The sequence below is a fragment of the Methanolobus sp. WCC4 genome (assembly GCF_038022665.1).
In the GTDB taxonomy this organism is placed as follows: Archaea; Halobacteriota; Methanosarcinia; order Methanosarcinales; family Methanosarcinaceae; genus Methanolobus.
Genome location: NZ_CP150629.1, coordinates 1,614,802 through 1,672,472 on the forward strand (window position 1 = coordinate 1,614,802; position 57,671 = coordinate 1,672,472).

Sequence of the window (57,671 nt, forward strand, 5' to 3'; positions counted from 1 at the left end):
AATTATCTGCAATATAGTATTTACTTGATAGGATTGTCTAAATATAATATACTATAATATGTAGATTGAACTTTCTAATAGAAATCTAATTAAGTTTGAATTGGATACCATAAATTGGTTTAGTCAAACTGTTATTTTGGTGATATTTTGAATCTCAAATATGATTTGAATCCTATGAAGGATGGGTTAATAAATGTTAGCATTAAATATTGTTTCTTTTTCATAATCATATTTGCTCTAGGAAATATCCTTGTTAATCTATCTCGTGTTTATTTGTTCCCTAATGCTGATATCCCGTTATTCTGGCCAATTAGTGTATTTCATCCAAAGATTTTATGGCCGATAACACTATTACCTTTTAATCTAGATAAAATTAATCTGTTATCTGCTTTTATTTCAATAGCATTGTATAGTGTTGTTTTCATAAACACTATTTTAAACCTAGATAAAATAAAGTCAAAATATTTAATATATTTTATTGGGGCGGCTTCTATTTCATTAAGTAATTTGGTACATGGTATCCACGATGGCCTTTTTTATCCGATTGCAGGATGTGTCCAAAATTACTACTATGATGCCATTGAGATAGTTAATCCTTACTTATTTGTCTCTACTTACAATCAAATACAGCCAGAATTATTGACTCATTCATCTACCCATCCACCAGGGGCTGTTCTCTTATACTATTATTTAAATCAATTTTTGATATATCCTGAAATTTCAAGTTTGTTTTTGATGCTTATTTCACTATCTATTGTCTACTTTGTTTACAATTTGATGCGACAATTCTATGAAGAAAAACTATCTTTAAATATGACATTAATTTTTATATTTATTCCTGCCATACAAATATATTACCTTTCATCTATTGACAGTATAATAAGCTTATTATTCATAGGTTTGATATATTATTATTTACAGTTGAAATCCAATAAGTCACTATATGCTATAATTGCTATTTTTATATTTACCTTTATTTCTTCTTTTGCTACGTATCTTGTTATATACCCAATAATGGCAATGTATATTGATATGTTGTACAAAAGAAATTATGGAAATATGATGTTGTTTGGAAGTATGATTTCTATCATATTGTCCATATATGGATATTTTAATTTTGATTATATAGGAGGCTTTTTGACAGCTTCATTTTTGGAAAATCCACAAGGTTTTCGTTTTTTTTCAGAACCTTTTTCATATCTATTTACACGCCTTGAAAATATTGCAGAAATAGTATTATTTTATGGCCCATTACTTACAATTGCTACATATAAAGGGATTAGACATAATTTAGATAATGAATGTATTAGATTTATTTTGACCTTCATTATTTTATTGTTGTTGTTCTTTTTTGCAGGTGTTGCGAGGACAGGTGAAACTGCTAGATGTTGTATTTTTATCTATCCTTTATTGCTAATTCCAGCTGCATACTTTTTTGTCGACTTAGATTGTACAGTTAGGTTTAATAAAGTAAAACTAATATTAACAACTTTATGGATACAAACGTTGTTAATGCAAACATTTGGGTTTTATTATTGGTGATGTCCTAAAAGTCAGATAGAATTATTTACAACCTTATCTATAATCATATCTCAAAAAGTATACTTGAATCGATAGAATGTTTTTTAATAAAACAGGAACAGAATATTAAGTTTTATAATAAATTAAATTTTTGAAATCAACAAAATCATATATTAGGAAGCGTTGCAAGAAAAGGCACCAACTTTATCAAAATGAAATCAACAACTTTACAAAAATTCAGATTTTTATATATTGAAATATGCGAAATGTATGGGGCAATGAATAATTTTATAATGTATATGATTTATATCTAAGTTAACAATATTCCTTTTGGCATTATAGGTAAGTTCATATCCTTTGTTCGATAAAGAACTATTGATATTTATTGATTTATAATATAGTACGTATATAGCTACAAATTGATATAATTAGTTGATTAAAAAATGAATATATTATTTATTGCATATAACGTTAATTTGCACTCAAGAACCGGGGATGCGATACATGTTTCTGAATTATCGATGAATCTGGCAGCTTTAGAAAACAAAGTTTCTCTCCTAGCTTCTTTTGATTCTCCTTCCAACAATGACCTAAATTTTCTTACAAATAACAAAAATGTGATATTAGTTCCGTTTATAAGATCAAAAGGAAAATATTTTAAATCTAGAAACCTAAGTCTATTATTACAGTGTTTTAAATTAGCTAAAGAAGCTCATCCAGATATAATCTATGAAAGAAATTTCTCATGTAAGATTGGTTCCATACTAAGTTTTTTATTAGGAATTCCACTAATCGTTGAGATTAATGGTGTCATGGATGAAGAAATGTTATTGAAAAATGGCTTTATCTTCCGAAAAAAGGCAATTGTTTCAAATTGGTTGAAAAAGATTTTTTATAGGAGTGCAAGTACTATTATTGCAGTATCTCCAATGATAAAAGAAAAAATGATTGATACTTATCACATCGAAAGCTCAAAAGTAGAGGTTGTTCCAAATGGAGCAGATGTTGATTTGTTCTCACCACTGGACAAAAACATTGCTCGAAGAAAGCTAGGATTAGATTCTAACTTAAAGTATCTATGTTTTGTTGGAAACCTTGCTTCATGGCAAGGTCTTGATTTTCTTGTTAGTTCAGCACCATTCATATTGGAACAAGAGCCTGACATCAGATTTTTGATAGTAGGAGATGGTGTCATGCGTAATGAGTTGGAAAGCATGACTAATGATAACAATACAGTTGATATGTTCGTATTTACGGGAAATGTTCCTTTCAAGGATGTTCCACTTTACATAAATTCAAGTGACATCTGCATTGCTCTGTTCAACGAGGGCCGCAAATGTTCCCCACTAAAAGTATTTGAGTACTTGGCCTGTGGTAAACCTGTTATAATCACCGATCTTGGTGGAGATACTGAAATATTTCGTGGAATTGATTCTGTATTCTTCCTTGAATCAAGACAACCAAAAAGTCTGGCAGATTTGATATCTCATGTTCTTCCACATGTTGATAATCAAAAACGTGTAATCGAAGCAAGAAATTTCATTGTTGAGAAGTATGCATGGGAAAACACTGCTCAAAGAGTTGTTGATATTTGCAACAAAGCCATGAGGAATAAATACTGAGGACTTTTATGCATAAAATGATTAAGATTTTGTTCCTTTATGATGAACCTCGAACCTTCATACTTCAGGATTTAGCTATATTGAAGGATTATTATGATGTTGTACCTTTAAAGTATAGTGGTAAGAAAGATATTCCACTTATTGCTTGGTATATTCTGATAACAGACATTAATTTTTCCTGGTTTGCACTAGGGTATGCATCTGTAGCTGTTTTTTTCTCAAAATTATTTCGTAAAAAATCAGTTGTTGTTGCTGGCGGATGGGATGTGGCTAGTGTTCCCGAGATAAACTATGGTGCGATGCAAACACCAAAACGTCGGAGGAAAACAAAGTTTACATTGGATCATGCAGACCGAATTCTCGCAGTATCGGAATCTACTAAAAAAGAAGTACTAAGCTGGAGTCCGGATAGTAAAGTTGCAGTTGTCTATAATGGAATAAATCCTACGTTATATGTCCCCAATGATCAGAAAAAGAAAATTGTTCTTACTGTAGGTGGTGTTAGTTGGAGCACAGTTTACAAAAAGGGTCTGGAAACCTTTGTCAAGGCTGCAAAATACATGCAAGATACGGAATTTGTATTGGCGGGGAAGCATTTCGATGATGCACATGAATATTTGGAATCAATATCCACTCCAAATGTAAGATTCACTGGATACATTCCATCTGATGATCTACGCAAATTATATCAGGATGCTAAAGTATATGTTCAGGTGTCTGCTCATGAATCTTTTGGATGTTCGCTGGCTGAAGCAATGCTTTGCGAATGTGTACCGGTTGCAACAGAAAGGGCAGCTCTAACAGAAGTTGTAGGTGATGTAGGGTATTATGTGGATTACAATGACCCTGAGGGAACAGCTCAAGCAATAAAAGAAGCATTATCATCTAACAAAGGTCTGGATGCTAGATCTCGAATAGAAAAATTATATCCCAGAGAGAGACGAAAAGATAAAATAATAGAGATCATTGAAGGTTTTTCTCAGGAAAGTCTTTAATCTATATGGAAATCAAAGAACATGACAAATAAATCCTTGGTTGATTGTGATCTATCTGTGGTTGTCATCGCACGAAATGAAGAAGATATGATAGCTACCTGTATAGAATCAGTACTTACTTCTGTAAAGAATGCTCATGATGCTGGTATAATAGGGTCAAGTGAATTGATCTTGGCTGATTCTGCTTCTACTGACAGGACAATAGAGATTGCGAAAAGATATCCTATTAAGATTGTCCAGTTAGACCAAAAATGGCCTCTTTCGGCATCTGCTGGACGCTACATCGGCTTTCTCAATTCCATTGGGAGATATGTTTATTTTATGGATGGAGATTGTACGATGGATGAGCAGTGGTTTTCCAAGTCGATTCCATATTTAAAAGATGAACGAATTGGTGGTCTCGAAGGTATTGAAGCTGAATATGTAAGCAGTAACTCTCTATTGCAGACAATGGTGGAGTCCTCTAGTTCAAAAACAGAAACGGTTATAGAAACTGATTTTGTAGGTAAGGCATTGTTTAAGAGAGAGGTATTGGAAGAAGTTGGACCATACAATCCTTATTTAATAGGTGGGGAAGATCGCGATATTTCATATAGGGTATGTTCTGCCGGATATTTGTTGCTTAGACTTCCTTTTAATGCTGTAACTCATTTCTGGGCAAAAAAAGAAGGGAATCTGAGTCTGAAGAGATATTTACAATCAGTCTATGTATGGAGCAAAGGGGATGGTCAGGCTTTCCGCTACACTTATAAAGACAGCGATATGTTCTACAGGCACATCTTGAGATATGTCAATACATTTTACTTGAAGGTTTACGGCCTGATTTTTCTGCTTGTTTCTTTCACTTACATGAATATACTGGCATTTATTTTATCTTCAGAATCAATTGCTTCTTTTCTAATTGCAGTATTTATTGACTTAATACTTATGGGCTTTGCAGGATTATATATGGTTATTCGCAAAAAGGGAGGACAGTGGAAAGAATTCCTTTTTTCATTCCATATGATTCCTTATGTACTTGTACGTCATTATGGGTTTATCGTGGGTTTTTTGAAGTTTCCAAAAGATCCCAAGAACTATCCTACAAATGCAATGCTTATAAAAGATTAATATAAAGGTGAAACAATGGTTTTGTCTGAAAAACAGGGTGTTTCGGTATATTGCACTGTATTAAATGAAGAGTCCTCAATAAAAGCACTACTTGAATCTTTGCTTTCACAGACGAGGTTGCCCGATGAAATTGTGATTGTTGACGGAGGTTCAACCGACAGAACGATTGATGTTATTCATGATTATACTCAAAAATATCCTATTATCAGGCTGTTCATTGAAAAGAATGCTAATGTGGCTCAGGGCAGAAACATGGCCATAGCAAACACTAGTTATGATATTATTGTTTCAATAGATGCGGGGTGTATAGCCGATAGGTTCTGGCTTGAAAACATTATTGAATATTTTGATAGTAGTGTTGATATTGTTGCTGGGGTTTGTGTACCGGATGGTAAGACATTGTTTGAGATTTGCTCTGGGGAAGTGTTATATCCATCAGTTGATGAATTTAAGGCAGATTGGCCTTCCCATCAGAACTTAGCTTTCCGGAAGCATGTGTGGACCAAAATTAAATATCCTGAAAAATGTTATCGCTCCGAAGACAGTTGGTTCAATCTAAGACTCAGGGAAAATGGATTTAAATGTAAACTTGCAAAAAATTCAGTAGTTTATTGGCGACCTCGCAAGAACTTCCGAGAAGTATTTAACAACTCATATATGTGGGCCAAATCCAATATTGAGAATGATGTAAGAGCTTCTAAGACAAGGCAACTGGCTCAACTTGGTTCACGCAAGTTAATATGGAATTCATCCAGTCTTCTTGCATTTTTTGTTGTGTTTGTCTTCTTCTCAAAAGTCGGAGCTATTATATTATTTCCATTTATTTTGAAACCTATGATTAATACTTATCCTGGAGAAAAAAACATTTCAAAAATAATCTACAAAAATACAATATATTATACGCATATTTTAGCCTATAGCCTAGGCTATAGAGATGGGCAAAAAATAGTAAAGAGACGATTAAAAGCTGAATCTGGTAAGCGTTAGAAATAGCTTTTATTTAGGAAGTACTTTTAAACCTATTGGAGGAAGTTTGTCACTAAAACAATTGACAATAACAAATTTAAAAATATCTGCAGGGATGTCAGTCTTCTCTAAAGTGCTTGGGATGCTAACTTCTGTAGTTCTGGCTAGATTGCTTTTGCCCTCTGATTTCGGAATCATTACTATTGTGTACATATTTCTTGGTGCAATGAATCTTTTTACTGAACTGGGATTTGGCTCTGCTGTTATACACAGGAAAGAAAAAATAGAAGAGGCTCTTGGCACAAGTTTTACAATAAACCTCATTATTTCTGTTTTTTTGTTTTTTATTATTTTTTTTGCAGCGCCTTATTTAGCATCATTTTATGATGAACCAGTTATTACAAATGTATTGCGAGTTCTTGGAATTGGGATTATTTTCAGCGCATTTCAGTTTGTTCCTTCTGTTTATTTCAGGAAGAATTTACAGTTTGGAAAAACGGCCATTCCTGCATTTGTAAGCGGATTAACTAACACTATAGTTGCAATTATTCTGGCTTACTCGGGTTTTGGGGTCTGGAGTCTGGTTTATGGTTCCCTTGCATCTACATTTGTGAATGTGGTTATGCTTCTCATAATGTGTCCCTGCAAACCAAAATTAACTTTCGATATGGATATTGGAAAAGAACTATTTGTTTTCGGTAAATATCTGTTTGCTGCAAATATAATAATTTTTATTAATCTTCATATTGATGATGCTATTGGAGGCAAGCTACTCGGCATAACTGCACTTGGATATTACTACCTTGCTTATAGATGGGGAACCTTTGCAGAGCGGATTATTGGAATAACTGAGAAAGTGATGTTCCCTACATATGCAAAGATACAGGATGATTTGCCTAAAATGAGAAAAGGTTACCTTGGAGTTTTAAAATATGTATCAATAATGACATTTCCTATATCTATTGGTTTGTTTGCAATTGCTCCTGAATTTGTTACGGTTGTTCTAGGTGAGAAATGGGTTCCTTCTATAATACCAATGCAGATTCTTTGTTTCTTTGGATTGTTTTCAACAATAGCATCAACAACAGGTAGTGTTTTCACAGCTGCAGGGAAACCAAAATTTGTTCGAGATATTTCTTCATTGATGACAGTTTTGATTATAGTTCTCATATACCCGATGAGTATTTACTATGGTATTATTGGCTTGTCTTTGACAGTAACAATTGGAGCAATTCTATCTGCAATAATAGCTTCTTATTATTTGCTAAAAGTTCTTGATTTGGATTTTTTACAATACATAAGTGCAATAAAATATTCTATTGTTGCAAGTTCTATAGCTTTGATTGCCACAGTAGCCATAAAGTATGCTTTAAAAAATTGGTATTATGTATCAAACATTAATTCATTAATTGTTCTGTTTTCTACTTTCAGCATTGTATATATGGCAGTTCTATATCTTACTGATAAAAAAACAGTTTTTGATTTAGTACGGATGACAAGATTGGGTTTTAGATAAAATATGTTCACAGAAAACAAAATCAATATTGAACAAAATAATTTAATATTTTAAAGTTAGAAGTATCGTTTCAATATTTATCTGCAATACTCTTAAGGGCTATTAATAGGCAGATATTAATATATATTATAATGATACTAAATTGGGTAGGGACTTCAAATAGTAAATAGAGGAAGGATAAGTTTGAAAAAAATAATACATTGGTCTTTTCTTTACTTTCCTCATTTAGGAGGAATCAGTACTCACATCGATTCTATTGTAAGGAATATTCCTGAATATGGATTTGAGGTCATTACCAATCAAATACCGGGAACATCAAAAGTAGAAAAATATTCCGATAACACACAAATAAAGAGAATACCTCCCTTGGATTATGTACATTTTCCTCCAAAATGGATGAAAAGGAAATATTCAATACCTTATGGAGTCTATAGTGAATTTCTGAGAACGTTAAAACAAAAAAGATATTTTCAGAATGCAGACTTTGATGTTCTTCATATGCATGAAACGGACAAAAATATTTTCAATCTGGACATATTTTTGAATACAAACATTTTTTCAAAGCTATCATGTATGAACTATGATTTGGATAAAATAAAAAAACCAAAACTAATGACTAAACATTTTATGTTTGCAGAAGGTTACCTACATCCTAAATTTGAAGAGTGGGAGAGACACTCTTTCAACAGTTTTGAAAATATTATTTTTCCAACAAAATATGGGTATGACAAATATACTCGCTATTTTGAATCCACAAATCAGGAAAAGAATGTTTATTACATTCCAAATAGCGTAGATACAACTTATTTTAATTACAACTCCCTGTCAAATGATTCTAAATTAAAGATTGGTTGCGTCGCCAGGTTGTCTCCAGAGAAAGGTCAGGAATTTCTAATTGAATTCTTAAAAAAAATACCTGATGATGTAGATTTCTATTGGGCATGTTCAGGTTCAGAGAAAATGATTGAAAACTTAATACAAATATTCGATAAGCCAAATATACATATATTTCCAAATTTTAAATATGAGAAAATACATTTATTCTATCATAAATTCGATTTACTGTTAAATTCAACCATGATTATTGCAAATGATAGAGTAATTCCTGAATCCATGGCATGTGGGCGTCCAGTTATAGCGATTGATGTAGGAGAACACTGTCACGTGCAGCAGGATAAAACCGGCTTTTTGATACAGCCAGACATAAATGAACTAATGCAACTTATAAATGCTATTAAGGATGATAGGGAAAGACTTGAAAAAATGGGTTTGAACGCAAGAACTCTTATTGAAAATAAATTCAGCAATGAAGTAATTATTCCGAAGATTAAGAAGGTCTACGACCAAATATCTGAATGATGTATTTTTAATGGACTGAGACAAATTATCACTGATATTTTGTAGAAATCGTGAAAAATGAGACTATGTTTGAATATATATGAAATCATCACAAAAAACAATCTACCATAATGAACCGACGATTGGGCAGGAAGAAATTGAAGCTGTCGCAGCTGCTCTCTCAAATCTGGAGTTAACAATAGGGTCAAAGGTTGAAATATTTGAAAGATCATTTTCAAAATATATCGGTATTAATTCGGTTTCAACCTCTTCTGGGACCTCCGCTCTTCATATGGCATTGAATGCTATCGGTGTATCAAAGGATGATCATGTAATAGTCCCTTCCTATACATGCATAGCTGTTGCTTTACCTGTATTGTATCAGCAAGCACGTCCCATTCTAGTTGATGTAAAGGACGATTTCAATATATCTGTTGATGAAATAAGAAAGAATATCACAGACAGGACAAAAGCAATAGTAGTCCCTCACATGTTTGGGTATCCTGCAGATATGAATGAGATAAAAAAGTTGTGTGTGGATACTGGAATCTATATGATAGAGGACTGCTCACAATCCATTGGTGCCGAATATCATGGTAAAAAGGTCGGTACGGTGGGGGATATTTCTATTTTCAGCTTTTATGCTACGAAACTGATGACCTCTATCAGAGGCGGGATGGTCTGTAGCAAGGACCCGCAACTTTTAGATTCAGTGAAGGAACTAAGGTATCATGATCAATGTCGCTTATCAGAAGATCATGATATGAGATTGAAATACAGTTATATGATGTCAGACATTGAAGCATCCGTGGGAATCATTCAATTAAGTAAGCTGGGAGACTTTATACTAAGAAGAAGGGAAATTTCAAAGATGTACAAGGAGCTGCTGGAAGGTTATAAGATAGAACACCCTCCTGAAGATTCATACAAAAAACATGTTTTCTCACGTTATGTGATAAAGACACCATTTAATCCGGTAAAGGTGATTGACAGAATGAGGAGCAAGGATATTTTTTGTGAACGGATGCACATTCCGCCACTCCATAAGCGCTCTTTGTTCAACAGTTCTCTTTCATCTACAGGATTTGCACAGACAGATAGGATTATCAATTCTGCAGTATCATTGCCTATATATCCAACCCTTGATGATGATCAAGTTGTTTATATCATTGACTCGTTAAATGAGGTTTTAGGAGATTTTACTTAATGATAATAGCTGTTCATCAACCTAACTATTTGCCTTATCTGGGTTTTTTTGACAAAATGGAAAAAGCTGATATTTTTGTGATTTACGATAATGCTCAATTTAGTAAAGAAGATTATCATCACAGAAACAGAGTCAGGATATTCAATGGTTGGAAATGGCTGACAGTTCCAGTTGAAAAAAAACGTATACCTATTAATCAGATAATGGTGGTGAACAGTTCTTCTACTAAAGAAGAGAATAAATGGAATCATAAACACTTAAGGGTCATTAGCGACAATTATAAGAATGCACCCTTTTATGAAGATTATATAGATGCTTTTTACAAAATATATGAAAAAGAATATTGTTCTTTATGTGAATTGAATATGGACTTGATTCTTCTTTTGAAAGAAGCGTTTGATATAGGCACGGAGATTCTCTATACAAGTGATTTAGGTCAGTTGTCCAGTTCGTCACAAGGATTAGTTGAGATTGTACAGAAAGTTGATGGAGACACTTATCTATCCGGACAGGGTGGGAAAAACTATCTTGATATATCATTGTTTAAAGATAAGGGCATAAAAGTGGATTTCCAGAATTATGTTCATCCTATCTATAAGCAGTGCTACGAGGGTTTTGTTCCCTACATGTCAGCAATAGATGCATTGTTCAATACTGGTAAACTACCAATATAAGGAGTAGGAATTATGGCAAATGTTCTTGCAGTCGGAGCACATCCAGATGATGTTGAAATAGGTTGTGGAGGTACTGTTGCAAAACATATCTCTAAAGGAGATAATGTTGTAATAGTTATAATGATAGAACCAGTGTCTTTTCATTATAGTGGAAAATCTATCCGCTCAAAAGATGAGGGGCATACTGAGTCAAAAAATGCAGTGGATATAATGGGAGCAAAACTGATTAATCTGGGTTTTAAAGATAAGAATGTTCCCTATTCACAAGAAACTATTGAAGCACTTAATAGAATTATTGATGAATACAATATTGATATAATCTATACTCATTGGTATCACGATACCCATCAGGATCATAAAAGGACCACAGAATCAGTAATATCTGCTGGCAGATATGTCCACAATATTCTGATGTATGAACCTGAGTATCCTGCTGGCAGATCATATCTAGGCTTCAGAAATCAATACTATGTCGATATATCTAATGAGTTCAATGTAAAGATGGATGCATTAAAATGCCATAAAAGTCAAATCGAAAGATATGGCGATGATTTTCTGAAGGCTGTTGAGGCAAGAGCTATTCACAGAGGATATGAGATTCGCACGAAGTATGCTGAATGCTTTGAAGTTCTCCGGATGATGGACGATATACAATAATTACTTAAAGGTTGCTGAACACAGTGCGCATAGTTTTAATCAATGTACTTTCATGGGGCTCGAGTATTACAAAGCATACAGTCTCATATGCTAATGAACTGGTCAAAAATAATGATGTTCTTCTAATTTTGAAAGATGAAGCCATTTGGAAAGATATTGGTGTAATATCTAAAAATGTTCAGTGTTCGTACATTAAAACCTTTAAGGCAACTGATTCACGAAATATATTTTCGATTTATCGTATGCTACAAGAAATAAAAGACTTTAATCCGGATATAATTGATTTAAGGGCTGGCAATCCTTGGATGATTATCCTGTTTCCTTTGTTAAGAAAATATCCTATAATATCTACATTTGTAACTTCTAATCCAAGGGCTGGTGAAAAAGAACTAATCCACTATAGGCTGTACTCTTACATTACAAAAAAATACTCCGACCATTTGATAGTATTTGATTCATTTTCAAAAGATGACATTTCTAGTAATTATTCAGTGTCTCCTTCAAAAATAAGTATTATTCCTATTGGTGATTATACTGGTGTGTTTACATCTATGAAGACAAATATAATGTCGAATTTGGACGAGAATGAACACAAATTCATTTTGTTCTTAGGAAGAATTGTTGCTTACAAGGGTTTGGAATTTCTTATTAAAGCTGAACCTGCTATCACAAAAGAAGTGCCAGATGCTAAGATTATAATTGCAGGTCCATGTGATGATTTTTCATATTACGAAAATTTAATGATAAACAAGGACTCTTTCATAGTCTATAACTCTTGGATTGAGGGTGAAAAGATTCATGATTTGTTCTCAAAATCAAATGTCGTGGTGTTACCTTATATAGAGTATTCAAAAAGTGATAATATTCAGTTAGCTTATGCTTTTAAAAAACCAATCGTTGCAACGCAATTAGGTAGTGTCTCAGAATATATCCTAGATGGTAGAACTGGTTATTTAGTACCTCCAATGGATATTGAAGCGCTAAGTGATGCAATAATAAAAATACTAAATAATCCTGATTTAGCAAAGGATATGGGTGAAAACGGGTTTGAGATATTAAAGCGCGGTTTTATTTCCTGGCCAAACATTATATCGCAGACTACAGATATTTACTCAAACCTTTCAAATAAAGATAATGATCCATCGGAATACATAGTATGAATTTACGGCCTACAAAAATGAATTGCCATTTTATTCTACATTTTCTACTATAGTATTCTTATTCAAGTTTTGAGTATGTTCTTCAACCTTTTTATTGATTTTTGCTGGTACTCCTGACACAATTGTCATTGCTGGGACATCTTTTGTCACAACTGCTCCAGCTCCTATAATTGCTTTCTCACCAATATCAACACCAGGAAGAATTATAGCTCCAGCACCTATCCAAGCATCATTTCCAATAGTAATATCTTCAGTTTTAATTAAATTACCTTTTACGTAATCATTTGATTTAAGAAGTGAGTTATTTGGTGATGAGCAAGATATCAAGATGACACCCGGGGATATAGCAACTCTATCTCCGATTTTAACTTTTATTTGAGTTGAAAATCTATCATCGACAATAATAACATTTTGATTTACAAAAGTATCGTCCCCAATTTCAATTCCTGTTAATTTAAAAAACTTTATTCTTATTTCAGGATCCGGATGATTTGAAGCTAGCCATTTTTTGTAAGTGTACGGTAAAAATCTGCCAACAGACATTAATATTTTATTAGGATAATCTTGAACAATCCATCTAAATAACTTTCTTGACATTTGATTAAACGAGTATCTTAAGATTTAAGCTAATTTCGGTAAGGGTAGATTTTCGGCTCTGTGAAATCCTCATTTTGACAACAAGTATAACCTTGACATACCTGTCAAGGTTATGCACTAATAGTTTGAATTTTACTTCTTTTAGTTGATTCCAATACCTTTCTGCTCTTATTTCTTCACCATATTTTCCTTTTCAGGAAAGAGAACATCGTTTCAACCAGATTTCTGTTATGATACAATTCTTTGTAGAATTCCCATGTCATTTTCCTGCGGTATAATCCTTTGACCCTCTTCCTCTTTTTGTCTCAAAGGAATCATAGCTATGGATTCAAGTTGTTCTCTTGTTAGTGAATGTATATACTCAAAATTGTATCCTTTATCCATCACATAGTACTTTGATCTACAAGTTTTATGGCATTGCTTCAGTAATGTTTTGGCGTGCTTGATGTCTTTTACAGCTTTACCTGATATCTTGAAATCAGTAACAATGAACTTTGCTGTGTCAATGGAAATACTTGCTTTAAAGAAAGATTTTCGTTTTTTCCTGTCCCCCATGAATAATAGCTACAATGGCCATTAGTAAACCCACTTGAACCAATAGCATTAATCTCTATCCGTTCTCCATGAGAATAAAGCAGTTTTAGTGTTTGGTGCAATAATCCACTAAAATTGATCGAGTTCAATTTTGCAATGAATTTATGAAAGTAGTAAAATGTGGTACTCGTTTTAGTCAAATTTTTGCTTTCACTTTGTCCATTACTTCTACAATTTCAACTATATCTCGATAATCCTCATTAAGGTATTCTTTCAATAAAACAAGTTTCAATAGCTGGTGTCGAGTATATTTCCGTTTAGAACATTTGCAACTATATATCTGGATGCATGAATTTCCTGATACAGCTTGCGCTGTATCAACAAACTTTAAGTACTTATTAGACAAAACACAATCATCTTCTCTGTGTTGTCGGTGGTAGATTAAGCTAAGGGATTAATCTTTTTTAAATTGTTATTTCAAAATAAAATTGGAAGTAGGTTTTCTACAGAGTCAGATTTTCTGCATCTCATAAATTAAAATAATTCATAATAACTATTTTTGAACTATGCATAGTTGTGTTTGTGAGTGGTATAATTGAATTGGATTTGAGCAATTCCACTTTTGTACTTCGCTATATTCTATTGCATAATCATTTAAACGATAGCGGTTTGAATTAAATCCATTGAACTTCACTATAATTTCATTATTAGTTATCGATGATATATGATTTAGCTGTTTGTCTACTGATTTTGTCTCTGAATATTGGTATTCTGAGTACACTGCTGAAATTATAAGCACATTAATTAGCAATACAAGTATGATGGAGTAATTTATAATTTTGTATTTAATACTATTATTATTGTTTTTCTCCAATGAAATGAATAGTGGAAAAATAGGAAATAGCCATAATTGTGGTGCAAATCTTGCCCACCAAGATTCTGGAAAAATAAGAACAGATATTATTACTAATAATATTAATGTTGAAATTATCATTGAATTATTTTGTTTTTTTGTGATATCATATTTTTTCCCATTCAATATAAGCAAAATATTTAATACTGATAAAATAATTGCTCCGCTAAAAAAGGGTCCAAATCCTTCGATTCTTGCATCAGGTTTTCTAAATGACTTCAAATCGTCTTTGGTGAATGTAAAAGGAATTTTATATTCACTAATGCCTGATCCAGTGCTTGAATGTGAAAACAATGAGCTAAATAGTTTTTCAAATTGACTCATATTTTGGAGATTTGTCGGTGTGTTTCCAGTCATGAAGTCATAATCGTCCATAATACTTGTTCCAATAAGAGGATAGAAAGGGTTGCCACCTGTAAGGGTGTTTGTAACATATGGGTTGAATCCGACAACTATTGTTCCTATTAAAAAGCTAGCTATTAAACATTTTGAAATTTTACTTAAATCACTTTTTTTATAGACATAAAACCAACACAAAAATCCAAATATAAATATTGCTAAATACAAAAGACCGGATAACTTTGCGTTGAGTATTATTATGATTAAGGCGCTTAACGTTACACTTCGTAATTTTGTAATTTTATCAGAAATTAATATGAATATAAAGAATAAACAGGTGATAGTAGATGCTAAATATCCATCCACGTAAAAGCTAAGGGATTGGTAAATGCTTACAGGGTTCAATGAAATTATGAAAGCAAGGATTAGTCCAATCTTTATAGTAATAAAATCATACATTAGCAGAATCGTTGCAAAACTGATATAAAAAGAAGTAATTATTAAAAAGAGATTTATTGCCTTTCCGTCTTCTATATTTCCCGTTGCTCTAGAAATAGCTGCAGAATTTATCTCTAATCCTTTGGAATAATGGTTTGTAAAAATAAAACCTGAATTTTCATTTGAAATAACATTGTAAACCGGATTATAGTCCTCTAATAATTGGATTATAGTTTCCTGATGATATGTTTGGCCATCCCAAGACAAATCAAAAAACGATCCCCCAATAATGATACATAAAAATAATGATATACAAAATATGGTTGCTAGACTTAAAGAAATATAGTCCGTTTTTCTGCTTTTTCCAAAAACTTGGCGAGATGCGGAAAAGCACCATATGCATGCAATGATCAAAGCTAATATTAGAATTTTGTTCGAAAACTGTAATTTTAACAAAAAAACAAATGATGATAGTAGTAATATTGCTGAAGTAAATACTATGTTTGTCGAACCTAAAATTAAACAATAGTTTCCAACTTCATGTCGTATCATCATGTCTTTTATGTAAAAAAAGGATGGCATAATTTCTACTTTCTTTCCAACTTTAAAATATTTAACATTTATGCACTATTTAGTACTTTTAACTTCTTAAAAATCAGGCTGCGGAGGTTTTTGAAAAGATTGTCTACACTATTGTCAATCACAGATGAATCATCTCTTTTAGAGTTAAGTGCCTACTGATAAAATTCAGCGGGTAGCATAGATGAATACCGTTAATGTCTATTTGCATATGTATAAATCTTGTGAACCTGTGGTTTATGTGGATAAAGAGTATTTAGCCATTTTTTGTATAGTTTATCTTCAGTATTTTGCTTTTTTAGAGTTTCAAGGTTTCAGGTTTTTCATATCACTGACATGGTATGGATATTTATGAACACATTACTCTTATCTGTGTTCATAACATTGGTCTTGTTATATAGGCTGATGTCCGGTCTTATAGGTGATATAAAATGTTCTCAAAAAAAAACGTACTTTTTTTCATAACAATTTTTTCTTTTATAATTCTAATAATTGAACCTGCGATAGCTCAAGAACAAGCAATAATTTCATACGATCAGTCCTCAAAAACAATCTCAATTGAATCTGGAACAGCGACATTGCAAGACATTGCTGATAATATTAATGCTGTTGGTGTAATAGAACAAACTGATAATATTTATACTGTATCTGCAACTATTTATGTTGCTACGAATGCAGGGTTGGTACTTAATAATGATATATTAAAAATGAATTGTTCGTTTGATGGAGAGTATGCCATAATCAATAATGGTGATTTAGATATAGTTTCTTCACATATTACAACAATAAATCCTAATTTTAATAGTTATATTGATTCATTTAATGCACGATATATTCCAAGGGGTTGGTCTTTTACCTTACTTGATAGTAGTATCTCGAACATGGGCAGTAATTCCCGAGGTATTCCAGCTATTATGCTTGGACACATGGCCTCAGCAGTAGGCAATATTCCTAAATCTCCTGTTATTATTAAAAATTCAACTATGGAATATTGTGAATATGGATTACTAGAATTTAACGCGTTTGGAATCCTTCCGGATGATTATTATATTGTTGAAAACAACAATTTTTTACAAATATCCAGTTCCAAAGTTGGTAATGCCGGACTTATTACATTACCAGGTGGTTCACAATTCAAAAATAATTCTATAAGTTATGTTTCGACCAAGTCTTATCTTATCTGGACTATTGGACAGGCAGACGTATTGATTCAAAATAATGAATTATATTATTCAAATGCTTTGTGCCTTATAGGTAGCAAACATTCTAATAATGTTACTATCCAAGATAATTACATGTACGGCAACTCAGGTAGTGCTATAATCATCTACAAAGGGTGGGTCGACAATTATGAATTCGGTGATATTGTAATTAATAATACCATTAAAAAACACTATGGTGATTATGCTTTTAGGGTGCAATATTATTCAAGTGGTCGCAATATTATAAAAGACAACACCATTCAAAATGTAACTGGAAATGCCTTCTTTTTCTTAGCTACTAACAATACACTTTTTGAAGGGAATACTATTCAAAGCTGCACGGGCACAGGAATTGACTTTTGGTCTACTAGTTATAGGGACGTGATGATGACAAATAGTAATTTGACGTTTAAAGACAACGTAATTCAGGATTGTTTCTACTCTTTGAATTTCATACACCCGGTTGAAAACTCTTTTTCCATAAATGATTCATATCTTGGAAGTGTAAAGGGCATACGTCAGATTACTAATTTTACTGGTGGCTTTATCAATCGTCATCCTGGTGATGGTGTGATACTTTCTGCTAATTCAGTATACAATGATTATAAGTATCTTGATACAAAAGTAGTAGATATTAATGGAAACCCTTTGGAAAATGTAAAAGTAACTGTAAGAAATGATGTTGATACTAACTACCCTGCTGTTAATTTAGTTGGTGAAAAAAAGATATCTGTTCTGACTAGTGCAACAGGCCATATTCCTTCAGTCTCTAATCTGGAAAACTCACTAGCAATCATGGATTTCAAGAAATCTTCATCTGAAACCAAACATATGAGTTACACAATTGAAGTAGAAAAAGATATAGTAATCAATCTGAGTTCAATAAAACCGGATTCAACTTGGTATCGTGAGAATTCCAGTGTATCTTCTTATACAATTACAGCCGTAATTCCTGAAGGAAGCACTTCCAATCCAAGTATAATTGGATTTGCTCCTAGCGAAAACAATCCGTTTACTAAAGGTGAGACCAAGAAGTTTCAGGTATGGTCTGATGAGGACCTGACGACAATGAAATGGTACGTTGATAGTGACCTTAGGTCTTCAGGATCAATGTCCTATGACTGGACTGTGGAAACAGGTTCTCATACTATTATGTTCACAGGTTCAAACTCAAATGGTGCTGTAGTTAAAATATGGGAAATTACTGAAGGTGAATCGTCTGTAGAGTCTCCGGTATCTTCAGGTTCAACTCTTACATTTGTTCCATCAGCAACCTCTCTAACAGCAACAACAGGTGAATCCGCATCATTCTCTGTAGAGTCAAGCGATGAATTTGCTCTCACCACATGGTACCTCGACGATTTAGAAGTTGCTACTGGAACAACTACCTATATACAGGACTGGGACACAGCAGGAACTCACACATTGACATTTGAGGGACTTACAACCACAGAGACAATTACCAGAACATGGAATGCAGTTGTTTCAGAATCAGAACCGTCTGCATTCTCCTCTATAAGCATATCACCATCTTCAACTACTGTTGCGCCAGGTGAATCATTCACCATAGATGTGTATGTAGATCCTGCTGAAGCTCTTACAGGTTCACAGTTTGACCTTCAGTACAGCCAGTTTGCAAGTGTATCCACAGTTTCCGAGGGTAACCTGTTCACACAGGGAGGACTCTCAACAACGTTCGAGTACGGAAGTATTGATAATACCCTTGGTGTCCTGACCGATGTCTACTCTGCAATAGTAGATTCAGGTACAGTTTCTGTGCCGGGTACTATGGCCACGATTACTATGAACGCAGGTACGGATTCAGGTATACTGGACCTGAGTCTTGGTAATGTTGTCCTGAGTGACGCAAGCTCCAACCCTGCAGGGTACACAGTGACAAGTACTTCAGTTCTTATTGATACAGCTCCGGTGTTCCCAACTATCTCTGCACAGTCAGTAGAGGAAGGCCTGACTCTGGGTTTCGATATAAGTGCAACTGATGCAGAGGGTGATGCACTGACGTATACATCTACATCAATTCCTTCTGGTGCATCATTAAGTGCTCAGACATTCAGCTGGACACCAGCAGACGGAGATGCAGGAAGCTATACTGCAGTGTTTGAAGTAACGGATGGATATCTCACTGATACCTTGACTGTACCAATAACTGTGACACCAATGAACCATGCTCCTGTGATTACGCTCTTCGAACCAGCCGATGAATCGGTCTTTGAGGAAGGTTCCATAATCGACGTGAATGTTGCCGCAAATGATGAGGACGGTGACAGTCTTAGCTACGTAATAAAAATAGATGGTATTCAGGTCTCTACTGCTTCAAGTTATGTATGGACAGTTGACTATGAATCAGCAGGAACCCATACTATCGAAGTGATAGTAAGTGATGGAACTGACACTGTCAGCTCTTCAGGCACTGTAACCATTACAGACCTGCAGCCACGCTGGGATGTGAACGAGGATGGTGTTGTCAATGTACTTGACATCACACTAATAGGCCAGAATTATGGTTCAAACTATTCTGAGGATTTGCCAAGGTGGGATGTCAATCAGGATGGTACGATTAACATTCAGGATTTGTCTATAGTTTCAGGTCATTTTGGTGAAACTGTTGAGTGATGTAGGCCACATTGCTCAATTATCTTTTCACCATTAAAATGATAAACATCAAGCGCAAATCTGAGCTCATATTCAAACTAATCTCTCAATAATTCCTTGACTGTGAGCCTAACACTCTTTTCTGAGTTAAGTTCAGGTTTCCATCCCTTTTCCTTTAATTTATTAATTGAAAGTGACATTTTAGGGACATCGCCTTTCCATCCTCGTTTTCCACCAGTATAGGTAAATTCAACGTTTTCAAGTCCCATTTCTTCAGCAATAATTTTCCCAATCCTAGTGGTGGTAATTATGTCCTCTGATCCAATATTGAATATGTTTACTTCATCTTTAGAGTTTTCAATTGAAAACATAATTGATTTGACACATTCTTCTACATGAAGATAGGACTTGGATTGTTTCCCGTCTCCAAGGATTTCAAGTATTTCTGGATTTTGTCTTAGTTTTCTGATGAAATCAACTATTACACCGTGTGTTCCCCTGTCCCCAATGATGTTTGCAAATCTGAATATCCATGACTTGATGTTAAATGTGTGTGAATAAGATGTGATCAATGCTTCACATGATAATTTGGATGCCCCATAGAGTGATATTGGCACAAGAGGGCCATAATTCTCAGGAGTTGGAATAACTGTTGCTTCGCCATATACTGTGGACGTGGATGTAAAAGCAATATTTTGAATTTTTTTCTTTCGAACAGCTTCAAGCACATTATAAGTTGCCTTTATATTCTGATTAAAATGAACTTTTGTATCGGTCATACCCAGTTTGACATCCGGGTTTGCAGCTACATGAAAAACGATGTCAATATTTTCACATGCCTCTTCTATCTCACTATCGTTCAGCAGATCTCCTTCGAATAAATTGAAATAAGGTTGGTCTAAGTGTTTTCCCAGAAAATCTATCTTCCCGGAACTTAAATTATCGAAAACTACGATGTCATTTCCTGCTTTTGAAAGTTGATCCACGATGTGGCTTCCAATAAATCCTGCTCCTCCAGTAACTAAAATACGTTTTTTCGTGAGATCATATGTTCCCGTGTTCACTATTTTCAAACTCCTTAAATCCTGCCGGGCAGCAGTATCCCGAGTAAACAGAAGAGACCGGTTAATGCGTACATTGCATAAGTTGCCTGTTTTTCTGTAACATTATAATAATATGGAAGCACCCATTTCAATGTGAGTTGATTTGGAACTTCCAGTATACCATCACCACGATCTTTCCCAAACTTTGCTTTGGGTAATTTTCGTGCTCTCCAGTAAACGTACATCAGAAAGTTCACCGTATGAGGAATCAGCATTATAAATCCACTGACTATGAAACCCTGGATAACAATGATCGTACCAATGGTTGCACCAATTGTTAAAGAACCCACGTTACCCCAGAAAATCTTTGATGGATATCTGTCATACAAGAAATATGCGACAGTAGCTCCTGTGATGCTTACAACTGCAAAAATGTTCTCAACATCTGACAATATAATAGATTTCAGGATTAGGGATAACAGTACTATTACAGACAGGCCTGAAGCAAGACCGTTGTACCCAGAATGCATATTTACGAGGTTGGATGCAACCAGGACATATGTGGGTACTATGAATTGCAAATAGAGGATTCCAAGTTCGATACTCCCAAAAGCCGGAAGAATGAAAGCTGTATGTGTAGCATACTGAATTAATGGATATGAACAATAGTACATCAATAAGAGTTTTGTTACCCTCCCGATATCTATCATATCGTCCAGTACTCCAAACAGTCCGAAAAGGGCGATAACTATTAATACCACATAATTTGTGGTCGAGAACTTGAAAAAAAGTGTATTGAGCGAGAAGGATACCATGGAAATAAGCAGAATGGCAATTCCCCCTCTTTCCGGAACCATCGTCTTCTTGTGTTTGTAATAATCCCTTGCAAGAATGCCTTTTTCAGTTAGCTTATTTATGAAATAAGGCATTGACAAATATGTTGCTAAAAAAGGTACCATAAAATTGCTGGCTAGTACGATGCCAAGTAGTTTGGTAGGGGTTTCTAAGTCAAGCATTATTTCAACAACTAGTTAATTTATTAGTGTTTAGATTTGTTTTATGTGTAATAGATTCAGCGATATATAGCGGTTATGCTATTACTTCATCAAGGAACAAACAATTTCAGTTCATATTAATATGGCCATATATTAACTTTTTTACAACTATTAATAAGATACAATGAAATATATGGCTCTTACATAATGTTTACAAATTACGCTTTGTCCGAAAAATAGGGTACTTTTCGGTCAACGACAGGATTCTTCGGACAAATTAGAAAATTTTATATCTATGAACAAACAATGAAGATGCATTACTTGTAACACATGTATACTACAATGCTTCATATGCCTTATTCATAATGAGGTATACTTTCAACATCGTAAAAATGGTGTAATATATGGCAACGGTAGCGGTAATTCCAACTTTTAATGAAGAAGTTCATATACACGATGTAATAAAAAAAACTAAACATTATGTTGATGCCATTGTCGTTGTAGATGATTGCAGTACAGATTCAACTGCATTTATTGCTCATAATTTAGGGGCGAAGGTTGTTAAACATGAACACCATATGGGGAAAGCTGAAGCTTTGAAGTCAGGCTTTAAGGCTGCAATGGCTTTAAATCCAGAAATTATAGTCACTCTTTATGCAAATGGTAAGCATAATCCAGAAGATATTCCTAAACTAGTTGAGCCTATATATTGGCTTGAATACGATGTGGTTTCGGGAACTACACATTTTAGTGATTCTACTGGTTTCCCGACGTTTGACGAGGAATTTTCTTCTGATGAACACTTATTATTTGATGCAAAAGTGAATGCAGATTCCCTCGACAAGTGTATGGGATTTACTGCATTTTCATCAAAAATTTTTGATACCCTTCATTTTCATGAAAATGGAGATAGTGTTGAAGTTTCTCTTCTTAAGGATGCCTACAATGGAGGTTTCAATGTCAGAATGCTTTCATCATCATGTTTACATAATCATGACTTGGAGCTTTTTCAGGATTATCGTATAGGGGTTGTTGTTGCTGCTTACAATGAGGAGACATTAATTAAGACAACAGTCAATGGAATGCCTGATTATATTGATCGAATATATGTGATTAATGATTGCAGTACTGACGCTACGGCAGAAGTGTTAAAGACCATTGATGATCAACGCTTGAGTATAATTACCCATGAAGTAAACCAAGGCGTTGGCGCGGCGAACCTTCATGGTTATCAGGAAGCTCTTAAAGAAAACATGGATATTGTTGTGATAATGAATGGTGACAATCAGATGAATCCTCTACAACTTCCGTACTTATTGTATCCGATTATTGAAGGTAAAGCGGACTATACAAAAGGAAATCGTCTTTTCTGTGAGGAGTATCGTGTAGGTATGAGCAAATGGAGGGCATTTGGTAATGGTCTCCTTACAATGGTTACCAAGATTGCAAGTGGTTACTGGCACATTATGGACCCTCAAAATGGCTATACGGCTATCTCCAAAAAGGCTCTCTCAAATATAGAGATTCATACTCTCTACACTTATTATGGTTATTGCAACGATATGCTAATCAAACTTAACACATTTGGTTTTCGTACTATGGACATACCTATGCCATCTCGCTACGGTCAGGAGAAATCTTCAATTAAGTACGGTCGGTACATGGGAAAAGTTTCACTTATGCTTTTCCGCAAGTTTTTATGGAGACTTAAGACGAAGTACATGATATTAAACTTCCACCCTCTTGTGCTATTTTACATATTTGGTATGATTCTGTTACCTTTGGGTTTTGTGTTTGGAGTTTATATTTTCCTGACAAAAGTTATATTTGGATATCCTATATCACCAAATTTTCCCTTACTTGACGCATTATTAATAATAACAGGTATACAGTTTACGTTGTTTGCAATGCTATTTGATATGCAAGAATGTAATCGTCAGAGTGATTTCGCCTCATATCGCTGTAAATAACTATTCAAAAGTAATATATTCATAAAAAAATTAATATATTTATCTATGTTGTGATATCTTTATTGTTAGTGAGTGGTGCTTTATGCAAGGATTGATGAAAAAAATAAATGATGGTAGTGCATGTGTAGGAATTATTGGCTTAGGATATGTTGGGCTGCCTTTGGCTGTTGAATTTTCTAAAAAGTTTGATGTTATTGGATATGATGTTAATCAGTTAGCCGTTGAGCAGCTTTTGAATGGAATTTCCTATATTCAAGATGTTCCCAATTCTACTCTTTCTGCACAAGTTAATCAGTCTTTTCATCCAACTACAAATCAGGAAGAACTTTCAAAATGTGATTTCATATTAATTTGTGTTCCAACACCTCTCACCTTAGCTAATGAACCTGATCTTAAGTACATTAAGGATGCATGCGAAACAATCTCTGAAATATTAAGAAAAGGTCAACTTATCATTCTTGAAAGTACAACTTATCCGGGTACTACTGAAGAAATAGTACTTCCTATACTGGAGTCATCTGGTTTGAAAGTCATGGATGATTTTGGTCTTGCGTATTCGCCTGAAAGAATAGATCCCGGTAATGCTAAATATACTGTTTCAAATACTGCTAAAGTAGTAGGTGGCATTAATAAGGAGAGCACAGAAATTGCCTCCAAGTTGTACGGAAGCATTATTGATCAGGTAGTTCCTGTAACGGATGCTAAAACCGCTGAAGCCGTAAAGATTGTTGAAAATATTTTCAGGAATGTAAATATAGCTCTTGTGAATGAACTTTCGTTGATATTTGAAAAAATGGACATCGATGCCTGGGAAGTGATAGATGCAGCATCCACAAAACCCTATGGCTTCATGCCGTTTTATCCGGGTCCTGGTGTAGGTGGTCATTGCATTCCTCTTGATCCATTCTATATGTCATATAAAGCCAAAAAACATGATTTCATTCCTCGATTTATTGAGACTTCAGGTGAAATTAACAATTTTATGAAAATTCATGTTATCAATTTGGTCGAAAAGGGATTGAATCAAGTCAGTAAAAGAATATATGGATCAACAGTTGCAGTATTGGGATTGGCTTATAAGAAGGATATTGATGATACAAGAGAATCTCCTTCTAAAAAGATAATTGAAGAACTTGTAAATCTTGGAGCTAGTGTAAAAACATATGATCCATATGCTTCTTTCATAGAAACTGGTGCTGGAAAATTTAATTCCGAAACAAGTATGGAAACTACCTTGGATGATGTGGACTGTGCTATATTTGTAGTTGATCATACCATCTTTAAGGAAATTGATCTTAGGAATGTAGCTAGACTTATGAAATCTCCAGTTATTGTCGATTGCAAAAATGTATTCTCAGATATGGATGGATTTGTATATTTGGGCATTGGAAAAGCAATAAATACGGACAGTTATAATATAAAATAATTTTATGCTCTTACAAATTTGCAAGTGGTATAGCTATTAATGTTTTAAGTTTTATAATATGTACATTTCAAGAAAGAGTAATTGGGACATAAAAAATGAACCTGAAATTTATTGCACTGATAGTTTCTTTGCTAGTAAGCATTTTTTGTCCTTTTGTGGTAAGTGCACAAAATGTTGTTTTTGACAATTCCGCAGGTTTTTTTGGAATCGACTCTTACAGCGGAGTTGGAGTTGCGCTACTTGCTGATGAATTAAGATTAGAAGGGTATGATGTCAAAGAAACAAATGATTTTCATAATGTAGATTGCTCAATGATTACGGATGATATGTTGAATAGTACAGATATACTTGTATTAATAAATCCACGAAGGTCTTTTAGTTTTGAAGAGAAAATTGTAGTGAATAAGTTTGTAACAAATGGAAAAAGTCTTTTGTTAGTTTGTGACAATCCCGAATCAATTGAATATGCAAATACGCTTTCTTCGGTATTTGGTGCATGGTTCCTTCCACAGTATCTTGGAGACGTTTTCATAAACTCAACGTTGGGACAAATGCATTTCTATTCCCCTTTACCAATAATCACTGATATTGAACCGGATATTTCAATTCAGTATGAGGGATCTGCAGGTGATTGGACAAACCGCTGGATTATCCCTGAAAAAACCTATAATTCATCATATAGCATTTTATCCGGTTTTAATTATGGTGAGGGAAGGATTATATTGTTGGGTGATAGTGATATTCTTCAGAATGAGAATTTTAACGCTAATAAGGACTTCAATATGTTGGTTTTTGATTATTTATGCAATAATGATACTGACACGAAAGTAAGTTACTCTCCAGATGCACTTCAGATCACTACAGATGAAAGTAAAAAAGGAATAGCATATTTGCATGTAAAAAACACTTGTGACTATAATGTAACTATTGACTTAATAAAACCTCCTTTACTTGACAATATAATTACAATTAATCCCCAAGTAATCAAGTTGGAGCCAGGGCAGGAATCACAAGTTATTCTTTTAGCTACCTGGAATGAGAGTTATTCCAGTATTAGTGACATTATACGGATTGAGACGGATTATGGTTTAATCACTCAAAATGATTATTTTGGAGTTACGGTTGGTTTTCTATGAGATGGATTCCCATTTTTATGCTAGTCTTTATTTTGTTTCTGCCTACGCCTGTCATTGCAGATGATATTACTATCACCTATGACCAAGTTCTCATCGGTGACAATCATATTTTCTGGTATGGTCAGGGTGAACTTATCTCGGAAGCTGGAAATGATTTCTTTTTTGATTATGGCGAAAGTGAAATATTAACCACTAGCAGCAGTGCGAAAGCTGTAGGACTTGACGATTCTAAAATACATTTCAGCTCATCCAATGATGTATTTGAAGCAAATTTCCTTTCTTCGATGCCGGAAACATTTGGAACGGGTATTTTTAAAGTATACACTATTAAAGTTGAACTTCCTGAAGTTAATGAAGAAAAAAAAGTTCAAATTAAAATAGAGGATGCAGGAAAGATTATTGTCTCGAATGTCGATATAATAAGCAGTAAAACAGATGGGCAGTATTTAATTCTTAATTTTGAAACAAAGAATCGTGATATGGAAATAACGTATATTACAAAACCTACATTTAAATTATTTTCAATTCTACTTGCCACTGCATTATTTTCATTGTTGTTTTTAATTTTAATTCTCATTAGAAGAATAGATATTCTGGAAGGCATCAAAATGAATGTCAATGACTTTAAAAAGGCAGCAATATTCGAATCACGCATGAACAAAGACAATTACGAACTATCTTTGGATCTGTTCAAATTAAAGCTTTACAATTTACTTGAAATTAGTGGCAACAGATTTTATTTGAGAATTCCTTTCTGGCTATTCTATTGTTTTATTTTTATAGTCCTTTTGTGTTCATTTTTTAGATCTATGACTTACCCGGTGGAAGATATCTGGAACATGCTTAATAGAGGTCGTATAGTGATATTCTTTTTTGTATCTGTATTAGCTTTGTTATCATTGATACTGATTGCGTCTATCAGGACAGATCGGGATGCTTCCATAGTTTTTGGATTGATAGGGGGATGCCTTGTTGGAATAATTTTATCTCATTTCGGTTCAATAGCAGTTATCCTTTCTCTAACTACCGCTCTGCTAATTTATTTCCTATCAATGGCAGCACTCAACAAAAATTTAGCAGAGGTGTGATTTGAAACTCATTGTAACAATACCAGCATATAAGGACGGAAAGACAATAGGAAATTTGAAGTAAGTAAATTTACTTGAAAATTGAATCATAATAATGGACAAAGCCATGAAATTAATAAAAACTAATATAGAAGATTTATTCATCTTTGAACCAAAGATTTTCGAAGATGAAAGAGGATACTTTTTTGAAAGTTATAACAAAAAGGTACTGGATAATCTAATAGACACGAAATATAATTTTGTTCAAGATAATGAATCAAAATCCTCATATGGTGTGATTCGCGGACTTCACTATCAAGTGGAACCATACAGCCAGACGAAACTGGTAAGGGTATTACAAGGGAAGGTCTACGATGTTGTTGTTGATATTAGAAAAGATTCACACACGTTTGGAGAATGGGTTGGCGTGGAACTTTCTGCTGCTAATAAAAGACAATTTTTGATACCCAAAGGTTTTGCTCACGGTTTTTCTGTATTAAGTGAAAGTGCCATATTTGCATACAAATGCGATGAATTCTATCATCCTGAAGCTGAAAAAGGTATCGCTTTTGATGATCTTACACTTAATATTGACTGGAAGATAAAGGATGAAGATATTGTGGTAGCAGACCGTGACAAGAACTGGCCAACACTGGAAAATGCAAAGTTGATGTTTTAATTTTTATTAATTATTTGTGACTGATAAATATTGACAAGAGGAGATGAATGAATTGAAATTACTGGTAACTGGAGGTTGTGGATTCATAGGTAGCAATTTTATCCGCATTATGCTTGAAAAATATTCGGATTGCGAAATAATCAATCTAGACAAACTTACCTATGCAGGAAACCCAGCCAACTTAAAAGATATTGACAATAATCCTAATTATTCATTTATCAAAGGAGACATCTGCGACCCACATGTCTCAAATGTAGCCATGGAAAATGTTGATACAGTAGTTCACTTCGCCGCCGAAAGCCATGTGGACCGCTCAATAGAAGATGGCTCAGTATTTATAAGAACAAATGTGCTTGGTACAAACACGCTCCTGAATTGTGCACTGGATTCTGATATCAAAAATTTCATCCATGTTTCCACCGATGAGGTATATGGAAGCATAGAGAACGGATCATTTGCTGAAGAGGATAATCTCAACCCTTCAAGTCCGTATTCATCAAGCAAGGCAGGATCCGACCTGCTGGCCATGTCCTTTCATACCACCTATGGCCTGCCGGTAAGCATTACCAGATGTACCAACAACTTCGGACCATATCAGTACCCGGAAAAATTGATTCCACTCTTCATCACAAACCTGATGGAAGGCAAGCAGGTACCTGTCTATGGCACAGGACTGAACGTGAGGGACTGGATCTATGTAGATGACCACTGTTCAGGCATCGATTTTGTGCTCAACAACGGAAACAGTGGAGAGCTCTACAACATCGGAGGTGGCAGCGAACTCACAAACCTTGAGATCACACATCGCATACTGGAAACCTTGGGAAAGGACGAATCCATGATCAGGTATGTAGAAGACCGCAAAGGACATGATTTCCGTTATTCCCTTGACTGCACGAAATTGAAGAAGATGGGATGGAAACCGAAATATGACTTTAAAGCTGCTCTTTCCAATACCGTGAAATGGTACGTTGAAAACAGATGGTGGTGGGAGTCATTAAAACAGTGATTCTCGGTGCAGGTGGAATGCTTGGCACAGACCTGTGCAAGATATTTCCTGATGCTGCAAAGCTAAAACATAATGACCTTGATATCACAAAAAGAGAGAAAGTCATTGAATGTATCAGGAGGATTAAACCTGATGTTGTAATAAATGCTGCTGCGTATACCGATGTGGATGGTTGTGAGGGCAATCAGGAACTTGTCTTCGACGTCAATGGATATGGACCAGGATACCTTGCTGAAGCTTGTTCAAATGCCAGCGCAGTACTTGTGCATTTTAGCACTGACTACGTATTTGATGGCTCAAAAAAAGAATACTTAGAGGCTGATACAACAAATCCAGTCAACGCATACGGTAGATCAAAACTTCTCGGTGAACAGAAAATTGCCGAAAACATGGATGACTACAGGATTATCCGAACCTCTTGGTTATTCGGAGCCAATGGGATAAATTTTGTGGACACCATGCTGAAGCTATCCGAAGAGATGGAAACTGTAAAGGTTGTTAACGATCAGTTCGGAAAGCCTACATATACACTGGACTTGGCCCACAAGACTGCAGAGATAATTGGAATTGAGCCGGGAATCTACCACCTATCAAACGAAGGGGTATGTTCCTGGTACGAGTTTGCATCAGCAATCATCGATAACACAATTCCTTGTACAAGCAATGAATTTCCAAGAAAGGCAAAAAGACCTACATATTCGGCTCTTGTAAACACAAAAACAAGTCCAATGAGGCACTGGAAAGAAGCACTTAATGATTACTTAAAGGAGAATAAAGCATGAAAGGAATAGTACTTGCCGGAGGTACAGGTAGCAGACTGTATCCACTTACTAAAGTGACGAACAAGCATCTTCTACCTGTATATGATAAACCAATGATCTATTACCCTCTTCTGACACTGATTAATGCAGGAATTACCGATATAATGATAGTTTCAGGCCGTGGACATGCCGGACATTTCCTTGAACTTCTTGGGTCTGGTGCCGAGTTAGGGGCACGTTTTACTTATGAGATTCAGGACGAGGCTGGCGGTATTGCACAGGCGTTGAGCTTAGCAGAAGATTTTGCGGATGATGAGGATGTGGCTGTCATCCTTGGGGATAACATATTCCAAGATAACATTCATGCTACGATTCAATCATTCGAATCCGGTGCACATATATTCCTTAAGCAAGTTTCCGATGCAGCACGGTTTGGAGTGGCAGAGGTGGATAAAAGCAATGAAAAGATACTTGGCATTGAGGAGAAACCTGAGGTTCCTAAATCAAATTATGCAGTGACCGGACTATACATCTATGACAACGATGTATTTGACATTATTCACACATTAAAACCATCAGGGAGGGGAGAACTTGAGATTACAGATGTGAATAACGAGTATATCCAGCAGGGTCTGATGAAATACACAGTTTTAGATAGAAACTGGAGCGATGCAGGGACATTCGAGAGCTTGTTGAAAGCAAGTATCATTGCAAGAGAAGACAAGGAATCTAAATGAGTGTGAGATGTGTTGACAATCTCACTCATGTTGGAGGTCCAGGATGAAGAAAAAAGTTCTTTTCATATGTGGTGCACGCGGCGATTACACCAGAAACGAAGTTGTGGTGCAATCACTCAAAGAGAACTATGATGTGATCGAGATATCTTCGAACGGCAAGTCATATATGTTTCGATTGCCGAATGTCGTTATTAGATACTTATTGAACTTTAAGAAATACGACATTCTTTTTGTCGGGTTTTATGGACAGTTACTAGTCCCAATAGTACGTTTGTTCTCAAGAAAGCCAATAATCTTCGATGCATTTATATCTACATACGATACCTTATGTTTTGATAGGAAAAAGTTCAAGCCTAACTCGATAATCGGCAGGATTACATATTACATTGATAAATTATCCTGCAGTCTAGCAGACAAAATAATCTTGGATACCAATGCCCATATCGACTATTTTATTGATACCTTTGGATTATCGAAGAACAAGTTTCAGAGGATATTTGTTGGTGCTAACGAGGAAATATTTTATCCACGACAAATCGAAAATGATTCGGACAAATTCATTGTATTTTACTATGGGACGTTTCTGCCATTGCAAGGTATAGAGTATCTAGTCAGAGCTGCAAAGTTGTTGGAAAACGAAGATGATATCAAATTTATTGTTGTCGGTTCTGGGATGGAAACGGACAAGATAATCAGATTGTCGAATGAGCTTCAGAACAAGAACATAGAATTCATTGATTGGATACCCTATCAGGAATTGCCTTTAAAAATAGCAGAAGCCGATGTCTGTTTGGGCGGGCATTTTTCAAATGTAGACAAGGCAAAACGAGTAATTGCAGGAAAAACATTTCAATTCATTGCAATGAAGAAGCCAGTGATAGTTGGAGATAACCCCGCAAATTGGGAAATATTTGAGCATGGAATTGATGCTTTTTTTGTTGAAATGGCTAGTGCTGAAGCATTAGCTGATGCAATTCTTGTTCTTAAAAAGGATGACGAATTGAGAACAGAGATGGCAATAAATGCAAACAATACATTTAGGGAAGTTTGCAAGGGAATGTCATATGATTTGAATAATATAATTGAAGACATAATATGATGGCATTACATAAAATATACTTTTGTTAGGCAAAATATTCGATAATAAAGGAGAATAAAAGTTGATTAATATTACTTTGTTATTAATTTTATCAATCATGTTATGCATAATCCCAGGATATGCTATATTTTCATCATTTTTGAATAATGAAAATTACGATTTTATTCAAACCTTTACTATATCCCTTGTTTTAGGTTTATCAGCAACTCCTATAATTTTATTATTCTTCAGCATCATAGATATAAAATTAAATCGTACGATTATATATTCTTTAATCTTGTGTTCTATATTAATAATATCATACAACTGCAGTAAAAATAATGTAATTAGCTGTTTAAATAAGCAATTAAAAATCTCATTTGACAAAGCATCAATCATAATGATTTCTATTTTTTTAACAAATTTAATGATAAAATTATTCATTAATAATAATCAAATAGTTCCTTTAGGAATTGATAGTTATGCACATGTAATGATAACCAGTTTAATAGTTGAAAATGAGAGCATTCCAAAATCATACATGCCTTTTATGCCGATTGATAATTTCACGTATCATTTTGGATTTCATGCACTATCTGGATTTATAAGTTGGGTCACGGGAGCAGAGATAGCAAGTTCGGTACTTATTGCAGAAACACTATTAATCGCATTACCGCCATTAACAATATATGTATTTACTCTTTCCCTCTTAAAAGATAAAAAAACTGCACTAATATCTGCATTTATTGTTTCATTTATCTCAATATTTCCTGCTTATTATTTGAATTGGGGTAGAATGACTCAAATAATGGGTCTAACAATACTACCAATCCTCATTACAGTTTTGCTAACTAATTTTGATAAAAATTCATACCATCATATAATTGTATCAAGTATATTGTTATCAGGATTATTTTTATCACATTATCGAATTTTTATAATGTTTATGTACTTCTTACTGTTAATCTTTATTTCTGATGTCCTAGGAAAGAATATATCAATGGAAAAAATTCAAAAAATATTTGTTTTGTTCGTATTATTCACTGCAATAACAGGGCCTTGGATGTTAAATTTATTTGATAATAGTAACTTCATAAAAACAGTAAACGTGGGTGAGGACTCTACAAGAATATCTCCGGAATATTATTATTCTTTGGACCGAGTACACTATCTTTATTCAGATTATTCAAATTACTTATTTGTAATAGGCGAAAGTTTTGCCTACTTGCTTATTTTTGCAGGTATCTTACTTGGATTTTACAAAAAGCAAAATGAAATAATCCTACTATCTTTTTGGATTTTTGTGCTTTTAATATTTTCGAATCCTCATTGGCTTGATTTTCCAATCAATGGACTTATAGATTTTATCACCGTCCTTAGTGTCTTGTGGGTGCCAATATCTATAATTTGCGGCTATTTAATATGCTCTTTACTAAATAAAACTATTTTAGGAAAAAAAGAAATAAATTTTATTGTTAGTATTATTATTTTATTAATTGTTACTTCTTCAATAGTTAGTCAAATACAATTAATTAAACCTTCATCTCAATATGTATTTGAACCTGATGTTGATGCAATGTGTTGGATAAACGAGAACACAAAAGAAAATTCACAATTTTTAATAAGTTCTGAAAAAAGCATAGGATTTGTTGAGGCAAGCGATGCAGGTTCGTGGATACCTATTTTCACACAAAGACAAGTTTCTGTACCATCGATGTTATATGGTGGGGAAGGTAACCAAGATTTACTTGATCAAGTAAAACTATTGCATGAAGCATCTAACAATCCCTCATCGAATAGTTCATTAGAAATATTTAAAAAATATAATGTTACACATGTTTATATAGGTGTCCGAAAAACTACAAATTCAATGAATATTGCTAATTTTACAACATGTGATGCTTTTAAGCTAATTTACAACAATAATGGAGTTTACATTTTTGAAATTCAAGAGACAAATACTAAAAATATCGGTATTGTTAATCAAACATAACTAGTTCTTTATTTCTGTATTTCATCAATAACAAAACAGAATATTTCAGCATTTCAAGACTTTTTGTATAACACTTTGACTTACTCCTCAGTCTTGCCAGAAAGTGCCTAGATATATTGTTGTATCCTTCAACAGTATATGTTTCTGCTTTTGAACGAGTGTAAATATTCGGGGGGAAATTCTGCATATGCCCTCCAGGAATCATTCATATTTCTCCAACTACTTTTGCCTTTAACTTTTTGCCCAGTTTTTGTTCTTCTGCTGCCAAAAGAGCAGTCGATGAATTTCTTCCAATCTCTATCAACAGCAATCCAAATCCAGCAGTAGTTTTGTTGTCTCCATATAAGTATGCATTTCATCTAGTTTCACAACGGATATTTAGTTTTCACTTTTCAACTCCTCTAGTTCACTACCAAATACGTTTTTCTTTACTTCATAGTTTTTCTTCATAGTATAGAGACTGTTGGAAAAATCGATTCGTATGAAATTTACGTCAAATTGTAGTAATAATAGCTTAAAATACATATATGCAATTTATTCATAAGTGATTGATGATACTGATAATATTATTATTCATGACTGTTTGGCTTTGTGTGTATGACAAAAATTGTCTTATTTGATGACTTTTCAAACAATCTCTATAGCGATTATAAAACGTATATATTACATTGACATCGAGTATTTTTTGTTAAAACTTACACTATTATTGACATTAAATTTATAAATGTTTGGTTGAATTTAGGAAAAAGGAATTCTACATAACTATTTTTAAAGGTATCTGTATACACATAATGAAGATAGAATTAATCCAATCAAAGACGTTGTACTTGTTGCTATTGCTGCACCTATGATATGATATTTCGGTATCAAAGTAATATTTAGTAAGATATTAATAAATAATAATAATATACTGATGGCTACTGAAATTCTTGGCATCCCAATTCCATTTAATATGGTTGTCAATAATGAAAACAAAGAGAAGAATCCAATACCAATAATTAGAATACTAAGAACTTGAGCACCACCTATGTACTCAATGGAATACAACAATGTAAGTAGTTCTTCTGATAGCATATAGATAACAAACACAGTTGGTGCCATTGCTATAAATAAGTACTTAAATGATTTCACTGCATACTTTCGATTTTTTTTAATGTTGTTGCTTGCTGCGTTCTTGGATATTAATGGAAAAAGTGCACCATATAGCCCTGTAGTCAGATAGAATGGAACTTTCGATATCGTCGATGACGCTGAGTAAATTCCTGCATCATAATCTGTTAAATATGCCTTGACAAAAAACAAATCAATATTTGAAATTAAATTAGTAATTACTGAAAAAAATATAATGGGAATAGCAAAATCCAAAACTTGTCTTACCGAGATTTCTTTGTTAATCTCCTGACTGTTTTTTTCAACAAATTTTCGTTGTTTTGTACAGTAAATGCCGATTAAAAGTGCTGCCATTGGTGCTAAAACGAAACCAAAGATTGCACCTCTGAGTGCATAACCGATTAGCACCATTACAAGTATGAATATCGCTTTGAAAAACGAATACGAGATTGCTGTTATTGCTTGTTTTTTGTATTCCTGTAAGCCGTTTAAGTATCCTGTTGAGATAGAATACAAGGCATAACTTGGGACTATGAACGATGACAATCGGATTAAAGGTGTTAAACCTTCGTCATTTAGAAGTAATGCAATTTTTCCTGCTATAATATAGTAGATTAAAAAAATTCCAAGGCTAAAAACCAATTGAATTTTAAGGGATATGTCTCTTACTGCCTTTACACTAATGTCGCCATGTGCAACATACTTCGACAAAGCCTGCGGAATGCCTGTCGCAAGAATGAGATTTACCATTGTCATCAAAGATATGACTACTGCATATATTCCGTAGTTTGATGGACCTAGTAACCTACCTAAGCCTATGTGAATAGCATAACCTGAAGCTACAAAAACTGCCTGTGCTATTAATAAATATATTGTCCCATGTAAAATTTTATCTTTCATAGAAAAATCCACTTTATTTTTACCATCTTCTTCTAATAGCATAGTACAAAATATCTTTCACGTAGTATAACCGGCTAATATAAACAAAACCCAAGTGTACCGACTGTTTTAAGTGGATTTAATCTTGGTATATCCACATTATTGTGGACGCTGCACGCTTTGAATAATTGACCACACAATTCATAAGTCATGATTTACTCTCAAGTTTGCGGAAGTCAATCGTATTTTCTTCATTGTATTCTGGAATCGTGACTATGAGTTTCACGATACTTCTGTATGAGAATTTTGATATATATATCTATATGTTTTTGTGCAGATTCAAGAAATAGGTACAGATAGAATGTGCCATATTCTTTTGCATGAACATTTTATGCATATTTACCTAATGGTACTTGCTGCTGTGCAGAACAATGCTTTTCTAATCCATGTTGTTATTGGTATGCTCAAAGTCATGTCTCGAAAACAATCTATTTTGAATGTCATAAATAATCGTTTAATTATTGTTTCTCATGGTTTCAAGAACCCAGCGTATAGGGTTCTTTCACTGAATTCTGGAAGATTGAAACTATCAAGCACCTCATCACGATTAATTCAATCATGAGCTTTACTTATGCTGAAATTATCTGTAAGCTTGTAGCCTGCATGTTTTTTATCAAATTATTGATGTCACTGCAATTCTTTTTGTGTTTACCAAAAACAGTGTAAAATCAAGAATATTGTAAAGTTGCTCCACGATTAGAATGGCTATAATTGGAAAGCACATATTATCACTGTAATTATTTAATATGTTCTCTGTTTTGATTGTATTTTTGGGTCAAATACAACAAATAAAAAACATTTTTTATTGCTTTTGACTATCAAACTTGGTTGAAAGGGAGATATCTTTTGGGAATAATCATCCAATACATAAAGTTTAAGTTCTATTGAATAATTGTACGTAGATAAGGGGATGTTCGCGTGACTTTATATGATTGGAAACAGAAATTAGAATATTTAAACAGAGTTTCGATGTTTCTCAAATCAAAACCCTATTTTTCTGTTATTTTAGTTACTTTAATTACCTCTGCAATTTATTCTATTTCATTTTTGAATGGACATAATTGGGGTGGCGACTTTGCTCATTATATTTTGCAAGCAAAAGCTTTGGTTGATGGTAATGTTAATGAGGTAATTCAATTGTGTATTTATCGAAGCGAAAATAGTTCTATAATTTTCGCTCCGACGTTAGTAGCTTGGGGTTATCCTCTTCTATTAGCGGTTGTGTATTATTTAGTTGGATTTAATATTCTAGCATTTAAAATGGTTACTAGTTTATTCTTTTTTATGTCCTTTTTTATTGTTTATTTGTTGTTTAGAGAAAAAGTGAAAGATGGTCATGTTTTGTTTTTAGTTATGCTTGTTGCATTCAATCCTTACTTTTTTGAGTTTAAAGAAAATGTTTTAACGGAATTTGTGTTTTTCTTTTTTGGTCTATTGACTATTTACATAATTCAACATGTAATAATTGAAAAAAAACTGTTGCTACAGAAATATGTAGATTATGTAATATTACTAGTTTTCCTATTCTTTTCATATAATATCAGAGCACAAGGAGTTCTTTTGCTTCCAACCTTAGCGCTTTGTTATTGTATTGCAAACAAAGATGTTTTTTACAATAGAAATTTACTTTCTATGATCAAAAGAAAGGATATATACTTTTTTAGTCCAATAATAGTTCTTAGTGCGTTGGTTTTGATTTTAGTAATCCATAAAATACCAACAACAAATACAGAATATTTTATAAATGGCAGCCTGATTGAAACATTAATGGCTGTACCATTTTTATCTAATATGTTTATGTATTTCAAAGTTTGGTCTTGGTTTTTTTCTCCACCATCCTCTCTCTCTATGCTAGTATATGGTATGACTTTGCCATTTGTTATAGCAGGTGTTCTTAACAATTATAAAAAAGACTATTTGTATATCTTATATGCATCTATCACATTGATTACACTTTCCAGCATACACAGGCCTGTTTTCCGGTATATAATTACATTGTTCCCATTCTATATGTATTTCTTTTTGGTGGGTATAAGCAGAATACCAACAGATTCTTTCATTCCCCGTAATTTAAATCCATTTAACTGGAAATTAGCTAATATTGCGTGTATTATACTCATTCTGTATTCGATTATCGGTATGGCTCTTGTCTATGATGACTTGAAGCACCTTGAGATATCAGATACATATGGTCCGTATTCTGCTTCAAGCGTTGAGATGTTTGCATATATAAAAAATAACACTTCAGAAGAAGATGTAATAGTATTCTGGAAACCCCGGGTTATGACCCTATATGGTGATAGAAGATCAATTCTAATTTTAAATCTCGACGAATTTTTGGAATCTGATGCCAGGTTTGTTGTTTATGACAAGACTGAACTCCATGAGTATAATCAATTAATGGGTGCTACAATAAAAGATCAGGATAATCATTTTAAGCTTGTATATGAAAATGATATTTTTGAGATTTTTGAGATTAATAGGTAGCAACTCGATTTGCGAATAAAATGAAATTCAAATAGATTTGTGTTTGGATCTCTTTGATTTTTATTTATCCTTATTGAAAATACGGATTTAAATTATTATCCAGCCACTTAAATATGATATCTACTGATATCTCATTATGAGGATGATATTTGACATCGAACATATCTTTATATAGAACATATCTGCATAAGAACTTATGAGTAAGGTTGTAAGTGGGTTATTGCCTTGTTCAAAATTAAAAATTTGTATTCAATCAATATTACTTGTTTATTGTTTGTTCACAAATTTAAAGGTGGTACGATGAAATTGGTAGAAACAAAATGTGAAACGTGTGGTAGTCCAATCTATGTTTATGAAGATCACTTGCATGAAAATATGTATTGCACTCTTCATTGCATGAACTCTGCAAACAGTGAAGAAATCCAGTCCAGGGAAATCATGGGTAGTTTAAGTTGAACTGCCCATAATTTAATATTCCTAGCAGCTTAGGAATATATTTCAAGGTCTATTTTAACGATAAAAGATTTATACCCTGTTTCTTATCTACTTACATGAAAAAAGTCCTTATCACCGGTGGCTTGGGTCAGGTTGGAAGCTATCTTGTTGACAGGCTGCATGACAGTTCACAGGTGACAGTTATAGACAATTTTTCTTCAAATAACATGGATTATGTTCCTGCTGGTGTCTGTCTGTTTAAAGAGGACATCAGATCGCCTGTTGCAAAAGAACTGGCTGCAAAACACGATATAGTTATCCATACAGCTGCTCAGATAAGCGTTGCAAGTTCCATGGAGAATCCCTCTTTTGATGCGGATAACAATGTTTTTGGTACGCTGAATCTGCTTGAAGGTGCCCGTAAAGGGAATATTGATAAATTTATTTATTTCAGTTCTGCTGCCGTCTATGGAAATCCTGAATACCTTCCAATTGATGAGATTCACCCGCAGAATCCGATGTCACCTTATGGAGCAAGTAAACTCTGTGGTGAGAAATATTGTACTATGTATCACAAGGCTTTTGGTCTGCCGACAGTGTGCATACGTCCCTTCAATATTTATAGCCCTCGGCAGGATTCCTCAAACCCATATTCGGGGGTAATCTCCAAATTTATAGGCAGGGCCAGGGAAGGGATGCCACCAATAATTTTTGGTGACGGTTCACAGACAAGGGATTTTGTCTCAGTGCATGACATTGTTGATATGGTTGTCTTGCTTATGGATGAGCACCAGTTTAACGGCGAAGTGTTCAATGTGGGTACTGGCAAAAAGACAAGCATTGAAAAACTTGCAAAAACCATTCTGGACGTATTCGGTCTGGATATAGAAATCGAGTTTAAAGATTGGATGGCTGGTGATATCAGGGATAGTTACTCTGATATTTCGAAATCACATAAAATAGGTTATAATCCGAAAATCAGCTTGCAGGATGGTCTGAAAGAGATTATTGGAATATAAGCTATGGTCTGGTATTTGGGTTTTATATTTATTTCATTCACTGTTAGGTATCCATGAAAAAAATAATGCAAAGTAAAATAATTGTCTATTTATTACTCGGGTTACTTTACATACTCAGGGAGTTTCTTGATATTGTTCAGGCAGTTCTGAATTTTGATTACAAGAAAAACAAGAAATACTTGTTCCTAGGCATGACCATAATATATGCTTCAATGATTTTCTATTTATCTTCATTGACAAATATTCAGGTCCCAGCAGAAATATTTACCAATCCTCATTTTATTAAACTATATTATTTCCTTGAAAGTAATGATTTGAAATTTGCAATTAACATACTGGGTTATTCCTTTTTACAGAGAGATAAAATAGCTCATATCTTTATCTACTTTGGTTTTGGTCTATTGTTAAATCTTACATTCCGAAATTCAGAAAGGTCATTATTCCAAAAGTATGCTGCAATTTTTGCTATAATTACAGGTGTATTGTATGGTATTACTGATGAGATGCATCAATCATTTGTTCCAGGAAGAGTAGCAAGTACTGCTGATCTTTTTGCAGATGGTATTGGTGTCATTCTTGCACAGGCATTTATTATTTTTCTTATTTTGGCCAGTCATCTGATTAGAAGGAATAGAAATTATCCTAAGCAGAATTAGATTTTTCATAAGTCCAAGCTTTAATTATCTTGTGACTGTTCTTATCACCACGCCCGATTCCCTTATACACGAATCCTGAATCGATGAACATGTCAGGATCGATCACATTCCTGCCGTCAATGATCACGGTGTGTTTCTTTCCTGTCAGTTCTTTCATGTCTTCGGGTCTCAGGCTGAAGTATTCCTTATGACCTGTAAAGACAACAACAACATCGGAACCTGCGATGACTTCATTCATGTCCTTGTGTACCTCTACATCCGGGTAGTTCAGCACATGCGGATCGTGAACCATGATCTCTGCGCCTGCTTCGATAACCATATCCCTGTAGGGTTCAGATGGTGGGTTACGTGCGTCATCGGAGTCATTTATGAAAGCCCACCCGAGCATTGCTATCTTTGAACCTTTGATGTCCTTGCCTATTCTCTCAAGTGCAGCAACGGTGAGATTGTACATATGTGCAGGCATGAAATCGTTGACCCTTCTTGCAAGTACATAAATCGACTCTGCATCCTGTGGATAGTCAAGAGCCTCAGTTCCAAGTTTTACACCACGTTCAAGGTGATATGTATCCTTGGTCAGGCAGTGTCCTCCTACACCGGCTCCCGGCCAGAGTATGGCCCTTGTGATGCCTTCACCTTTGAGACTGTCAATCCCTGCCCTGACATCATAGACATTTATACCCATTGCTTCACAGTATAATGCCAGCTGGTTAGCGGCTGCTATCTGCAGGTCCCTGAAGGTATTTTCTGCAGTCTTCGTGACCTCGGCAGCAGTGGCACTCATAGGTATAACCTTGCCCTTTGTAAGTACGGGGCTGTAAAGTTCAACTGCCCTGTCAGTGCTTGGCTGGTCTATACCTCCGACTATGCGGTCATGTTCCTGTATGTTACGGAGAAGCCTTCCGACCATGACCCTTTCAGGAGCATGTGCAAGTGCGAAATCCTCTCCTGCCTTAAGGCCGGATTCCTCTTCCAGTATCTCCTTTGCCATAGTATCGGTAGTACCTGGTGTAATTGTGGATTCCAGTACCACGAGCATGCCCGGTCTTAGATATCTTCCTACATTGCGGATCCCTTCCTTTAGTGCTCCAAAGTCAGGTTCAAGTGCTTTAGGATCAGCAAAAGGCGTCTGTATTGCCAGAGTGATGGCATCCAGTTCAGATATCCTTGAAAAGTCCGGGGTACATTCGAACTTACCTGCATCAACTACCTTCCTGAGAAGTTCTTCAAGGCCGGGTTCCTCACCTTTTAGCGGACTTTCCCCGCGGTTGAGCATGTCTATCTTGTAACCGGATGAAGCAGAATCCCTCTGGAATCCCAGTACAAGGTCGAATTTATCAGAATCTGCAAAAAGGGCTGCAGCAGGGATGCCTACATAACCCATACCAATGACACCTATTTTCTTGATGCCCCCTTTCTCTTTCAGTATATTCTCAAGTTTTTGGCTCATATCATCACTCTCTCAATCTTTGATCTCTATCAGTTTTTCTCCCTTGTATGAGCTGATGGCAGCAAGGCTTACCTTAAGGGCGTGCTTGCCGTCCTCTCCGGAAGGTTCTGGTTGTTTTCCTTTGTTAATGCAATCTATAAAGTATTCAAGTTCGTTCTTCAGTGGTTCTTTCGAGTCGACCTTAGCTTTTCTTATCCATCCGCTGTCATGCAGTTCCACGGTCTGGTCTATGTAGTCAAGATAGGCAACACCACCGACTCCTACAGCGGTCAGTTTCCTTACCTTGTGAGGTGTAAGCCAGTTGACTTCCACAAGTCCGGAATATTCATGGTCCATTCTCATATGTATGGTGGCATGGTCCTCGAACGAATGTATATCTGCACCTGCCACCGCATATACCTGATTTACATGCGTGCCGTAAAGATATGATATTATGTCTATGTCGTGTACACCAATGTCCAGAATAACGCCTACATCCCTTATTCTTGGGTTGTAAGGTCCGACCCTTGTTGTTGATATGGAGACTACTTTTCCTAATAGTCCTTCACCGATCATCTCTTTTAATTTGATAATGGCGGGATTGAATCTCTCGATGTGACCCACCATCAAAAGCCTGTCATTCTCTTCGGCAGCTTTTATGATCGCTTCTGCATTCTCCACTGTATCGGCAATAGGTTTCTCGACAAGCACGTGAGCACCACTTTCTATAGCATTGGTTGCTACCTGCCTGTGCATTTTCGTGGGAACGACGATGCTCACAGCATCGAGACCTTCAGCAAGCATTTCCCTGTAGTCTGTGAATGCTTTTGTATCGTATTGCTGTGCAAGTCCTTCTACAAGCTCCCTGTCTATGTCGGATATCCCGGCAAGCTCCACACCAGGCATCTCACTATAGATGCGGATATGGTTCTTTCCCATTGCACCGGAACCGATCACACCTACTTTCAGCATTTAAGACCACCCCAGTCTATGATTGAATTGGCAATTGTATCGATATCCTCATCCGTGACGCCCGGATGGACAGGCAGGGATAATACTTCCCTGGAAGCCTTCTCTGTGACCAGTAGGGAGTCATTGTAACCCATCTCCTTATAGAATGGTTGCCTGTGGGTCGGTATAGGATAGTAGATACCGCTTCCTATTCCCTTTGTCCTAAGGTAGTCTGAGAGTTCATCCCTGTCATGTGTACGAATGGTGTACTGATGGAATGAGTGGGTACAGTTCTCTTTAACAGTGGGGCAGAGTATCCCTTCTATATCACTGAGCTTCTCGTTGAGAAGTTTGGCATTGTGTTGTCTTCCTGATGTATAATCAGGAAGCTTTTTGAGTTGTGTAAGTCCAATTGCTGCTGATATATCTGTCATTCGCAGGTTGTATCCCAGCATCTCATGCAGGTAGCGCTGCTTTGAGCCGTGTGCACGTATCATGCGTGCCTTTGCTGCCACTTCTTCATTGTTGGTGGTTATGATGCCACCTTCACTGGTGGTCATATTCTTGGTCGGATAGAAGCTGAAGGCTCCTGTTCCAAAGGAACCGACCTTTTTCCCTCTATAGGTAGCCCCATGTGCCTGACATGCATCTTCAATAATGATAAGACCATGGTCCTCTGCAATATCCTTTATTGCATCCATCTCTGCAGGGTGTCCATAGAGGTGCACAGGCATGATCGCCTTTGTTGCAGGAGTTATCTTTTCCTCAATTAGATTCTCATCAAGGTTGAAAGTGTCCGCTCGTATGTCTGTAAATACCGGTTTTGCACCGGTAAAAAGTATGGAATTTGCAGTGGCTATGAAACTGAAGGAACTGGTTATAACCTCATCATCCTTTCCAATTCCATGGGCAAGTAATGCAGCGTGCAGAGCAGCGGTGCCAGAGTTCACGGCAACTGCATACTGAGTACCGGTGTATTCAGCGAAAGCCTCCTCGAATTCTGCTACGCGCTGTCCTTCGGCTATAATGCCTGAACGAAGGACATCTGTTACAGCCTGAATCTCGCCATCATCAAGCTGCGGTTTTGCAATAGGTATCATAATCATCACTTTTTGTAAGTTCTAATATCGATTATTTGGATGTCATCATTAATTATATCATGCATTATATATTATTTATACATTGTAGCTTCTCAGGAAGTTCAACGATATTTGCAGGACAGCCTATAGCCAGTTTCCAGGCAGGCACGTCCTTTGTAACAAGTGCCCCTGCAGCTACCATTGCCCCTTCTCCTATCTCCACTCCGGGTATAAGGGTGGAATTTGCACCTATGGATGCTCCTTTTCGGAGTATTGGTCCTTCAGGGTTGTATTCTCCTCTAATGGGATATCTGTCATTTGCAAGTACTGCACATGGTCCGATGAACACATTATCTTCGATGGTCACATGTGTAGGTATGTATACATTACCCTGAATGCTAACGTTATTTCCTATGGTCACGTTCCCGTCAATGATGACGTTGGTACCTACAAGCACATTATCGCCTATGATAGTATTTTCCCTTATCATAGCATTATGTCCGGTCTTGAAGTTCTTCCCTGTTTTTACATTACTGAAAATAGTAGTACCTGCTCTGATGAAAGCATTGTTACCAACCACCGAACCTGGAATATCATATTCTTCGATATCTTTACCTTCAGAAGTTATCCTGGTCAATATACTATGCTGAGGATATCCCAGAGTGACATTCTCAAGGATAGTTGAACCTTCTCCCACAGCGCTGGAACCATATAGTTTAGCAGACCTGTGAATGTATGTGTTGTTTTCCATTTTCCCACCAATTATCAAGTAATTTAAAAGGCAGGTTCATATAAATAATTCTGGTCCGGCAGATTTGCCGGAGATGTCTATTCAGTTAAAAAGGTCCATGATTTAAAACAGGTTCTTAATAAGATCAAGTTCTTCTTCCATCTTCATCAGTAATTCCGGAACTATGTCTTTATCTTTGTCTGCTGCCATCTCAAGCTCTTCCGCGACCAATGCCATCAGGTTGAATCCTATGTTCAGAGCTGTACCTCTGGTACTATGTGCAATACTCTTTATTCCTGTCATGTCACCTCTATCAAGGTGATCTGTGAGTTCACAATAGTTATCATCAAAGGCTTTTAGTGCCAGTGCTACAAGCTTATCACACATCTCTTTATTCCCGCTTGTGTTCTTCAGTAACCAGTGTTCATTGAAGTGGACCGCATCACCTGAGCTACCTGGAATTTCTGTTGTAACTGAATCTTCCTGTTCCAAAAGCCATTTTTCAAGTATCCTTTTGATAGTATCCGATACTATAGGTTTGATAAGGTAGTCATCCATACCAGATGCAAGACATCTCTCTTTCTCTTCATTGAGAGAAGCAGCTGTCAAAGCTATTACAGGTACATGTTCTTTCTTTTCCTTCTCAAGGTCCCTTATCATGGCCGTAGCATCATAACCGCTTGCTTCAGGCATTTGTACATCCATAAGGACAAGGTCAGGTCCGTATTCCATATACAATTGAACGGCTTCGTTCCCATCTTTTGCAGTCAATATGTCAGCATCAGGGAGTATATTAGATATGATCGCAGATGCAAGAGCAGCATTTGTTTTATTATCATCGGCAATAAGGATCCTGTACGCATGGCTGCAAGGAAGAGTGCCCTCTTCTTCTTTTTCCTTAATTCCCTGTATTTCCGGTTCTTTAACAGGGGATAATACTGACATTGCTTCAAAAAGCTCTGTTATCCTGACAGGTTTGATAAGACTGACAAGAGGATGTATATTATCCTTATTTTGCTCAAATGAAAGGTCGGTCGAGTTATGCAGGACAATAAAAGGTATCTCTTCCTGCAACATGCATTTTTCTTTTAATGAATTGTACAGGTCTGCATCCTCTATATCAGGAATGATATCTTTGTCGACAATTATCAGGTCATTATCTGTATTCTGTTGTAAAAGGTCCAATGCTGTGAAACGATCGGGTACTATATCTGCAGTTATGCCTTTTGATCGAAGTATATTCTGCAGGATGGAACAATTTTCAGGATTATCATCTGCAATGAGTGCCTTCCTGATCATTGTGTCGGGACAACCGGATGCTATGCTTTCCTGCTCTACAGGGATTGTGATTGTAAAATAGAATGTGCTACCCTTTCCTTCTTCACTTTCAAGTTCAAGCTTGGATCCCATCTTCTCAAGTAATTTACTGGAGATACTAAGCCCAAGTCCGGTACCACCGTATTTTCGGGTTATTGAGCCGTCAGCCTGGGAAAATGATCCGAATATCCTCTGTCTGTTCTCTTCTGCGATACCAATTCCTGTATCCCTTACAGAGAATTTGATGTCTTTCTTTTCCCTGTCGTGAGGTATCTGTGAAGCTTCAACTTTAAGCTCTACTTCTCCTTCATTTGTAAATTTGATAGCATTGGCAAGCAGATTTACAAGTATCTGTCTCAATCTCAATCTATCAGCAGTGACCATGCGTGGAAGATCCGGTGATATGTTGACTAAAAGCTCGAGTCCTTTTTCATGTGCCCTGTATTTGAGAATATCTGCGATCAGATCGCACAATTCGATAATGTCGAAGACCCCATTATCCAGTTCAAGTTTACCGGCCTCGATTTTTGAAAGGTCCAGTACATCATTGATCAGGTCGAGAAGGGAATTTGCAGATGAGGATACAGTTCTCATGTAGTGTTGCTGCTGCTCATTAAGTTCTGATCTCAGGAGCAGGTCGGTAAAACCAATCATTCCGTTAAGCGGAGTACGCATCTCATGACTCATATTTGCAAGGAACTCGGATTTTGCATTGCTGGCATTTCTTGCCCTCTCTTCAGCTTTTTTATTCTCATCGATGTTTATGTGTGTCCCGTACATGCGTACAGGCTTGCCTTCCTGGTCATACTGTGCTATCTTACCCTGTGCACGTACCCATATCCAATGGCCTTCTTTGTGCAGCATCCTGTACTCTGACATATAGTGTTCTTTCTTTCCCAGAATAACATCCTGTAATCTTTCAGAAGTTATTTGTATATCATCAGGATGTATCATCTTGATCCACATATCAAGGTTGAAAACAGGAAGATCCTCCGGACTGTAGCCGGTGATGCTATGCCAGCTATCCAATCCCTGTAATGTAATGTTGCCAGTCGTGAGGTCAAGGTCCCATATGCCGGCACGTGTTGCCTCAAGTGCCATATCCAGCATTTCGGTCCTGCTTTGCAACTTCATTTCTGCTTCTTTTCTTTCAGTTATGTCCTGGAGGGTCCCAACTACGATATTCCTGTCATCCAGATATTCTGCTATGGAATGTATGTGGCGGATAGCTCCATCGATCGGTCTTTTGATACTGAATTCTACATAGTATGGTATTTTACTTGTGACAAGCTCGCTAAGCTTTCTGTCAAGCATATGTCGGTATTCCGGTAATGCAAACGATTGCACTTCTTTTATTGAAACATCCCTGCTCAGTGTTCCGTAAATTTTATGTGCTTCCTCGGAGGCATGCACCTTGCCTGTGTTAAGGTCGAATTCCCAGCTGCCGGTGTTCCCTATCCTCTGAGCTTCACTGAGTTGTTTTTCCCTCTTGAGTAACTCTTCTTTTTCAAATTTCCTTTCAAATGCACTGGTCATTATGTCGCTTATGACAGTCAGCAATGAGATCTGTTCTTGTGTCCATTCATGCTTTCTTTTAATGGAATTGAAACCCATGTACCCAAACATCTTGCCATGCATTTTCATGGGTATGCCTAAAAATGACCGAATGGAATATTTTAAAAGTTCTGCCTTTTCAATATCTGCTTCTGGTGAGAGGTCTTCTGTATCTGGTATGTGGACTACATCCATTTCAGTGACGTTCTTTTTGAACCACGGATATCTTTCCAGAGGAGTAATGTGTTCTTTCCCTACGAGGTCATTTATTCCGTGTGCCGACCAGATATATCTGGTCTTCATTTCTTTTTTGTCACTGGAAAGGAAGGATATGTAGGCCCTGTCAACATCGAATAATGATCCACATTTCTTCAGGGTAAATTCAATCGTATTGTCAAGGTCTTCATCAGTCCCACTCAAAAAAGAAGTTGATATCTCTGACACCGTCCTCTGGAAATCCAGCTGGAATTGAAGTTCTTCCTCCGTTCTTTTGCGTTCGAGCAAATGACCGATCTGCCGGGTATATATCTCGATGAGCTCTTCGTTATCGAACGTTCTGCCAGCTTCCATTATAAGTATAAAGTAACCGATTGTGTAGTTCTCTCTGAAAATGTTAGCAATTATTGCCTCTCCGATGTTGAACGTCTTTTCTATAAGGAGTATTGGTCCTTCTGGATAGATGTCTTTTGTAAGTTCATGTATTGCAGAGAAGCGGATTATGTTCCTGTTCTTTATTCTTTCTTCAAGGACTGGCTCTATCTGCCATTCTTTTCCCTTTAACTGAAAACCCAGTAGTTTACAGGCCTTTTCAATGTTACTGCTGTTAGCTGATAGTGCTAATGTAAAATAGGAATTGGTTCTTTCTTCGAACTTGATGAATACTCCATATTTTGCACCGGCTATATTCACAAGATCATCGGTTATCTTCTGGTAATCAATGTTGCTGACTGGTGTCTGGAAGAGTTCCTCTGAAGAAGTTCCAAGTTTCCTGAGTTTCAGCTTGTCCTCTATTCTATTTTTCATTGATTACTCCTTCATTGGATAATTTATGCTCCGGGAAGACTTTCTGTATATGATGTGTGCATATGTTGTCCGTTAGTTCAAAAGAGTAATCTGTTTATTATAGAAATACTTAATCATTTTCGATTGTGAACAATATAGATCTCATTTCCAAAATTATCAGTATATTCAAAATGTGGTCACGATCACGCTTTAAGGGATACTTTAATTGTTATCTATTCCATTGGCCTGGTCAATCTAGTATGTAAGCCTTATATGTGGATATTATATATTATGTACTATAATAGTAAGGTGTGATCAATTCAACAAAGGCCTGTCGCGTATGAAATACCAACCATCGTTCCTGGAAAATACAGAAGCTATCTCTGAAGTAGTAGGGGAGATCCTGCTCACAGCTATTGCAGTGATCGCATTCTCCGTTGTAGCTGTGTCTGTATTCTCATATATGGACCCTCAGGAACAGGTTCATGCAGACATTCAGGGATGGGTGGATGTGGATTCCGACACAGTGTACCTGCGTCATGCTGGTGGTGAGAGGGTCGATATCATAAAGACACGGGTCCTGCTGGATATCAACGGGACCAGAAGAGAGGTTTCCTCCAGTGAACTGGAAACAATTAAAGGGAGTGATATATGGGATCTTGGTGAGACCATACTTATCAACACTTCCCAATTATGGTCTGTGGACATAGGCGAGGATGATAATGTAGCTCTGATAATGCTGACCACTAACTCTAATCTTGTGATCAAGAGCGGTACTCTTCTTGGTGAGGATCAGGGAGTTGGTTCATATTCAGGTGGAAGTGGCAATGGTACAGGTCCAACAGCTCCGATACTTTCGGGCCAGAACCCATTGACACCTTATGGTAGCACTACATCGGACGTGGTTACTTTCAGTGCTACCAGCAGCCAGTCTTCATTCAATGAGTTCCTGCTGGATGGCGTGCACATTGCATGGTCCAACGGAACCAGTCCATCGTACACGAACACCACACCTGCTGCCGGAACATATACAGTCACATTGCTGGCAAAGAATACCACTGACACTTCATTGACAGACTCACTGATATGGACATGGACGGTCACTGCGTCTACTCCGACTCCGTCTGCTCCGGTACTTTCAGGTCAGAACCCCTCCACACCTTATGGAAGTACTACATCGGATGCAGTTACTTTCAGTGCAGTCAGCAGCCAGTCCTCGTACAATGAGTTCCTGCTGAATGGTGTTCACCTTGCATGGTCCAACGGCACAAGTCCATCATACACGAACACCACCCCTGCTGTTGGGACATATACGTTGACGCTTATTGCCAGTAATACCACCAATACTTCATTGACGGACTCACTGACATGGACGTGGACTGTGACAGCACCTGCTCCGTCAATATCCTCGGGAACAAACATGCTTCTGGAGAAGATTCAGAAGGGCGGATACATCGCAGATGGTGACTATCTTAAATTTATAACAGGTGGAGGTGGCAGTTCCATAACTATAGATGGCAACAATATCGATATAGAGAATAACAATAATGTCATGCTTGTTATGAATGGCCAGCAGACTTCGGGTGAGATGGATATCGGTTTCTCAGGTGGATCCCGGAGTATAACTACCTATAGTTTCAATGTAGATCTCTATCTTAATGGTGTCCTGACAGATACAGGTGACATTACCAGTATTGACATCAGTAAAGCAGATAATATTGAATCAACGCTCTCATACTACTTGCCATCGTATCTTTCCGAAACATACCTGAGTACGGATGGAGACATCAATATTATTATTGACCGTTCTCCTGATAATGGCTCTGAGATTCAGTTCTATAATATAACACCTACCAGTGACTCCAGTCTCAGAATGCAGTTTGATCCGACTTATACTTATATAGGTGGCTTCGATGCAAACTATACGATCGGATGACCATCTTTAGCCACAGGTTTCCGTTCAAAAAAGTATATTTTCCTGCTTCAGTGCTGGTTAAAGATCAGTATGTTTCGTGCAGGTGGAGTCACGGAACATTCCTGCTACAATTGTGTAGTTGAAGAATTCAAGGATATCTTCGCCCATTGAAGCGATCTCTCCCACTGAGAGAACTCCTTCGGGGATGATGCGTATGTTCCTGTTCTCCATTCTTTTTTTAATTGTTTTTAGCTCTTCTGTGAAATTATCCTGAAGATAAATGGACCTTCCAACACATTCTATAACAAGACAATGCTTATGATCGGTCTGGTTGCTGGTGAAACAATCGTCAAGCACCCTTTCTGCAGAACGGACGAATCTGGCAGTGTCCCCTTTCATTATATTGAGTACTGCATTCTCCGGCATGTCCCCTGCACAGATCAGATGACCTTCATCATTTGTCTGAACCACCACTCTCAGAAGGTCTTCATGGTCCTCGAGATAGATACCTAAAGGATGGTGGGCTGATATTTCAAGGAAATTATCGTCTTTTATTTCTATTTTCCCATGGGATTCTACTGCTTTTTTATAGACTTCAAAGGCATTTCTCCAGTTCAGCTCTTTTACAACATTGCCTTCGCTTTTTGTCACGACCAGTGGACCGATCGCTTTTTCCCATCCATGATGTACGCCAAGGTCGCAGTGCATGTTGAGGAGGGTTATTACAGCAGCGTCCTCAAAAAAACCATCAGGGGTAAAAATAATCGGTTCAGGTCTGTTTTCGACAAACCCGGCACCGCAGCCAATATATTCAATAGAATCTGCGAAAAGGCTGAAAAGGGACGAGAGTAAAGATGATGTTTTAGGAGAGGCACCGTTCACAATAATGAATGCCGTAGTACTTTTATCACAAACTGACCTGAGTGGCTTCAGCAGTTCTTCCATATCCTTTAACGATCTGCCGTTATCATGTACCAATATCGGTGGCTGCATCACAGGCAGTATCTTAATTATTGCACCGGTATCATGTTTTTCCGAACCGTGTAACAGTCCGGGGAATATCCCGCCGACAAATTCGATATTTCTCTCGTTGAGTTCAGATATCAGGGTCTCGATGTCAGGTATCTGATGCTCGGAAAGCATTATGAAAGCTGTCTCGTTCTTCTTGATGCCAGATCCCTCGATCGTGCTAACGATCGTCTGAACAGTTGCTTCAGGAATATACATGAAATTCACCGGGATATTCGATTCAAACCTATGCTGTATACATACATCGTTTTTGCAGAGATGCTAAAGGCATGCTTACATCTCTTCAAGAAATTAAGACTAATATTATATAAATATATTATTTTATTTAACAGTTTTATTGAGATAACTGGTTAAAAAGTGGTTGAATTGGAGATGCATGATATGTAGAGTCAGAAATGATTATTTTTGTAATGGTTATTTTTGTAATCATTACAAAAATAATCATTGTTTGAAGACAATAAAAAAAGGGAATATATTCAACTTAGAAAGTTATTTATAACTATTAAAAAGATTCCATACATGGGTACTTGTCAGGATTTACTGGACAAATCTTACTTATTCAAGTCAAAAGAACAATATAAAGAAGCGTTTGAATTTGCTATTTCTGCCAGAGATTGTGCCGAAAAAGCAAATGATGTTAAAATTTTATCATGTGCTCTATGTATGATTGGTTCCATCTTAAATATTGCAGGATTTAACAAAGAACAGGTTCTTGAATACTACCTGCAAGCTTTAAGTATTCAGGAGAAACTTGCTCAGGAAAAATCATTTTATTATAAATGGGTTGCTAATACTCAAAATTACCTCGGGAGCCTGCTCACTGATATGGGGAAGGAAGAGGAAGCAAAAGAAATCTACGAGCGATCTCTGAAACTATATGAGACTCTTCTGTCTGCTAATCCAGAAAATACAATGTACCAGTCATTGGTTGTTAACATTTTGAACGTTCTCGGAATGCTGCTCATCGAAATGGGGAGGGAAGATGAAGCAGAAGAAAACTACGAGCGTGCTAAAAAAATAAATCCAAATATTCTTTCTGCTGACACAGAACATATGACTTACCAGTCAGATGTACCTCTGACCCTGAACACACTTGGAGATTTGCTCAGTGACATGGGGAGGCAAGAGGAAGCAAAAATAAACTACGAGAGAGCTATAGAAATCAGAGAGATTCTTCTGTCTGCTGACCCAGAAAATCCGACATACCAGTCATGGATTGCTAACACTCTTAATAGCCTTGGTGCTCTGCTAAATGATATGGGGAGACAGGAGGAAGCGAAAAATAGCTACAATCGCTCTCTGGAAATCAGAGAGTCTCTTCTATCGGATGATCCGGAAAATACGGCGTACCAGTCAGACGTAGCTATGACCCTGAACAACCTTGGAAATCTGCTTAAAAAAACGGGGAAGCAAAAGGAAGCAAAAAAGAGCTACAATCGGGCTCTTGAATTATACGAGTTTCTTCTTTTTACTGACTCAAAAAACATTGAATACCAGTCATGGGTTGCTAACACCCTGTACAACTTCGGTAATCTGCTCGGTGATATGGGGAGACCGGATGAAATGAAAAAAAGCTACGAGCGTGCTCTTAAATTATACGAAGCTCTTCTGTCTAACGATTCCAAAAATACTGTATACCAATTACGGGTTGCTAATGCTCTGAACAACCTTGGTGCTTTGTTCAATGAGATGGAGATGCCGGAGGAAGCGAAAAACAAATTCGATCATGCTCTTACATTATACGAAGCTCTTTTGTCTACCGATCCCGAAAATACTGTATACCAATTACGGGTTGCTAATGCCCTGAACAATCTCGGTGCTCCGCTCAGTGAGATGGGACGGCATGAGGATGCGAAAAATAAATTCGAACAGGCTCTTAAGCTTTACGAATCTCTTCTATCTGCTGACCCCGGAAATAATATGTACCGGTCAGACGTAGCTATGACTCTGAACAATCTCGGTTTTCTGCTTTGTGAGATGGGGCAGCAAGAAGAAGCGAAAAAGAAATTCAATCAAGCTCTTAAACTCTATGAGTATCTTCTATCTGCTAATCCAGAAAATACTGCGCACCAGTCATTGGTTGCTACCATTCTGGAAAAACTCGAAAATCTGTCGACTTGACAAGTTGTCTAAATCACAATATTGAGAATTGTGATCTTATAACAGATACTCTATTTTCACAAAAAACGAAAATAAAATCGTATGCCATCAGGCACACGACATTACTTTTCAATAACCTTCTTATACATCCTTGCCTGGAAGCCGTGGTACTTTGCAAAGCCCTCGGCATCCTTCTGGTCGATGGTCGCACTGTCAAAGGACACGAGGTCTTCTGAGTAGAGTGCATACGGGGATGTCCTTGCGAGTATGATGACGCTGCCCTTGTGGAGCTTCACGGTAACGGTACCGGTGACACGTTCCTGGGTCTTGTCTATGAAAGCGTTGAGGTCTGCGTAGAGTGGTTCGTCAACGAGGCCGTAGTAGGCAAGTTCTGACCACTGGTCGTCAACACCTTTCTTGAACTTGAGCTCTGCCCTTGTGAGAACCAGCTTTTCGAGGTCCTTGTGGGCTGTGAGGAGTACTGTAGCTGCAGGGTGCTCGTAGTTCTCACGTGCCTTGAGTCCGAGGACACGGTCCTCGATCATGTCGGTCCTGCCAACACCGTGGGAACCTGCGATCTCGTTGAGCTTGATGATAAGGTCAACACCGTTCATCTCCTCGCCGTCAAGTGAGACAGGGACACCGTTCTCAAAGCCGATGACAAGGGTCTGGCCTTCTGGTGCTGCTTCAGGGGAAACTGTCCACTGGTAGATCTCCTCAGGTGGGATGAATCCGGGGTCTTCGAGCTTACCGCCCTCGATACTGCGGCTCCAGATGTTCTCGTCAACACTCCATGGCTTTGCAGATGTGACACTTACTGGTATGCCGTGTTTCTTAGCATACTCGATCTCCCATTCACGGGTTAGGTTCATGTCCCTCATTGGTGCGATAACATCCATGTCAGTAAGACGGAAAACTGCCTCGAAACGGAGCTGGTCATTGCCTTTGCCGGTACAACCGTGTGCAAGTGCAACAGCGCCTTCCTGTTCGGCGATCTCAACGACCTTCTTGGCGATGAGTGGACGTGCAATGGATGTTCCCATGACGTATCCTTCATAGTCACCATTGGCCTTGATAAGCGGGAATATGTAATCATTGACGAACTCCTCACGCACATCAAGGGTGAAGTGCTTGTCACTGATCTTCTGTGCCTTCTCTGTAGCCTGTTTGACATCATCCTCAGGCTGTCCTACATCAACGGCAACTGTAACAACCTCATCGTAGCCGTATTCCTCTTTGATGAGCGGGATGCACACTGAGGTGTCAAGTCCGCCTGAATAAGCAAGTACTACTTTCTTTGTCATAATATCTGATCCTGAATGATTGAATAGTAAAAAAGTAAAAAAGGGCCTGAAATGATCAGGCCATTTCCTTATGATAGTCGTTAATGGATTTTACTTCTGATTCACCGGACTTCATGGAAGATATTGCATGTGATGCTGCAACAGCTGCCTGAATCGTGGTGATATACGGAACCTTGAAATCCACTGCTGCGCGGCGTATCCTTGAGCCGTCCTTGCGGGACTGCTTGTTGGTTGGGGTATTGATCACAAGAGCAACCTCATCCCTGCGCATCATGTCGATGACATTTGGACTGCCGTCGTGTACCTTCTTGATGATATCCATTTCGATTCCCTTCTCCTCGAGGAATGCAGCAGTACCGCGGGTACCGATAAGATCTATACCTGCATCCTGCAGCTTTCGTGCCACATCTACAAGTTGTTCCTTGTCCTCGTCCCTGATGGACATGAAGACCTTGCCTGAGAGTGGCAGGAGATTATCAGCACTGAGCTGTGCCTTGAAGAAAGCACGTCCGTAATCGTAATCCACACCCATGACCTCTCCGGTACTCTTCATCTCAGGACCAAGTATCGGGTCTGCTCCTGGGAGTTTGTCGAATGGCAAAAGCACTTCTTTCACTGAAATATGTTTGACCTTTGGTTCATCCATTGAAGTGAAACCGAGTTCCTTCAGGCTCTGTCCCATAATTACATGGGCTGCGATCTTTGCCATTGGAAGTCCGACTGCCTTGGATACGAATGGAATGGTCCTGCTTGAACGTGGATTTGCTTCAAGCACATAGACCGTGTCATCCTGAAGTGCCATCTGAATGTTCAGAAGACCCTTGACATTGAGTGCAAGTGCGATCTTGCGAGTGTAATCACGTACTATCTGAAGTGTTTCCTCGGAAAGTGACTGCGGTGGGATCACACATGCAGAGTCACCTGAGTGAACACCTGCTTCTTCGATGTGTTCCATGATAGCACCGATGAGCACATCCTCACCGTCACATACGGCATCAACATCGATCTCAACAGCACCCTCAAGGAAATCATCTATAAGGATCGGATGTTCTGGTGAAACACTTACTGCCTCACGCATGTAGCGTTCCAGGTCGTTCTGGTCATAGACGATCTCCATGGCCCTTCCACCAAGAACGTATGATGGCCTCACAAGTACAGGATAATCGATACGGTTAGCAATAGTGATCGCTTCTTCCTGTGATGTTGCATAACCTGCATCCGGCTGGTTGATCTCCAGTTTCTGCATCATGAGATTGAACCTTTCACGGTCCTCTGCGACATCGATATCGTCAGGTGATGTTCCCATGATGACGGTCTTAAGATCAGTACGCCTTTTAAGTTCCTTCTCAAGTGGTATAGCAAGGTTGACAGATGTCTGACCACCGAACTGCACCAGTACTCCATCCGGATTCTCACGTTCGATCACGTTCATTACGTCCTCGAGTGTCAGAGGCTCAAAGAAGAGCTTGTCTGAGGTGTCGTAGTCAGTGGATACTGTTTCAGGATTGTTGTTAATGATGTGGGCCTCGATCCCCTCATCCCTGATAGCGGTCACCGCATGGACGGTACAGTAATCGAACTCGATTCCCTGGCCGATACGTATAGGACCTGCACCGAGGATCAATATCTTCTTATTATCGGTTGGCTCGACCTCACACATCTGTTCGTAACATGAATAATAGTAAGGTGTTGCAGCTGCAAACTCTGCTGCACAGGTATCTACCATCTTATATGTGGACTTGACTTCCAGTTCTCGCCTGAGGTCATTGATCTCCTCACGGGTCTTGCCTGCCATCTCAGCGATCCTTGCATCTGTCAGACCCATGCGTTTTGCATCACGCAGGATGTCTGCAGATAATTCACCGGATCCTGCTGCCTCCTTTATGGAGTTCTCCATGTCAATGATGTTCATGATCTTCCTGAGGAAGAAAACATCAATTCCTGAGAGCTCTGAAACCTCTTCGATCGAGAATCCATTTGCAAGTGCATGATAGATCACGAAAAGTCTCTCGCTCGTAGGTGTCTTGAGAAGGGTCTTGACCTCGTTGTTGGACCATTCGCCGTTTCCGAAGTTCATCTTGATATCAAGGGAACGTACAGCCTTCAGAAGTGACTCCTCAATAGTACGGCCGATCGACATTACCTCACCGGTACTCTTCATGGCTGTTGTGAGTGTGTTGTCAGCTGTTACGAACTTGTCGAATGGCCACCTTGGTATCTTTGTGACAATATAATCGATAGTTGGTTCAAAGGACGCTGGTGTCTTCTTGGTGACATCATTGAGTATCTCATCAAGTGCCATTCCAATAGCGATCTTAGCTGTTACCCTGGCGATCGGATAACCTGTTGCCTTTGAAGCAAGTGCTGATGAACGGGACACACGTGGGTTTACTTCCACAATACGGTATTCTCCATCCTTTGCAGCGAACTGGATATTACATCCACCTTCAATTCCAAATGCACGGATGATCTTAATAGCTGCACTCCTGAGCACCTGGTGTTCCTCATCGTTGAGGGTCTGTGATGGAGTTACGACGATGGACTCACCTGTGTGGACACCCATTGGGTCAAGGTTCTCCATGTTACAGATGACAATACAGGTGTCATTTGAATCACGCATAACCTCATACTCGAATTCTTTCCATCCGAGGACACTTTCCTCGACGAGTACCTGATTGATACGACTGCGCCTAAGTCCTCTCTCAGTGATCTCCAGCAGCTCTTCCCTGGAGTAAGCGAT

Annotated in this window: 40 protein-coding genes and 2 pseudogenes (1 of these 42 running past the window's edge); 27 read left to right on the forward strand and 15 right to left on the reverse strand. The window is 36.9% G+C overall.

What is annotated here, in order from left to right; all coding sequences use genetic code 11:
• Positions 1-147 precede the first annotated feature (147 nt).
• From V7O63_RS07775 to V7O63_RS07825, 11 genes are all read left to right on the forward strand, one after another.
• Positions 148-1,542, forward strand: coding sequence for a hypothetical protein (locus V7O63_RS07775; RefSeq protein WP_340817858.1), 1,395 nt, complete (start codon positions 148-150; stop codon positions 1,540-1,542).
• A 455-nt stretch (positions 1,543-1,997) separates the two neighbouring features.
• Positions 1,998-3,143, forward strand: a complete 1,146-nt coding sequence (locus tag V7O63_RS07780) for a glycosyltransferase family 4 protein (RefSeq protein ID WP_340817860.1) — start codon at positions 1,998-2,000, stop codon at positions 3,141-3,143.
• A gap of 8 nt (positions 3,144-3,151) precedes the next feature.
• A complete protein-coding gene (locus tag V7O63_RS07785) occupies positions 3,152-4,138 on the forward strand; it encodes a glycosyltransferase family 4 protein (RefSeq protein WP_340817862.1) in 987 nt (328 codons plus the stop codon).
• Between the two features lie 21 nt (positions 4,139-4,159).
• Positions 4,160-5,248, forward strand: coding sequence for a glycosyltransferase (locus V7O63_RS07790; RefSeq protein WP_340817864.1), 1,089 nt, complete (start codon positions 4,160-4,162; stop codon positions 5,246-5,248).
• A gap of 15 nt (positions 5,249-5,263) precedes the next feature.
• Positions 5,264-6,235 carry a glycosyltransferase gene (locus V7O63_RS07795; RefSeq protein WP_340817865.1) on the forward strand — a complete coding sequence of 324 codons (972 nt, stop codon included), beginning with the start codon at positions 5,264-5,266 and terminating at the stop codon, positions 6,233-6,235.
• A gap of 46 nt (positions 6,236-6,281) precedes the next feature.
• Entirely contained in the window at positions 6,282-7,730 is a 1,449-nt protein-coding gene (locus tag V7O63_RS07800) for a lipopolysaccharide biosynthesis protein (RefSeq protein ID WP_340817866.1), read from the forward strand.
• A gap of 183 nt (positions 7,731-7,913) precedes the next feature.
• Positions 7,914-9,089, forward strand: coding sequence for a glycosyltransferase family 4 protein (locus V7O63_RS07805; protein ID WP_340817867.1), 1,176 nt, complete (start codon positions 7,914-7,916; stop codon positions 9,087-9,089).
• A 79-nt stretch (positions 9,090-9,168) separates the two neighbouring features.
• The gene (locus tag V7O63_RS07810) at positions 9,169-10,275 is read left to right on the forward strand and encodes a DegT/DnrJ/EryC1/StrS family aminotransferase (RefSeq protein WP_340817868.1); all 1,107 of its coding nucleotides are present in this window, start codon (positions 9,169-9,171) and stop codon (positions 10,273-10,275) included.
• Positions 10,275-10,949: a WbqC family protein gene (locus tag V7O63_RS07815; RefSeq protein WP_340817870.1), complete on the forward strand. Its 675-nt coding sequence runs from the start codon at positions 10,275-10,277 to the stop codon at positions 10,947-10,949. The genes V7O63_RS07810 and V7O63_RS07815 overlap by 1 nt, the downstream gene beginning before the upstream one ends.
• Positions 10,950-10,961: 12 nt before the next feature.
• On the forward strand, positions 10,962-11,606 hold the full coding sequence (locus V7O63_RS07820) for a PIG-L family deacetylase (RefSeq protein ID WP_340817871.1): 645 nt from the start codon (positions 10,962-10,964) through the stop codon (positions 11,604-11,606).
• 128 nt (positions 11,607-11,734) lie between these two features.
• On the forward strand, positions 11,735-12,766 hold the full coding sequence (locus tag V7O63_RS07825; RefSeq protein WP_340817872.1) for a glycosyltransferase family 4 protein: 1,032 nt from the start codon (positions 11,735-11,737) through the stop codon (positions 12,764-12,766).
• A 30-nt stretch (positions 12,767-12,796) separates the two neighbouring features.
• On the opposite strand, the gene V7O63_RS07830 is transcribed toward V7O63_RS07825, so the two are convergent.
• The 3 genes and pseudogenes from V7O63_RS07830 to V7O63_RS07840 form a co-directional block, all read right to left on the reverse strand.
• A complete protein-coding gene (locus V7O63_RS07830) occupies positions 12,797-13,363 on the reverse strand; it encodes an acyltransferase (protein ID WP_340817874.1) in 567 nt (188 codons plus the stop codon).
• A gap of 4 nt (positions 13,364-13,367) precedes the next feature.
• Positions 13,368-14,303, reverse strand: a pseudogene (locus V7O63_RS07835) (IS5 family transposase).
• 147 nt (positions 14,304-14,450) lie between these two features.
• Positions 14,451-15,854, reverse strand: a complete 1,404-nt coding sequence (locus V7O63_RS07840; RefSeq protein ID WP_340817876.1) for a hypothetical protein — start codon at positions 15,852-15,854, stop codon at positions 14,451-14,453.
• Positions 15,855-16,597: 743 nt separating this feature from the next.
• Here V7O63_RS07840 and V7O63_RS07845 point away from each other — a divergent pair.
• Entirely contained in the window at positions 16,598-20,002 is a 3,405-nt protein-coding gene (locus V7O63_RS07845) for a right-handed parallel beta-helix repeat-containing protein (RefSeq protein ID WP_340817879.1), read from the forward strand.
• A gap of 77 nt (positions 20,003-20,079) precedes the next feature.
• On the opposite strand, the gene V7O63_RS07850 is transcribed toward V7O63_RS07845, so the two are convergent.
• Together V7O63_RS07850 and V7O63_RS07855 are read right to left on the reverse strand one after the other, a co-directional pair.
• On the reverse strand, positions 20,080-21,045 hold the full coding sequence (locus V7O63_RS07850; protein WP_340817880.1) for an NAD-dependent epimerase/dehydratase family protein: 966 nt from the start codon (positions 21,043-21,045) through the stop codon (positions 20,080-20,082).
• A gap of 14 nt (positions 21,046-21,059) precedes the next feature.
• A complete protein-coding gene (locus V7O63_RS07855) occupies positions 21,060-22,040 on the reverse strand; it encodes a glycosyltransferase 4 family protein (RefSeq protein ID WP_340817882.1) in 981 nt (326 codons plus the stop codon).
• A 383-nt stretch (positions 22,041-22,423) separates the two neighbouring features.
• Here V7O63_RS07855 and V7O63_RS07860 point away from each other — a divergent pair, with 383 nt between their 5' ends.
• From V7O63_RS07860 to V7O63_RS07905, 10 genes are all read left to right on the forward strand, one after another.
• On the forward strand, positions 22,424-23,989 hold the full coding sequence (locus V7O63_RS07860; RefSeq protein ID WP_340817883.1) for a glycosyltransferase family 2 protein: 1,566 nt from the start codon (positions 22,424-22,426) through the stop codon (positions 23,987-23,989).
• An 82-nt stretch (positions 23,990-24,071) separates the two neighbouring features.
• Positions 24,072-25,415 (forward strand): nucleotide sugar dehydrogenase, encoded by a 1,344-nt coding sequence (locus tag V7O63_RS07865; RefSeq protein ID WP_340817884.1) that lies wholly within the window; start codon positions 24,072-24,074, stop codon positions 25,413-25,415.
• 95 nt (positions 25,416-25,510) lie between these two features.
• A complete protein-coding gene (locus V7O63_RS07870) occupies positions 25,511-26,551 on the forward strand; it encodes a hypothetical protein (protein ID WP_340817885.1) in 1,041 nt (346 codons plus the stop codon).
• Positions 26,548-27,639 carry a hypothetical protein gene (locus V7O63_RS07875; RefSeq protein WP_340817886.1) on the forward strand — a complete coding sequence of 364 codons (1,092 nt, stop codon included), beginning with the start codon at positions 26,548-26,550 and terminating at the stop codon, positions 27,637-27,639. Before V7O63_RS07870 ends, V7O63_RS07875 begins: the two co-directional genes overlap by 4 nt.
• A 94-nt stretch (positions 27,640-27,733) precedes the next feature.
• Entirely contained in the window at positions 27,734-28,297 is a 564-nt protein-coding gene (rfbC, locus tag V7O63_RS07880; protein ID WP_340817887.1) for a dTDP-4-dehydrorhamnose 3,5-epimerase, read from the forward strand.
• A gap of 52 nt (positions 28,298-28,349) precedes the next feature.
• Positions 28,350-29,306, forward strand: a complete 957-nt coding sequence (gene rfbB, locus V7O63_RS07885; RefSeq protein WP_340817888.1) for a dTDP-glucose 4,6-dehydratase — start codon at positions 28,350-28,352, stop codon at positions 29,304-29,306.
• Positions 29,279-30,088, forward strand: coding sequence for a dTDP-4-dehydrorhamnose reductase (gene rfbD, locus V7O63_RS07890; protein WP_340817890.1), 810 nt, complete (start codon positions 29,279-29,281; stop codon positions 30,086-30,088). The genes rfbB and rfbD overlap by 28 nt, the downstream gene beginning before the upstream one ends.
• Positions 30,085-30,804, forward strand: a complete 720-nt coding sequence (locus tag V7O63_RS07895; RefSeq protein ID WP_340817891.1) for a sugar phosphate nucleotidyltransferase — start codon at positions 30,085-30,087, stop codon at positions 30,802-30,804. Before rfbD ends, V7O63_RS07895 begins: the two co-directional genes overlap by 4 nt.
• A 43-nt stretch (positions 30,805-30,847) precedes the next feature.
• Positions 30,848-31,903, forward strand: a complete 1,056-nt coding sequence (locus V7O63_RS07900; RefSeq protein ID WP_340817892.1) for a glycosyltransferase family 4 protein — start codon at positions 30,848-30,850, stop codon at positions 31,901-31,903.
• 61 nt (positions 31,904-31,964) lie between these two features.
• Positions 31,965-33,875 carry a hypothetical protein gene (locus tag V7O63_RS07905; protein WP_340817893.1) on the forward strand — a complete coding sequence of 637 codons (1,911 nt, stop codon included), beginning with the start codon at positions 31,965-31,967 and terminating at the stop codon, positions 33,873-33,875.
• Here the strand turns inward: V7O63_RS07905 and V7O63_RS07910 are convergent.
• Together V7O63_RS07910 and V7O63_RS07915 are read right to left on the reverse strand one after the other, a co-directional pair.
• Positions 33,862-34,307: pseudogene (locus V7O63_RS07910) on the reverse strand (IS1 family transposase); the annotation flags it as partial. The gene V7O63_RS07905 and the pseudogene V7O63_RS07910 overlap by 14 nt on opposite strands.
• 336 nt (positions 34,308-34,643) lie before the next feature.
• Complete coding sequence (locus V7O63_RS07915; RefSeq protein WP_340817894.1) at positions 34,644-35,927, reverse strand: flippase; 1,284 nt, start codon at positions 35,925-35,927, stop codon at positions 34,644-34,646.
• Between the two features lie 915 nt (positions 35,928-36,842).
• Between V7O63_RS07915 and V7O63_RS07920 the strand changes: the two genes are divergently transcribed.
• From V7O63_RS07920 to V7O63_RS07930, 3 genes are all read left to right on the forward strand, one after another.
• On the forward strand, positions 36,843-38,411 hold the full coding sequence (locus tag V7O63_RS07920; RefSeq protein ID WP_340817895.1) for a glycosyltransferase family 39 protein: 1,569 nt from the start codon (positions 36,843-36,845) through the stop codon (positions 38,409-38,411).
• Positions 38,412-38,962: 551 nt separating this feature from the next.
• The gene (locus V7O63_RS07925) at positions 38,963-39,865 is read left to right on the forward strand and encodes an NAD-dependent epimerase/dehydratase family protein (protein WP_340817896.1); all 903 of its coding nucleotides are present in this window, start codon (positions 38,963-38,965) and stop codon (positions 39,863-39,865) included.
• A 53-nt stretch (positions 39,866-39,918) separates the two neighbouring features.
• Positions 39,919-40,521, forward strand: coding sequence for a VanZ family protein (locus tag V7O63_RS07930; protein WP_340817897.1), 603 nt, complete (start codon positions 39,919-39,921; stop codon positions 40,519-40,521).
• Here V7O63_RS07930 and V7O63_RS07935 read toward each other — a convergent pair.
• The 5 genes from V7O63_RS07935 to V7O63_RS07955 all read right to left on the reverse strand — a co-directional run bounded on the left by V7O63_RS07935 (position 40,508) and on the right by V7O63_RS07955 (position 48,604).
• A complete protein-coding gene (locus tag V7O63_RS07935) occupies positions 40,508-41,971 on the reverse strand; it encodes a nucleotide sugar dehydrogenase (protein ID WP_340817898.1) in 1,464 nt (487 codons plus the stop codon). The two genes, V7O63_RS07930 and V7O63_RS07935, sit on opposite strands and share 14 nt — an antisense overlap.
• Before the next feature lie 12 nt (positions 41,972-41,983).
• On the reverse strand, positions 41,984-42,922 hold the full coding sequence (locus tag V7O63_RS07940) for a UDP-N-acetylglucosamine 3-dehydrogenase (RefSeq protein ID WP_340817899.1): 939 nt from the start codon (positions 42,920-42,922) through the stop codon (positions 41,984-41,986).
• A complete protein-coding gene (locus V7O63_RS07945; RefSeq protein ID WP_340817900.1) occupies positions 42,916-44,001 on the reverse strand; it encodes a DegT/DnrJ/EryC1/StrS family aminotransferase in 1,086 nt (361 codons plus the stop codon). The genes V7O63_RS07940 and V7O63_RS07945 overlap by 7 nt, the downstream gene beginning before the upstream one ends.
• A 64-nt stretch (positions 44,002-44,065) precedes the next feature.
• Positions 44,066-44,731: a DapH/DapD/GlmU-related protein gene (locus tag V7O63_RS07950; RefSeq protein ID WP_340817901.1), complete on the reverse strand. Its 666-nt coding sequence runs from the start codon at positions 44,729-44,731 to the stop codon at positions 44,066-44,068.
• Between the two features lie 102 nt (positions 44,732-44,833).
• Complete coding sequence (locus tag V7O63_RS07955) at positions 44,834-48,604, reverse strand: ATP-binding protein (RefSeq protein ID WP_340817902.1); 3,771 nt, start codon at positions 48,602-48,604, stop codon at positions 44,834-44,836.
• Between the two features lie 319 nt (positions 48,605-48,923).
• Between V7O63_RS07955 and V7O63_RS07960 the strand changes: the two genes are divergently transcribed.
• On the forward strand, positions 48,924-50,519 hold the full coding sequence (locus tag V7O63_RS07960) for a type IV pilin N-terminal domain-containing protein (RefSeq protein WP_340817903.1): 1,596 nt from the start codon (positions 48,924-48,926) through the stop codon (positions 50,517-50,519).
• Between the two features lie 57 nt (positions 50,520-50,576).
• On the opposite strand, the gene V7O63_RS07965 is transcribed toward V7O63_RS07960, so the two are convergent.
• Entirely contained in the window at positions 50,577-51,725 is a 1,149-nt protein-coding gene (locus V7O63_RS07965) for an FIST C-terminal domain-containing protein (RefSeq protein ID WP_340817904.1), read from the reverse strand.
• 321 nt (positions 51,726-52,046) lie between these two features.
• Between V7O63_RS07965 and V7O63_RS07970 the strand changes: the two genes are divergently transcribed.
• Positions 52,047-53,648: a tetratricopeptide repeat protein gene (locus V7O63_RS07970; protein WP_340817905.1), complete on the forward strand. Its 1,602-nt coding sequence runs from the start codon at positions 52,047-52,049 to the stop codon at positions 53,646-53,648.
• A 101-nt stretch (positions 53,649-53,749) separates the two neighbouring features.
• Here the strand turns inward: V7O63_RS07970 and V7O63_RS07975 are convergent, their stop codons facing one another.
• Positions 53,750-54,931 (reverse strand): argininosuccinate synthase, encoded by a 1,182-nt coding sequence (locus V7O63_RS07975; protein ID WP_340817906.1) that lies wholly within the window; start codon positions 54,929-54,931, stop codon positions 53,750-53,752.
• A gap of 55 nt (positions 54,932-54,986) precedes the next feature.
• Positions 54,987-57,671 carry the 3' portion of a carbamoyl-phosphate synthase large subunit gene (gene carB, locus V7O63_RS07980; protein WP_340817907.1) on the reverse strand. 540 nt of this gene lie beyond the right edge of the window, so the window shows 2,685 of its 3,225 coding nt (coding positions 541-3,225); its start codon lies beyond the right edge, outside the window — the gene reads right to left on this strand; it ends in the stop codon at positions 54,987-54,989.

Bases quoted from the DNA above. Each gene is read 5' to 3' on its own strand.
- V7O63_RS07785 (WP_340817862.1), top strand. From the start codon at position 3,152: ATGCATAAAATGATTAAGATTTTGTTCCTTTATGATGAACCTCGAACC.
- V7O63_RS07790 (WP_340817864.1), top strand. From the start codon at position 4,160: ATGACAAATAAATCCTTGGTTGATTGTGATCTATCTGTGGTTGTCATC.
- V7O63_RS07795 (WP_340817865.1), top strand. From the start codon at position 5,264: ATGGTTTTGTCTGAAAAACAGGGTGTTTCGGTATATTGCACTGTATTA.
- V7O63_RS07810 (WP_340817868.1), top strand. From the start codon at position 9,169: ATGAAATCATCACAAAAAACAATCTACCATAATGAACCGACGATTGGG.
- V7O63_RS07815 (WP_340817870.1), top strand. From the start codon at position 10,275: ATGATAATAGCTGTTCATCAACCTAACTATTTGCCTTATCTGGGTTTT.
- V7O63_RS07820 (WP_340817871.1), top strand. From the start codon at position 10,962: ATGGCAAATGTTCTTGCAGTCGGAGCACATCCAGATGATGTTGAAATA.
- V7O63_RS07830 (WP_340817874.1), bottom strand. From the start codon at position 13,363: ATGTCAAGAAAGTTATTTAGATGGATTGTTCAAGATTATCCTAATAAA.
- V7O63_RS07845 (WP_340817879.1), top strand. From the start codon at position 16,598: ATGTTCTCAAAAAAAAACGTACTTTTTTTCATAACAATTTTTTCTTTT.
- V7O63_RS07855 (WP_340817882.1), bottom strand. From the start codon at position 22,040: ATGCTTGACTTAGAAACCCCTACCAAACTACTTGGCATCGTACTAGCC.
- V7O63_RS07860 (WP_340817883.1), top strand. From the start codon at position 22,424: ATGGCAACGGTAGCGGTAATTCCAACTTTTAATGAAGAAGTTCATATA.
- V7O63_RS07865 (WP_340817884.1), top strand. From the start codon at position 24,072: ATGCAAGGATTGATGAAAAAAATAAATGATGGTAGTGCATGTGTAGGA.
- V7O63_RS07870 (WP_340817885.1), top strand. From the start codon at position 25,511: ATGAACCTGAAATTTATTGCACTGATAGTTTCTTTGCTAGTAAGCATT.
- V7O63_RS07875 (WP_340817886.1), top strand. From the start codon at position 26,548: ATGAGATGGATTCCCATTTTTATGCTAGTCTTTATTTTGTTTCTGCCT.
- rfbC (WP_340817887.1), top strand. From the start codon at position 27,734: ATGGACAAAGCCATGAAATTAATAAAAACTAATATAGAAGATTTATTC.
- rfbD (WP_340817890.1), top strand. From the start codon at position 29,279: ATGGTGGTGGGAGTCATTAAAACAGTGATTCTCGGTGCAGGTGGAATG.
- V7O63_RS07895 (WP_340817891.1), top strand. From the start codon at position 30,085: ATGAAAGGAATAGTACTTGCCGGAGGTACAGGTAGCAGACTGTATCCA.
- V7O63_RS07900 (WP_340817892.1), top strand. From the start codon at position 30,848: ATGAAGAAAAAAGTTCTTTTCATATGTGGTGCACGCGGCGATTACACC.
- V7O63_RS07915 (WP_340817894.1), bottom strand. From the start codon at position 35,927: ATGCTATTAGAAGAAGATGGTAAAAATAAAGTGGATTTTTCTATGAAA.
- V7O63_RS07925 (WP_340817896.1), top strand. From the start codon at position 38,963: ATGAAAAAAGTCCTTATCACCGGTGGCTTGGGTCAGGTTGGAAGCTAT.
- V7O63_RS07930 (WP_340817897.1), top strand. From the start codon at position 39,919: ATGAAAAAAATAATGCAAAGTAAAATAATTGTCTATTTATTACTCGGG.
- V7O63_RS07935 (WP_340817898.1), bottom strand. From the start codon at position 41,971: ATGAGCCAAAAACTTGAGAATATACTGAAAGAGAAAGGGGGCATCAAG.
- V7O63_RS07940 (WP_340817899.1), bottom strand. From the start codon at position 42,922: ATGCTGAAAGTAGGTGTGATCGGTTCCGGTGCAATGGGAAAGAACCAT.
- V7O63_RS07945 (WP_340817900.1), bottom strand. From the start codon at position 44,001: ATGATACCTATTGCAAAACCGCAGCTTGATGATGGCGAGATTCAGGCT.
- V7O63_RS07950 (WP_340817901.1), bottom strand. From the start codon at position 44,731: ATGGAAAACAACACATACATTCACAGGTCTGCTAAACTATATGGTTCC.
- V7O63_RS07955 (WP_340817902.1), bottom strand. From the start codon at position 48,604: ATGAAAAATAGAATAGAGGACAAGCTGAAACTCAGGAAACTTGGAACT.
- V7O63_RS07960 (WP_340817903.1), top strand. From the start codon at position 48,924: ATGAAATACCAACCATCGTTCCTGGAAAATACAGAAGCTATCTCTGAA.
- V7O63_RS07965 (WP_340817904.1), bottom strand. From the start codon at position 51,725: ATGTATATTCCTGAAGCAACTGTTCAGACGATCGTTAGCACGATCGAG.
- V7O63_RS07970 (WP_340817905.1), top strand. From the start codon at position 52,047: ATGGGTACTTGTCAGGATTTACTGGACAAATCTTACTTATTCAAGTCA.
- V7O63_RS07975 (WP_340817906.1), bottom strand. From the start codon at position 54,931: ATGACAAAGAAAGTAGTACTTGCTTATTCAGGCGGACTTGACACCTCA.